This is a genomic window from Microvirga massiliensis (assembly GCF_001006805.1).
Lineage (GTDB): Bacteria > Pseudomonadota > Alphaproteobacteria > Rhizobiales > Beijerinckiaceae > Microvirga > Microvirga massiliensis.
In genome coordinates, this window is record NZ_LN811353.1 from 587305 (window position 1) to 637940 (window position 50636).

At 63.4% G+C, this 50636-nt stretch carries 47 protein-coding genes, 1 pseudogene and 1 riboswitch (1 of these 49 running past the window's edge); of the genes and pseudogenes, 17 read left to right on the forward strand and 31 right to left on the reverse strand.

Annotated features, from left to right (window positions below):
- The 4 genes and pseudogenes from BN1233_RS42935 to BN1233_RS15300 form a co-directional block, all read left to right on the forward strand.
- A protein-coding gene (locus tag BN1233_RS42935; protein ID WP_048709236.1) for a PAS domain-containing protein crosses the window boundary here: on the forward strand, nt 1-1143 show its 3' end. 1362 nt of this gene lie to the left of the window's left edge; the window shows 1143 of its 2505 coding nt (coding positions 1363-2505); its start codon lies off the left edge, out of view; its stop codon occupies nt 1141-1143.
- Nucleotides 1144-1146: 3 nt separating this feature from the next.
- Nucleotides 1147-1716 carry a SiaB family protein kinase gene (locus tag BN1233_RS15290; RefSeq protein ID WP_046864394.1) on the forward strand — a complete coding sequence of 190 codons (570 nt, stop codon included), beginning with the start codon at nt 1147-1149 and terminating at the stop codon, nt 1714-1716.
- A 20-nt stretch (nt 1717-1736) separates the two neighbouring features.
- Nucleotides 1737-2129 (forward strand): DUF1987 domain-containing protein, encoded by a 393-nt coding sequence (locus BN1233_RS15295; protein ID WP_046864395.1) that lies wholly within the window; start codon nt 1737-1739, stop codon nt 2127-2129.
- Nucleotides 2130-2260: 131 nt separating this feature from the next.
- Nucleotides 2261-3187: pseudogene (locus BN1233_RS15300) on the forward strand (adenylate/guanylate cyclase domain-containing protein); the annotation flags it as partial.
- Nucleotides 3188-3304: 117 nt separating this feature from the next.
- Here the strand turns inward: BN1233_RS15300 and BN1233_RS15305 are convergent.
- The 22 genes from BN1233_RS15305 to BN1233_RS15405 all read right to left on the reverse strand — a co-directional run bounded on the left by BN1233_RS15305 (nt 3305) and on the right by BN1233_RS15405 (nt 25384).
- Nucleotides 3305-3973: a cyclase family protein gene (locus BN1233_RS15305; protein ID WP_244470918.1), complete on the reverse strand. Its 669-nt coding sequence runs from the start codon at nt 3971-3973 to the stop codon at nt 3305-3307.
- A 9-nt stretch (nt 3974-3982) separates the two neighbouring features.
- Nucleotides 3983-4255: a hypothetical protein gene (locus BN1233_RS49705; protein WP_244470919.1), complete on the reverse strand. Its 273-nt coding sequence runs from the start codon at nt 4253-4255 to the stop codon at nt 3983-3985.
- 99 nt (nt 4256-4354) lie between these two features.
- On the reverse strand, nt 4355-5980 hold the full coding sequence (locus BN1233_RS15310; RefSeq protein WP_046864396.1) for a class I adenylate-forming enzyme family protein: 1626 nt from the start codon (nt 5978-5980) through the stop codon (nt 4355-4357).
- A 15-nt stretch (nt 5981-5995) separates the two neighbouring features.
- Entirely contained in the window at nt 5996-7261 is a 1266-nt protein-coding gene (locus BN1233_RS15315) for an acyl-CoA dehydrogenase family protein (RefSeq protein WP_046864397.1), read from the reverse strand.
- Between the two features lie 13 nt (nt 7262-7274).
- Nucleotides 7275-8306 (reverse strand): phosphotransferase family protein, encoded by a 1032-nt coding sequence (locus BN1233_RS15320; protein WP_046864398.1) that lies wholly within the window; start codon nt 8304-8306, stop codon nt 7275-7277.
- Nucleotides 8296-8967, reverse strand: a complete 672-nt coding sequence (locus BN1233_RS15325) for an ABC transporter ATP-binding protein (protein ID WP_046864399.1) — start codon at nt 8965-8967, stop codon at nt 8296-8298. The genes BN1233_RS15320 and BN1233_RS15325 overlap by 11 nt, the downstream gene beginning before the upstream one ends.
- On the reverse strand, nt 8964-9713 hold the full coding sequence (locus tag BN1233_RS15330; protein ID WP_046864400.1) for an ABC transporter ATP-binding protein: 750 nt from the start codon (nt 9711-9713) through the stop codon (nt 8964-8966). Before BN1233_RS15330 ends, BN1233_RS15325 begins: the two co-directional genes overlap by 4 nt.
- The gene (locus BN1233_RS15335) at nt 9710-10699 is read right to left on the reverse strand and encodes a branched-chain amino acid ABC transporter permease (protein ID WP_046864401.1); all 990 of its coding nucleotides are present in this window, start codon (nt 10697-10699) and stop codon (nt 9710-9712) included. Before BN1233_RS15335 ends, BN1233_RS15330 begins: the two co-directional genes overlap by 4 nt.
- A gap of 1 nt (nt 10700) precedes the next feature.
- Nucleotides 10701-11573, reverse strand: coding sequence for a branched-chain amino acid ABC transporter permease (locus BN1233_RS15340; RefSeq protein ID WP_046864605.1), 873 nt, complete (start codon nt 11571-11573; stop codon nt 10701-10703).
- Between the two features lie 73 nt (nt 11574-11646).
- On the reverse strand, nt 11647-12972 hold the full coding sequence (locus BN1233_RS15345) for an ABC transporter substrate-binding protein (RefSeq protein WP_046864402.1): 1326 nt from the start codon (nt 12970-12972) through the stop codon (nt 11647-11649).
- A 440-nt stretch (nt 12973-13412) separates the two neighbouring features.
- Nucleotides 13413-14561 (reverse strand): acyl-CoA dehydrogenase family protein, encoded by a 1149-nt coding sequence (locus BN1233_RS15350; protein ID WP_046864403.1) that lies wholly within the window; start codon nt 14559-14561, stop codon nt 13413-13415.
- 9 nt (nt 14562-14570) lie between these two features.
- Entirely contained in the window at nt 14571-16403 is a 1833-nt protein-coding gene (locus BN1233_RS15355) for an AMP-dependent synthetase/ligase (RefSeq protein ID WP_046864404.1), read from the reverse strand.
- Between the two features lie 10 nt (nt 16404-16413).
- Nucleotides 16414-17226: an ABC transporter ATP-binding protein gene (locus tag BN1233_RS15360; RefSeq protein ID WP_046864405.1), complete on the reverse strand. Its 813-nt coding sequence runs from the start codon at nt 17224-17226 to the stop codon at nt 16414-16416.
- A 4-nt stretch (nt 17227-17230) separates the two neighbouring features.
- Nucleotides 17231-18409, reverse strand: coding sequence for an ABC transporter substrate-binding protein (locus tag BN1233_RS15365; RefSeq protein ID WP_244470921.1), 1179 nt, complete (start codon nt 18407-18409; stop codon nt 17231-17233).
- A gap of 20 nt (nt 18410-18429) precedes the next feature.
- Nucleotides 18430-19470 (reverse strand): branched-chain amino acid ABC transporter permease, encoded by a 1041-nt coding sequence (locus BN1233_RS15370; RefSeq protein WP_046864407.1) that lies wholly within the window; start codon nt 19468-19470, stop codon nt 18430-18432.
- Nucleotides 19470-20348, reverse strand: coding sequence for a branched-chain amino acid ABC transporter permease (locus BN1233_RS15375; RefSeq protein ID WP_046864408.1), 879 nt, complete (start codon nt 20346-20348; stop codon nt 19470-19472). The genes BN1233_RS15370 and BN1233_RS15375 overlap by 1 nt, the downstream gene beginning before the upstream one ends.
- A 184-nt stretch (nt 20349-20532) precedes the next feature.
- Nucleotides 20533-21363: an ABC transporter ATP-binding protein gene (locus tag BN1233_RS15380; protein WP_046864409.1), complete on the reverse strand. Its 831-nt coding sequence runs from the start codon at nt 21361-21363 to the stop codon at nt 20533-20535.
- The gene (locus BN1233_RS15385) at nt 21364-22158 is read right to left on the reverse strand and encodes an enoyl-CoA hydratase/isomerase family protein (protein ID WP_046864410.1); all 795 of its coding nucleotides are present in this window, start codon (nt 22156-22158) and stop codon (nt 21364-21366) included. It lies immediately after the preceding gene.
- A gap of 32 nt (nt 22159-22190) precedes the next feature.
- A complete protein-coding gene (locus BN1233_RS15390) occupies nt 22191-22964 on the reverse strand; it encodes a FadR/GntR family transcriptional regulator (protein WP_046864411.1) in 774 nt (257 codons plus the stop codon).
- A 121-nt stretch (nt 22965-23085) separates the two neighbouring features.
- On the reverse strand, nt 23086-23763 hold the full coding sequence (locus BN1233_RS15395) for a transglutaminase-like domain-containing protein (RefSeq protein ID WP_052763814.1): 678 nt from the start codon (nt 23761-23763) through the stop codon (nt 23086-23088).
- A gap of 23 nt (nt 23764-23786) precedes the next feature.
- Nucleotides 23787-24725, reverse strand: a complete 939-nt coding sequence (locus BN1233_RS15400; protein WP_046864413.1) for an NAD(P)H-dependent flavin oxidoreductase — start codon at nt 24723-24725, stop codon at nt 23787-23789.
- A gap of 2 nt (nt 24726-24727) precedes the next feature.
- Nucleotides 24728-25384 (reverse strand): TetR/AcrR family transcriptional regulator, encoded by a 657-nt coding sequence (locus tag BN1233_RS15405; protein ID WP_046864414.1) that lies wholly within the window; start codon nt 25382-25384, stop codon nt 24728-24730.
- A gap of 134 nt (nt 25385-25518) precedes the next feature.
- Here BN1233_RS15405 and BN1233_RS15410 point away from each other — a divergent pair, with 134 nt between their 5' ends.
- Nucleotides 25519-26313 (forward strand): SDR family NAD(P)-dependent oxidoreductase, encoded by a 795-nt coding sequence (locus BN1233_RS15410; protein WP_425311719.1) that lies wholly within the window; start codon nt 25519-25521, stop codon nt 26311-26313.
- Nucleotides 26314-26350: 37 nt separating this feature from the next.
- Nucleotides 26351-27523 (forward strand): acetyl-CoA C-acetyltransferase, encoded by a 1173-nt coding sequence (locus BN1233_RS15415; protein WP_046864416.1) that lies wholly within the window; start codon nt 26351-26353, stop codon nt 27521-27523.
- A gap of 421 nt (nt 27524-27944) precedes the next feature.
- Here BN1233_RS15415 and BN1233_RS15420 read toward each other — a convergent pair whose 3' ends face one another.
- The 4 genes from BN1233_RS15420 to thiB all read right to left on the reverse strand — a co-directional run bounded on the left by BN1233_RS15420 (nt 27945) and on the right by thiB (nt 32102).
- Nucleotides 27945-28751 carry a crotonase/enoyl-CoA hydratase family protein gene (locus BN1233_RS15420; RefSeq protein ID WP_046864417.1) on the reverse strand — a complete coding sequence of 269 codons (807 nt, stop codon included), beginning with the start codon at nt 28749-28751 and terminating at the stop codon, nt 27945-27947.
- Between the two features lie 85 nt (nt 28752-28836).
- Nucleotides 28837-29532: a thiamine ABC transporter ATP-binding protein gene (locus BN1233_RS15425; RefSeq protein ID WP_046864606.1), complete on the reverse strand. Its 696-nt coding sequence runs from the start codon at nt 29530-29532 to the stop codon at nt 28837-28839.
- A complete protein-coding gene (locus BN1233_RS15430) occupies nt 29519-31078 on the reverse strand; it encodes an ABC transporter permease subunit (RefSeq protein WP_046864418.1) in 1560 nt (519 codons plus the stop codon). Before BN1233_RS15430 ends, BN1233_RS15425 begins: the two co-directional genes overlap by 14 nt.
- A 13-nt stretch (nt 31079-31091) precedes the next feature.
- Nucleotides 31092-32102 carry a thiamine ABC transporter substrate binding subunit gene (thiB, locus tag BN1233_RS15435; protein ID WP_046864419.1) on the reverse strand — a complete coding sequence of 337 codons (1011 nt, stop codon included), beginning with the start codon at nt 32100-32102 and terminating at the stop codon, nt 31092-31094.
- A 61-nt stretch (nt 32103-32163) separates the two neighbouring features.
- A riboswitch (TPP riboswitch) is annotated at nt 32164-32266 on the reverse strand.
- 330 nt (nt 32267-32596) lie between these two features.
- On the opposite strand from thiB, the gene phaP reads away from it, so the two are divergent.
- The 5 genes from phaP (at nt 32597) to BN1233_RS46900 (ending at nt 38432) form a co-directional block, all read left to right on the forward strand.
- Nucleotides 32597-33598, forward strand: coding sequence for a phasin family protein (phaP, locus tag BN1233_RS48375; RefSeq protein WP_082145466.1), 1002 nt, complete (start codon nt 32597-32599; stop codon nt 33596-33598).
- 286 nt (nt 33599-33884) lie between these two features.
- Nucleotides 33885-34418, forward strand: coding sequence for a hypothetical protein (locus BN1233_RS42940; RefSeq protein WP_147707263.1), 534 nt, complete (start codon nt 33885-33887; stop codon nt 34416-34418).
- A gap of 358 nt (nt 34419-34776) precedes the next feature.
- Entirely contained in the window at nt 34777-36093 is a 1317-nt protein-coding gene (locus tag BN1233_RS15450; RefSeq protein WP_046864420.1) for an SAM-dependent methyltransferase, read from the forward strand.
- On the forward strand, nt 36090-37745 hold the full coding sequence (locus BN1233_RS15455) for an acyl-CoA dehydrogenase family protein (RefSeq protein WP_244470922.1): 1656 nt from the start codon (nt 36090-36092) through the stop codon (nt 37743-37745). The genes BN1233_RS15450 and BN1233_RS15455 overlap by 4 nt, the downstream gene beginning before the upstream one ends.
- Nucleotides 37746-38135: 390 nt before the next feature.
- Entirely contained in the window at nt 38136-38432 is a 297-nt protein-coding gene (locus BN1233_RS46900) for a hypothetical protein (RefSeq protein WP_147707265.1), read from the forward strand.
- A 100-nt stretch (nt 38433-38532) separates the two neighbouring features.
- On the opposite strand, the gene BN1233_RS46905 is transcribed toward BN1233_RS46900, so the two are convergent.
- On the reverse strand, nt 38533-38691 hold the full coding sequence (locus tag BN1233_RS46905; RefSeq protein ID WP_154678266.1) for a hypothetical protein: 159 nt from the start codon (nt 38689-38691) through the stop codon (nt 38533-38535).
- Between the two features lie 196 nt (nt 38692-38887).
- On the opposite strand from BN1233_RS46905, the gene BN1233_RS15465 reads away from it, so the two are divergent.
- From BN1233_RS15465 to BN1233_RS15470, 3 genes are all read left to right on the forward strand, one after another.
- Nucleotides 38888-41332, forward strand: a complete 2445-nt coding sequence (locus BN1233_RS15465) for a class I SAM-dependent methyltransferase (protein ID WP_147707267.1) — start codon at nt 38888-38890, stop codon at nt 41330-41332.
- A 752-nt stretch (nt 41333-42084) separates the two neighbouring features.
- Complete coding sequence (locus BN1233_RS51090; RefSeq protein ID WP_074078304.1) at nt 42085-42303, forward strand: DUF2934 domain-containing protein; 219 nt, start codon at nt 42085-42087, stop codon at nt 42301-42303.
- A gap of 462 nt (nt 42304-42765) precedes the next feature.
- Nucleotides 42766-44595 carry a PHA/PHB synthase family protein gene (locus BN1233_RS15470; RefSeq protein WP_244470923.1) on the forward strand — a complete coding sequence of 610 codons (1830 nt, stop codon included), beginning with the start codon at nt 42766-42768 and terminating at the stop codon, nt 44593-44595.
- Nucleotides 44596-44888: 293 nt separating this feature from the next.
- On the opposite strand, the gene BN1233_RS15475 is transcribed toward BN1233_RS15470, so the two are convergent.
- From BN1233_RS15475 to BN1233_RS15490, 4 genes are read right to left on the reverse strand one after another with little or no spacing between them, the layout of a single operon-like run.
- Nucleotides 44889-45137, reverse strand: a complete 249-nt coding sequence (locus BN1233_RS15475; RefSeq protein WP_046864423.1) for a hypothetical protein — start codon at nt 45135-45137, stop codon at nt 44889-44891.
- Nucleotides 45112-45837: an HAD family hydrolase gene (locus tag BN1233_RS15480; protein ID WP_046864424.1), complete on the reverse strand. Its 726-nt coding sequence runs from the start codon at nt 45835-45837 to the stop codon at nt 45112-45114. The genes BN1233_RS15475 and BN1233_RS15480 overlap by 26 nt, the downstream gene beginning before the upstream one ends.
- Before the next feature lie 35 nt (nt 45838-45872).
- Complete coding sequence (locus tag BN1233_RS15485; protein ID WP_147707269.1) at nt 45873-46127, reverse strand: SemiSWEET transporter; 255 nt, start codon at nt 46125-46127, stop codon at nt 45873-45875.
- A gap of 44 nt (nt 46128-46171) precedes the next feature.
- Nucleotides 46172-46618: a response regulator gene (locus tag BN1233_RS15490; protein ID WP_063776708.1), complete on the reverse strand. Its 447-nt coding sequence runs from the start codon at nt 46616-46618 to the stop codon at nt 46172-46174.
- 319 nt (nt 46619-46937) lie between these two features.
- Here BN1233_RS15490 and BN1233_RS46910 point away from each other — a divergent pair, with 319 nt between their 5' ends.
- The 3 genes from BN1233_RS46910 to BN1233_RS15515 form a co-directional block, all read left to right on the forward strand.
- Nucleotides 46938-47498, forward strand: a complete 561-nt coding sequence (locus tag BN1233_RS46910; protein ID WP_147707271.1) for a hypothetical protein — start codon at nt 46938-46940, stop codon at nt 47496-47498.
- A 219-nt stretch (nt 47499-47717) separates the two neighbouring features.
- Nucleotides 47718-48227 (forward strand): DUF4142 domain-containing protein, encoded by a 510-nt coding sequence (locus tag BN1233_RS15505; RefSeq protein WP_048709239.1) that lies wholly within the window; start codon nt 47718-47720, stop codon nt 48225-48227.
- Nucleotides 48228-50134: 1907 nt separating this feature from the next.
- The coding region (locus BN1233_RS15515) for a sigma-70 family RNA polymerase sigma factor (RefSeq protein ID WP_046864430.1) at nt 50135-50636 on the forward strand (502 nt) is incomplete at its 3' end.

Here is a 50636-nt window from a genome sequence, read left to right on the forward strand (position 1 = left end):
AGCATTGACGAGGGCTTCGCCTTCTACAACGCCGAGGACCGGCTCGTACTCAGCAACACGCGCTATCGGGAGTTGCTGCACGCCGACGGCATCGAGGAGATTGCCCCGGGCACGCCCTTCGAGTCGATCGTCCGCAAGGCGGTCGCCTGCGGGCGCATCCGCGATATCGGATCGGGCAGCGCGGAGCAGTGGATCGCCGACCGCCTGCAGCGCCATCGCAATCCCGGGCCTCCCATGATCCAACAGCGAACGGACGGCCGTTGGATCCAGGTCAGCGAACGTCGGGTGAGCCGCGGCGGAATCGTCACGGTTTACAGCGACCTCACGGAATTGAAAGACAAAGAGGAGCGCGCCGCCAACGCGCATAAGCTCATTCTAGAAAGCCTGCATTACGCGAGCCGCATTCAGTCGGCGATGCTGCCGGCGCGCCATGCACTGGGCTCGATGGCACAGGATTACTTCCTGATCTGGGAGCCACGGGATATTGTCGGCGGCGACTTTTTCTGGCTGCACCACAGCCGCAGCGGACATTACATCATCGTAGGCGACTGCACGGGTCATGGCGTGCCCGGCGCCTTCATGACGCTCATTGCCTGTGGACTGCTCGACCGGCATTTGCGCTCCCTCGAAGAGCCATCGCCGAAGCTGCTGCTGGAGCTGCTCCATCGCGACCTGAAGACGATCCTGGGCCAGGATCAAGACCTGGAGGGCGAGACCGACGACGGTCTCGACGCCGGCGTCTGCTTCATCAGTCCTGCCGAACGCAAGCTGGTGTTCGCCGGCGCGCATCTCTCACTGTGGCAGGCGCACGACGGCACGATCGACGAGATCAGAGGCGATCGGGCCGGCATCGGCTATCGCCGCGTTCCACTGGGTATGAACTTCAGCAACACGATATTGGACCTTGCCGAGGGCGAGTCATACTACATGACCACCGACGGCCTCATCGAACAGATCGGCTGCGAAACTCACCGCGCCTATGGACGCAAGCGTTTCATCGAGGTCATCGCCCGACACCGGGGGAACCCGATGTCGGAGCAGCGCGATGCGCTGATCGCGGCCCTCACTCGGCATCAGGGGACGGAGCAGCGCCGTGACGACGTTACCGTCATCGGCTTTGTTCCCTCTGCAATACAGGGGTGATCCATGCTGGCCAAGGACCTGCTCGAATTCCAGAACCAATTGCGCAGTGCCGGCGTGATGTTCGCCTATTGCGGCTATGTCACCGAGCCGGTGCTGGCTGGCGTCGGCGAAGCACTCAAGCAGAAGCTCGCCATCGACGACCTGGACACCAGGACCGCGCGGAGCGTCTTCGCCGTCTTCGTCGAGCAGATGCAGAACATCATCCGCTATTCGGCAGACCGGGAAGGGCCGCGCCCGGATTCCAGGGGCGAAGGTGCAACGCCCCGGGAGCTCCGGTTCGGTATCATGACGATCGGTCGCCAAGCCGGTTCCTTCGTCGTCAGAGCGGGCAACCTTCTCGAGAAGGCCGACATCGAGCAGCTGCGGACCAAGCTCGAGCAGATCCGCAATGCCGACCGGGATCGGCTCAAGGTGATGTACAAGGAGAATCTGAAATCGGAGCCGGAAGACGGCTCGAGGGGCGCCGGCGTCGGTTTCATCGAAATCGCCCGGCGGGCATCGAAGCCGATCGAGTTCGATTTCGCAGACTTCGATGACCGCTTTGCTTTCTTCGCTCTCGAAGCTGAGATCTGAGCACGCAGGGGACGTGCATCATGACGAATCTGAAGATCGCTGCCACGGATCGAACGCCCGAGATCGATTTCGACTTCGACGGCAACCATTTGAGGCTCCAAGGCGAATCCTACCCGGAGGATGCGGCTGCGTTCTACGGTCCGGTCTTTGCGGCGCTCGATGATTATCTTGCAGGGCTCGGCGACGGCGCCTGCCGCTTCGACTTCGAGCTGATCTACTTCAACAGCTCGAGCGCCAAGGCAATCATGTTGCTCCTGGAGAAACTGGAGGAAGCGGCAGCCTCGGGCGCAACGGTGACCGTCAGCTGGTACTACGACGAGGAGGACGACACCATGAAGGAACTCGGCCAGGAATTCGGAGAGGACGTCGAGCATGCCGAATTCCAGCTCGAGAAGCTGGCGACCAGACCATGACCTTTGCCCTCTTCGAGCACGAGGAAGCTGTCATCGCGCGGGCCCGCGCCCTCGCCGAGTCCGGCGGGGTCGATGTTGCAGCCTTCATCGAGCTCCTGAGAGATTATGAGAGATTATTCAAGACGACCCGCCGGCTCGTGCGTCTGTCCGACCGCAATGAGGCTGCCTTGAGTGCGATGGCCGAGACGCAGCGACACGCCGTGGAAGCGGTCACCCAGAAGAACAGGGAGCTGGAAGTTCTTTCGAACAAGCTCTCGAAGTATCTTTCGCCGCAGGTCTACGCGTCGATCTTTTCGGGTGACCAGGAAGTGAAGCTGGAAAGCCAGCGAAAGAAGCTGACGGTCTTCTTCTCGGATATCGCCAACTTCACCGAGGCGACCGACAAGATGGAATCGGAGGATCTGACTCAGCTCCTCAACCAGTACCTGACCGAGATGTCCAAGGTAGCACTCGAATTCGGAGCAACGATCGACAAGTATGTCGGCGACTCGATCATGATCTTTTTTGGTGATCCCGAGACGCGTGGTGTCAGAGAGGATGCGCTCGTCTGCGTCAGAATGGCCGTCGCCATGCAGGCGCGGATGCGTGAGCTCGCGGCTGTCTGGCGCAAGTCAGGGATTGAAACCCCGCTCAGCTGCCGGATCGGGATACACACCGGCTACTGCACTGTCGGAAACTTCGGAAGCGAGGACCGCATGGACTACACCATTATCGGCAGTACCGTGAATCTTGCCTCCCGCCTGGAACGCGAAGCACCCATTGGGGGTATCCTGATCAGCTATGAGACCTATGCACACGTCAGAGATCAGGTTGACTGCAGAGAGCGTGGCGAGATCCGGGTCAAGGGAATCGCATACCCGACTGCAACCTATGAGGTGATCGACCTCTTCGAAAATATCGAGCCTCGGAAGCGGTTGCTGAATGCGGATCTCCCACATCTCAGGCTCGAATTTGACCCTGGCCGCATGTCGGCGGAGGAACAGAGCCAGGCGATGCAGGTCCTCCAGGAAGCCTTGGCACGCATTCAGAGCGACTCTCACCTTGGCACGCCGAGATAGGAGCACGAGCCGCGAGCTTTTCCCCGGGCGGCACTCCCAAGCGCCGATCCGCCAGCATTGATTCAAGGTATGCTTGCGGAAAGCAATGCCTCAAGATACAGCAATGTCCTGCTGGGCTCAGCGAATTGCAGTCGGATTGATGATGGCTTGAACGCCGCCGGTCATCTTCGATGCGCCAAGGACGAACATGAACTCATAGCCCCTATCCTGCGCGAGCTGCGCCGTGTTCATGTTCTCGAGAATGTAGATGCCGTTCCTCGGTATCAATATCTGGTGCACTTCGAAGATCCCGACGCCCGGCTCGGACGGGATGGCCTCAAGACCCCAGCTGTCGGCCCCGACTGCGACGACCTCCTTGCTCGCGAGATATTCGGCTCCTTCCTTCCCGAGACCCGGCTCACCGGCGAGGTAGCGCTTGTCGTCCTTGCCCACGAGCGACAGCCAGCCGGTATGGAAGAGCACGACGTCCCCTTTCCGGATCTCGACGCCCTGCTTGGCGGCGACCTCGTCGATCTCCTTGCGATTGAAGGCAGTGCCCTCCGGCACGACGTCCTTGCCGTAATGGGCCGCCATATCGAGCAGGACGCCGCGCGTCACGATGTTCGGAACCTTCTCGATTTCGAGCTTGGTCAGTCCGTTCGCCTGTACGAAGTCGCTGTTCTCGTTGCAGTTGTAATAGACGTTGTCGACGCCGATATGGGCCAGACCGTCGATCTGCGAGCCGGTGCCGACATAGCCCATATAGATGTCGTCGTTGTAGTTGGTCTTCGTAGGACCGAGTCCCACACCGCCGACCTAGCCGGGTTGATTGATCGCGAGAGCCCAGCTGCGTGGGCCATAGGCGGGTGTCTTCGAACTCGTTTCCGCGCCGAGCGAGTAGGGCTTGCCGGTCTTGACGAGCTTCGCGGCGTTGAGCGCCACCTCAGGCGTGAGGAGGTTTGCGGCTCCGATCTCGTCGTTCGGTCCGTATTTCGACTTACACCAGGTTTGGGAATCCTGCGCCTGCGCGCCAAATGCCAGAAAACTCGTCACGGCGGCAACTGCGAGCGCAGGCCCGAGCATTATCATCGCATGTCCTCCTTGGTTGAACGCGTGTCCCCCAACGAGCGGAGCGACCTCCGTCTTGATGCGCTTCTTGGAGCCGGCGGCTGGCGAGGATGATTCTCCTCAGGCAGCCGAACTCTTGACCGCCGCATTCGCGGAAAGCTCCTCACGCAACACGCGCTTGATCAACTTCCCGTTCGCATTCCGAGGCAACGGGTCGGAGCGGATCGTGATTCCTTCCGGCACCTTGTAATCGGACAGCCGCTCCGCACAGAAAGCGCGGATCTCCTCGGATGTGATTGTCCCGCTGCGCGTGACCACGAAAGCATGGACGCGTTCGCCGAGCACCGGGCAGGGCGTTGCGACGACGGCGCATTCGACGATGTCGGGATGAGCGGCGAGCACACTCTCGACTTCGGCCGTGTAGATCTTGTGGCCGCCGCGATTGATCATGTCCTTCTTGCGATCGAGAACACGGACGAACCCGTCCTCGTCGATCGAACCGATGTCGCCGGAATGCCAGAACCCGCCCGTGATGTTCTCGGCGGTCGCCGCCGGATTGTTCCAGTATCCCTGCACGACCGACGGTCCATGGATCCAGATTTCGCCCACCTCGCCACGGGGCACCTCCCGCCCGGAATCGTCGACGACGATGACAGTCGCACCGGGCACCGGCTTGCCAACGCTATCCGCGTGTGTGGCGGTATGGACGGGCGGCATCAGGGTGGTCGGCGAGGTCGTCTCCGTTGCGCCATAGGCATTCATCAGGAGAAGGTTGGGCAGCTTCTCGGCGAGTCGCGCGATGATCGCTTCCGGCATCGGCGATCCGCCATAGCCGCCGACGCGCCACGCCGACAGGTCGTAGGATTCGAAATCGGGCTGCAGCAGGCACAGGCTGTACATCGCCGGCACGATGATCGTGTGCGTCATGCGCTCCTGGGCGGCGAGACGGAGGAAATCCGGAGCCTTGAAAGTGGGCAGGATGATCAGGGTGCCGCCACACCGGGTGATGGCGGCGATGTTGGCGATCAGCCCGGTGACATGAGTGAGCGGCACGGCCGCGACGGAGCGGTCCCGGGAGGTCAGCCCCATGCATGTCTCGTAGACCATCGCGGAATGGACGATGTTGAGATGACTGAGCATCGCGCCTTTGGGCCGGCCCGTCGTGCCCGACGTATAGAGAATCGAAGCGGTGTCTTCCTCCCGGACCATCGGGGGTTCAGGGATGTGTCCGATCCCGGATAGAAGCGACCCGAACGAGAGGAAGCCCTCGCTCGCACCGACGACGATGCGATGCTGCAGGCCGGGCACGTCCGACGCGGACGGCGCCCGCTGCACGAGATCTGAATCGCAAATGAGCACACGGGCGCCGCAGTCGTTCAGGATATGGGCAATCTCCGGTGTCTGTTGGCGGATGCTCAGCGGAACTGAGATCGCGCCGAGCCATGCCGCCGCAAAGATGCTGAGGACGAACTCAGTGCGGTTGCCCACGAGGAGCGCGATCCGGTCACCGGGGCCGACGCCGAGCCTTGCGAGACCCGCGGCGATCCGTCCGGACAGATCGCAGAGCTCCTTCCAGGTGAAGCGCCGGCCGTCACAGACGAGCCCCTCGCCATGGCCACTGCGCAGCACGGCTCCGGCGAGAAGCGCATGCAGGCTGCCGGGCCGCTCCGCAAAGCATGGAATGACTCGATCGCCGTAATGCGCTTCGAGGCGCATCGGGGGTTGACGATCACTCAGCCACTCCATCGCCTTGCTCCCGACCTATTCGGCGGCGTGGGCCAGCGGCGGCACGAGATAGGCCGCCATCGCGCCGCGATTGCCCTTCGCCTTCTTGAGCTCCGCCCTCGCAATGGTCCTGAGATGGACCTCGTCGGGGCCGTCGATGAAGCGCAGGGCCCGCCCCCACGTATAGAGATAGGCCAGGGGGGTGTCGGGCGTGAGGCCCATCGCACCGAAGACCTGAATGGCGCGGTCGGTGACCTTGGTCTGAAGCCTGGCGGCGACGACCTTGATCGCCGAGACCTCGATGCGGGCAGCCTTGTTGCCGAGCTGATCCATCATCCAGGCGGCGCGAAGCGTCAGGAGCCTAGCCTGGTCGATCTCGATCCGCGCCTCCGCGATCCAGTCCTGGATATTGGAATAATCGGCGAGATGACGTCCGAAGGTCTTCCGCTCGAGCGCCCGTTCGCACATGAGCTCGAGTGCGACCTCGCACTGCCCGATGGTGCGCATGCAATGGTGGATGCGGCCCGGGCCGAGGCGTGCCTGCGCGAGCGCGAACCCTTTCCCCTCCTCGCCGAGGAGATTGGAGGCCGGAACCCGCACGTTGCTGAACATCACCTCGCAATGCCCTTCCGGCGAATGATGATGGAGGATCGCGACGTTGCGCACGACCTTCACGCCGGGCATGTCCATCGGCACGATGATCATGGAATGGCGCGCATGCGGATCGGCATCGCTTCGCTCGTCGGACAAGCCCATCACGATGCAGAACTTCACGTTCGGGTGGATGGCGCCCGTCGTGAACCACTTGCGTCCGTTGATTACGTATTCGTCACCCTGACGGCGGATCGTGGTTTGCAGGTTCGTGGGATCGGATGACGCAGTGTCGGGTTCCGTGATGCCGACGCAGGAGCGGATCTCGCCGTTGAGAAGCGGCACCAGCCAGCGCTCGCGCTGCTCCGGCGTGGCGAAGAGATGCAGGATCTCCATGTTGCCGGTATCGGGCGCGTTGCAGTTGAAGACCTCCGAAGCCCAGGGGATCCGGCCCATGATCTCGGCAAGCGGAGCATATTCGAGATTCGTCAGGCGCGTCCCGGGCTCGTCGTCGCGCAACGCCGGAAGAAACAGGTTCCAGAGCCCCTCGGCCTTGGCTCGCTCCTTGAGGCCGTCGATGAGCTCCATCGGATAATGTCCTGCCTCCACCTGCCGGTGCCATTCGACATTGGCCGGCAGGATGTAGCGGTCCATGAACACCTGAAGGCGCGACTGGAGCTCCTGCACGCGGGGAGAGAATTCGAAATCCATGGCGGTTCTCCAGTTATCCTTGTGTCTCGATGAGTTCCGCGGCGCGTCGCGCATAGGCGACGGAAAGGTCGCCGACCTGGGCAGCGTTTTCTGCCGCCGCGTTTCCGGCCTTCGCCCGTCCCGCAATGCCCTCGAGGATCACGGCGAAGCGGAAGAGCGAGAAGACGAGGTGAAACACCTCGACGCCCGTGCTGCGGCCGGCTGCCCTGTAGTAGTGCTGCAGATATTCCTCCTGGGTCGGGATCCCGAGCGCGTCGAGATCCAGGCCCATGATGCCGCCGTACCATTCGGGCCGCGAGTGCCATGCGAGGCAACTGAACGCCGCATCCGCCAGCGGATGGCCGAGCGTCGACAGCTCCCAGTCGAGTACGGCGATCACCCGTGGCTCTTCGGGGTGAAACATCAGGTTCCCGAGCCGGAAATCGCCATGACAGATCTTCGTCTCGTGGTCTTCGGGCAGGTGCTCCTGCAACCAGGCCGAGACCCGGTCGATCTCCGGAATGTCCCGCGTGCGGGACAACTGCCACTGCTTGGTCCAGCGGCCGATCTGGCGGGCGAAATAGTTGCCCTGCTTCCCGTAATCGGCGAGGCCGATCGCGGCCCAGTCCACCGTATGGAGTCGCGCCATCGTCTCCGCCATGGAGAAATACATCGCGCGCCGGTCATTCGCTGCGATGCCGGGCAGGGATCCCTCGTGGAAGACACGCCCGTCGAGCCTTTCCATGACGTAGAACGGTGTGCCGACGACGTCGCGATCCGCATGGAAGAGCAGCGCCTGCGGGACCGGCACCGAGGTTCCGGACAGGGCCCGGAGGATGCGATACTCGCGATCCACGGCATGTGCGGAGGGCAGAACTTCACCCGGAGGCTGCTTGCGGAGCACCAGCCGTCGATCATCATAGCTGACGAAGAAGGTCGGATTGGACTGCCCGCCGCCGATGCGCTCGAGCCGCATCGCGCCCGACAGGCCGGGCAGGGCGGAGCGCAGGAATGCGTCGAGCCGCGCCGGTTCGAACTCGGGCGGTGATGCGTTGCTAGGCTGCATGGCGGGCGGCTCCGTTGGCGCCCCGTTCGATGACGTATTCATGATCGAAAAGCGTTCTCGAGTGATTCAGATCGGATTGTGAAATGACGACGCTCAGGGCGGTGCCCTTCAGGGTTGCGATAACCTCCGAGAGACGCTGCGAGAGGGCAGGGGCTACGCCCTCGAAGGGCTCATCGAGAAGGAGGAGCTTCGTCCCGACCGCCAGAGCCCGCCCGAGCGCGACGAGCTTCTGCTGCCCGCCGCTGAGCAGCAGGGCCTTCCGGCCGCGCATCTCGCTCAGCTCGGGCATGATCCCGTAGACGAAATCGAGACGCTGGTGTCCGTCGAGCGCCTTCGAGACCCAGGTCGGGAGCAGGATGTTCTCCTCGACGGTCAGCTGCGGCACGAGCTGCCTATCCTCGGGCATGTAGCCGATTCCGAGCGGAGCGCGGGCATGGGCCGGCATGGAGGACAAGTCCTGGCCGGCGAACCGGACGCGCCCCTGAAGGGGTCTGAGACTACCCATGACCGTTCGCATGAGAGTCGTCTTGCCGGCTCCGTTCCGGCCGATCAACCCCACCATCGAGCCGGTTGCGACGCCGAGCACAAATCCGCGCAGGGCCTCCATCGACTGGATGGTGACATGCAGATCGTCGATCTCGAGGAGCGGCGCCTGGATCATGCGGCGCTCCCGGTCACGTAGCGCCGGACCTCGTCCTGGCCGAGCACCTCGGCCGGCGCGCCGTCGGCGATGACGCTGCCGCTGTAGAAGGCGATCACCCGATCCGCATAGGCCGAGACGATCTCCATGTCATGCTCGACGAAGACGATCGTCGCAGCCTCCCCCGACAGGGCTTCCATGACCCGATCCATGGCGGGGAACTTCTCCTCGGCACTCACGCCGGAAGTGGGCTCGTCGAGGAGGAGCAGGCGCGGCTTGCGGGTGAGCGCCATGGCGATGTCCAGAAGCTTGCGGACACCGCCCGGGAGCTCGCTGACAGGACGCGGACCGTATTGCGACAATCCGAAACGACGAAGGAGTTCCTCCGCTCGGTCCTGCCGCCCGCCTTCCTCCGGAGCGCTCCAGGCCGCGAGACCCGTCGGTTCGGACGCTGCGCACGCCACGAGCATGTTCTCCAGGGCCGTAAGCTCGACGCAGAGCTGTGGGATCTGAAAGGAGCGGCAGATGCCGCGCCGCGCAATGGCGCGAGGAGAGAGGCCGACGACGCTCTCGCCATCGAGTGTGATGGCCCCTTTGTCGGGCTTGAGATAGCCCGTTACCATGTTGATGAAGGTCGTCTTGCCGGCGCCGTTCGAACCGATGAGGCTGACCTTCTGGCCCGCCGGCACGTCGATGTCGATCCCGGAGGCGGCGACTACCGCTCCGAAGCGCTTGTCGAGCCCACGCGCGGACAGCACCGGATTCATTCGGCGGCTCCCTTCGCCTCGATCGTGGAACGTGCCGACCTGCGTGATGAACGCCGGAAGCGTCGACCCGACCACAGGGAACCGATGCCGCCCGGAAGGAACAGGATGATGACGAGCAGAAAGATGCCGAGTGCCATCTGCCAGGTATTCGGGAAATAGAGGTTCGAGAAGGACCGCACGAGTTCGAGTAGCAGTGATGCGATGAAGATCGCTCCGACGCTCTGCGGGCCCGCGAGAATGGCGACGAAGACGAACTCGCCGGATTGCGTCCAATAGGCGAAGGTCGGCTCAATATGGCCGAGTGCGAGCACCGTCAGCGCTCCGCCGAGGCCACCCAGGACGGCCGCCAGAGCGAAGTTCACTGCCATCACGCTGCGCACCGAGGCGCCGAGATACTCGACTCGCAGCGGATTGCCGTGGATCGCAAGAGTCACGAGCCCTCGGACCGATCTGATATGGATGGCGGTCAGCCACGCAGCGAGGCCGGTGGTAATGACCGCGAGGGCGTAGAGCGCATAATCGCCGCTCGTCCCTTCGAGCTGCCAGCCGAGCAGCGTCGGGCGCTGGATATTGAATCCGTCGGAGCCGCCCAGTGCCGTAGACTTGATGAGGATGCCGTAGAGCACCATCGACAGCGCGAGACTCAGCATGCCGAAGAAGATGCCGCTGTAGCGGGCGAGCAGGGGACCTGTGAGCGCCCCGACGATTCCACCGGCAAGGCTGCCGAGCACCATGAGGAGGATCGCGTCGGTGATGCCGAGATGGGTCACCGTGAGCGCGACTGCGTATCCGCCGACCGCGAAGAACAGGCCCTGACCGAAGGAGACGAGACCGCCGCGCATGATCAGCAGGATGCCGAGCGAAACAACGCCGTGCGAGGCCGCCATGGTGACGAGGAACAGGAGCCAATTCGGCAGGAATGCGCCGATGACAAGAAGCGTGGCGATCACGCCGAAGGCGGCAATAGAGAGAGTTCTCCGCGACATGTCAGATCTTCCTCGCCGCGGCGCGCTGGAACAGCCCCTCGGGGCGGAAGATCAGCACGGCCGCCATCACGAGATAGATGCTGAAGAGCTCGGCCTCTGGCATGAGGTGAACGGCGGCGGCGCGCGCCAGGCCGACGATGATGGCGCCGATGGCTGCACCCTCGATCGAGCCGAGCCCGCCGATGATCACGACGGCAAAACTCACGATGATCACGCTGACGCTGATTCCCGGCTGGACGGAGATCATCGGAGCCGTGAAGGCGCCGCCGAGCGCGGCGAGAAAGACCCCGAAGGTGAAGGCCATCCAGTGCACGCGATTCACGTTGACGCCCATGCTGGCGCTCATCTCGTGATTATGGATGACGGCCAGGACGATCTTTCCGGCGACGGTCCGGTTGAGACCGAACCAGACTGCGATGCCGCAGACGATCGCCAGACCGATCAGGGCGAGATCGTAGCCGACATAGAACAGCGGCCCGATCGTGACATTGCCGAAGAGCTGATAGGGCTCCGACACGTAATAGGGATTGACGCCCCAGACCAGCTTCACCGCGTCTTCCAGGATGAGGAACAGGGCATAGGTGACGAGGAGGAGCACGACCTCGTCACGCCCGTAGAACAGGCGTAGGAGACCACGCTCGAGCGCCGGCCCGAGCACCAGGGCCACGGCAATCGCCGCAAGCAGCATCGCGAGCAGCGAAAAGGCCGGTGCAAGGCCGAGCGTCGCAAACAATCCGACCGCGCTCGCGGCGGCATAGGCGCCCACGGCATAGAGCGAGCCGTGGGCGATGTTGAGGATCTTGAGCACGCCGAAGACGAGCGTCATTCCGAGCGCGACCACGAACAGCCATGACGCGTAAATCAGGCCATCCATGACGATGGTGGCGGCAAGTTCCACTTCAGGCGTTCCTCGGCGGGCTCGAAATCGGTTCCGGACTTAGGACGCGTTATGACCCTCCGTCACACTTCGCGCCCGGGAAGCCGGCCTTGATCCACTCGATGCTCTTCATGTTGGCCGGCGGGTTCACGCATTCCGCCTCGAAGTTCTGAATATCCTCGATCACGACCATCTTCTTGTCTGCATCATAGCGCGTGCGCCCGATGGCCATGGGCTGGATGGCCTGATGCCCGTTTCCGAGCTTCATCTGGATCTTGCCGCCGGGCGATTCCCACTCGGCATTTTCGAGAGCCGCTGCGAGTTCCTCGGGGCTCGGCTTCTTGCTGCCGTTCGAGGCCATGGCCTTTTCGACCGCCGTCTTGAGGCCGAGAAGGGCCTGGACCATCCGGTAGGAGGCCTGTACGGGATAGACGCCGCCGCGCTCGGCCTTGTAGCCGTTGAAGAACCATTCGTTGAGAGGCGTTTTCGGCGACATGAGGCCATAGGCTCCGCGAGCCCCGATGATCACGCCGTTCGGCATCTTGTCGCCGAGGGGCTGCAGGACGTGATCCGCCGCGCTGAGGACGCCCTGGCTGCGCTGGAAGAGGCCGCGCGGAGCAGCCTGCAGGATGAAGGCCTGCAGGTCGCCGCCCCAGAGGCTCGAATACACGACATCCGACCCGGCGCGGGCGAGCGCCGAGACCTCGGTCCCGTATTGGCCGGCGCCGAATTTCGGCAGCAGATCGGCCTCGATCTTCGCCTCCGGGAAGAGCTGGGCCATCGTCGCCACGAAGTCCACCCGCGAGTCCTGACCCCAGGCATAATCCTGATTGATCATGCTGAAGGTGCCGGCCTTGACGTTGTGCGCCTTCATGTAGCGGCCTAGCGCGACATTATCTTGGGTCGCGTGAGCAGCGGTCCGGAAGACGTATTTGTAGCTTGCATCCTCGAAGATGCGCGGCGTTCCGCAGTCGAAGAGGATCAGGAATTTTTTCAACTCCTCGGCCACTGGGGCGACGGCGAGGCAGTCGCCCGATCCGATATAGCCGACGACCGCATCCACGTTCTCGCGCTGGTAAAGATTGCGGAGTTCCTGGACCTGCTTGGTTGCGCCGCCATTCTCGTCGACCCAGATCGGCTCGATCTTGAGGCCGCCGAAGCCAACCTTGTCATAGGGCGCAGGAGCGGACCCCTTGTTGAGTTGTCCGATCAGGAACTCACCACCGTGCCGCGCCGGAACTCCGAAGCTCTCCGCCGCCGGTCCCGACAGGAAGGTCACAATCCCGAGCTTGAATGTTTCCTGAGCCTGCGCGGCGCCGGGGATGAAGGCCGCAAGGGCCAGAGCGGCGGCGAGCATCGGGCGTCGCAGGCGCCTGGATGGCCTCTCTCTCGTCATGAAGTCTGCTCCTTCCTAGCTGGTCTGCGCCAGCATCGGTTTCCTCCAGAGGGTGGCCTTTACGCCATCTCTGCTCGTTGGCAATGTCCTCGACTTTGTCGGACAATCCAATCGTGGTGTATGGGGTCACGTTGGTCAAGCGGCTGTGGCATGCGCTCGTTTCCGTCCCGTCCTTGCGAGTGGGGCGATTCAGGAGCGCATCCGTCGACGGGTAGATTGCTTCGCCTGCGGCTCGCAATGACGAAGTGGATCCGAGACGAGCTGGATGGCTGCCGCTCGCAAGGACGGCAGTCCGTCCGGAATCTACTTCCGTATCCGGCTGTGCACTTCCCGCTCTCACGCCCTCATCGTCATTGCGAACGGAGTGAAGCAATCTACCCGTCGACGGATGATTCACCTCGCCTCCGGCTCGCAATGACGAGAGGCGCGGACACCGCTGATCAAAGCGACCGCGCGATCAGCACCTTCATGATCTCGTTCGTCCCGCCATAGATGCGCTGGACGCGGGCATCGACGAAGCGGCGGGCGATCTCGTATTCGCGCATGTAGCCGTAGCCGCCATGGAGCTGCAGACAGGCATCGGCGGTTTCGACCTGCTTGTCGGTGGTCCAGTATTTCGCCATCGAGGCCGTCACCTGATCGAGCTCGCCGGCGATCACGCGCTCGATGCACCAGTCGAGGAATACGCGTCCGATGAGGGCCTCCGTCTTCCGTTCGGCGAGCGTAAAGGCCGTGTTCTGGAACTCGATCACCGGCTTGCCGAAAGCATTCCGGTCCTTCACGTACTCCGTCGTGATCCGGACCATGCGCTCCGTGGCTGCGACCGCGCCGATGGCGATCGCGAGACGCTCCTTCGGGAGCTGCTCCATCATCTGGTAGAAGCCGCGGCCCTCTTCGTCGCCGAGACGATTCTCGGGTGGGACCAGCGCATCATCGAAGAACAGCTCCGAGGTATCCGAGGCGTGCATCCCGATCTTGTCGAGGTTGCGTCCGCGCCGGAAGCCGTCGCTTCCCTGCGCCTCGAGCATGAGAAGGGAGATTCCCTTGGCACGCTGGTTCGAATCGGTCTTCGCCGCGACGATGATGAGGTCGGCGTTCTGCCCGTTCGTGATGAACGTCTTGGAGCCGTTGAGCACATAGGAATTGCCTTCGCGGCGCGCCGTCGTGCGCAGCGCCTGCAAATCGGAGCCGCCGCCCGGTTCCGTCATCGCGATGGCGCCGATGAGTTCGCCGCGCACCATACCCGGGAGCCAGCGGCGCTTCTGCTCCTCCGAGCCATAGGCCATCACGTATTGCGCGACGATCCCGTTATGGACGGCAATGGGCGAGGCCATCTCGGGGAGCTCGTATTCGAGATCCTCGATCACGGCTGCCACATGGCCGAAGGTTCCGCCGAGGCCGCCATACTCCTCGGGAACATCGGGACACAGAGCGCCGATCTCCCCAAGTGCTAGCCAGGCCTCGCGATCGACCCGCTTGTCGGCGCGCCACTGTTCCGCCCGCGGCGCAAGCGTCGTCGCCAGGAAACGCCGAAAGCTTTCCCGGAACAGATCGAGTTCCTCGGTCATCCAGGACGAGCGATAGACCATGAGTCTCTCCTATTCGGCGGCCGCGGCGACACGGCCGTAAAGCGCCTCGATCTCGGGTTGATATTTGCGATAGATGTTCGACCGCCGCACCTTCATGGTAGCGGTGACTTCGTCGTCGTCGTGGTCGAGCTCTTTCGTGAGCAGGTGAAACCGCTTGATTTGCGCCACTTGGGCGAGCTGGGAGTTCGCGTGCTCGACTTCCGCCGCGACGAGTTCCCGCACGCGCGGGTTCTCAGAGAGGCTCCGGAAATTCGTGAACGTGACGCGGTTCTCCTCGGCCCATTTGCCGACCGTCTCGGCATCGATCTGGATCAGTGCCGAGACGTATTTCCGGGCCTCGGCGATGACGATGCATTCCTTGATGAAGGGGCTGCCCTTGACGGTGTTCTCGATCTCGGACGGGCTGAGATTCTTGCCGCCCGCGGTGATCATGATGTCCTTCAGGCGATCGACAATCTTGATCTGTCCCGATTCGAGAGCCGCCACGTCGCCCGTGTGGAGCCAGCCGTCGCGGATCGAGGCGCGCGTGGCCTCCTCGTTCTTGTAGTAGCCCTCGAACACCATATCGCCTTTGACGAGGAGTTCGCCCGTCCCCGGCTCGACGCGTACCTCCGCGTTGCAGACAGCTTCACCGACCGCACCCGGAACGAGGTGGCCGAGGCGCTGGCCGGTGACCATCCCCGTGGTCTCAGTGAGACCATAGACCTCGACCAGCGGCACGCCGATAGTCCGGAAGAACCGAACGATGATCGGCGGAATCGGCGCGGCCCCGGTGAGGGCGACTTTCGCTGCACGCAGGCCCGTGAAGTTCTGGAGAGCGCGGAAGACGAGGGCGTAGCATGTCGCGAAGATGATCCTTTCGCGCAGGCTGCGTTGGGCCACCGGCTTCTCGGCGAATGGCTCGCACGCAGCGAGCGCCCGCTCGTAGAGGCGACGTCTCATACCGCCCGCCTCGATCATCTTGATCTGGATCGCCGAGTGCAGCTTCTCCCAGATCCGCGGCACGCCGAGGAAGTGGGTCGGCGCGACCTCGCGCAGATCCTCCTGCACGGTCCGGATGGATTCTCCGAAGCTCACGCAGGAGCCGGAATAGAGCGGCGCCATGGTGGTGAGCATCTGCTCGGCGACATGGCAGAGCGGCAGATAGGAGAGGCTCCTGGTCTCGCGCGTGATCCCGAGCCGATCGATCGTCCCGAGCGCCTGAGCCCGCATGTTGCCGTAGCTCAGCATCGCGCCCTTGGGTTTGCCGGTCGAGCCGGAGGTATAGATCATCAGGCCCGTGTCGGAGAGGCGTTGTGCGTCGACAGCGGCATCCACGAAACCAGGATTGTCCTTCTCGAAGGCGGCGCCCAAGCGCTCCACCTCGTGAAAGGTGGAGAGCAGCTCGATCGTATAGTGCCGCAGGCCTTTCGGATCGATGACGATGATGCGCCTCAGCTTCGGGAGCTGATCGAGGCTCTCCAGGACCTTGTCGGATTGCTCCTGATCCTCGCAGATGACGATCTCGGCATCCGAATGGCCGAGCACATAGGCGACCTCGTTGGCCGGGCTCGTCGGATAGACGCCGACGGTAACGGCACGCACGAGCCCGGCTCCGAGCTGGCCGATCACCCACTCGATCCTGTTCTCCGACAGGATTGCGATGTGTCCGCCCGGCTGCAGGCCGAGCGCATGCAGGCCCTGACCGAAATGGCGGGCGCGGGCGTAGTATTCGGACCAGGTCAGCGGCTGCCAGATGCCGAAGTCCTTCTGATGCAGCGCCACCCGGTCCGGCATCCGGCGCGCGTTCTCGCGCAGGATCTGTGGCAACGTCAGCGAGGGGAAGTCGGCTTCGGTCGACATGCTTTGGCACTCACGACAGCCAGCGCTTGCGGCGCTTGTAGTGCTTTACGTCCCGGTAGCTCTTGTGGGCCGAACCCGAACCGCCGAGGCCGAGATAGAATTCGCGGACATCCTGATCTCGGACGAGACGCTCGGTCGGCCCGTCGATGACGACCTTTCCGGTCTCGAGGATGTAGCCGTAGCTCGCGACCGCGAAAGCCACAGCCGCATTCTGCTCGACGAGCAGCATCGAGACGTTCTGCTCCGCACTGATGCGGGCGATGATCGAAAAGATCTCCTCGACGAGCTTCGGGGAAAGTCCGAGCGACGGTTCATCGAGAAGAATGAGGCGCGGCTTCGCAATCAAGGCGCGGCCGATGGCGAGCATCTGCTGCTCGCCGCCCGAGAGATAGCCGGCGAGACCCTTGCGGCGCTCGTAAAGGGCCGGGAAATAGGAATAAACGAGATCGAACGGCGTCAGCGGAAGGCCGCGACCCGAGAGCGCGAAAGTCGCCGCGGTCAGGTTCTCCTCGACGGTCAGGTCCTCGAAGATCCGGCGTCCCTCCATGACGTGGAACAGGCCGCGCCGGACAAGTTCATGGGGTTTGAGCGTCGCGATGTCCTCGCCGTCGAACCTGATCTGACCGGCCGTCACCGCGCCGTCCTCGAGATCGAGGAGGCGCGACACGGCCTTCAGCGTCGTTGATTTCCCAGCTCCGTTCGAGCCGAGAAGGGCGATGATCTCACCGCGCGGGATACGAAGCGAGAGGCCGCGGAGCACCTGAATCGTCCGGTTGTAGACGACCTCGATATTGTTGACCTCGAGGACGGAATCCGCGGCCATCGGGCTATTCTCCGACCCGGATCCAGTCGGACGCGGGCACCATCTGCTTGGCCTTCGCATCGAACCGGTAGATGCGCCCGACCGGCACGGAGTTGCCCGGGATGGAGACGGGCACGCCGAAGATGCCGCCAGTGTCGAAGTCCTTGATCGTGTTCAGCGATGCCTTGAGATTGATGCCGGTGAGCTCCTTGCCACCCTCGAGGGTGCGCTTCACGGCCTCCGTCATCAGCATCGCCGTGACGAAGCCCTGCATATAGGCATTCGACTGGTATTCCGGCCGCATTTGCCGGATCTTCTCCAGCATCGGCGCGCTGGCATCCTTCTCGTAGTAGTAGCGGTAAGGCATTACGCCCATGAAGTCTTCCGCGGCGTCGCCCATGCGCTGGACCATGGAATTGTCCATGGACCAGAAGGTGCCCATGAACTTGCTGCGCATGTTCATCTGCTTCGCCTGCGTGATGAACTCGGGGATCGGCGCGAGCACGTAACCGTGGAAGATGGTGAAGTCCGGATTGGCGCGCCGCAGCTTCAGCACCTCGGTCGAGACATCGACGCTGGTCGGCGGCGTTACGATCTTCTCGACGATATTGAGCCCGAGTTCCTTCGCGAGCTTCTCGCCGGGCTGGATCGGATCACGGCCGAATTCCGTATCGGAGTACACCAGGGCGACCTTGGCGCCGGGCTTCTCCTTCGCGATGTAGCGCATCAGGATGCCGAACATCTCGCTGTAGTCCGGGCCCGACATGAACTGTAGGGGATACTTCTTCGGATCGTTCAGTTCCGACGCGAAGGATGCGCCGGCCATGATCATCGTACCCCGGCGCTCCAGTTCCGGATTGATCGTCTTCGAGAAGCCGGTCGAGTCACCGTAGTAGAGCGAGACCTTCTCCTGGCTCGTGATCTTGTTGAAGGCAGCGACGGAAGCGTCGACCTTGTAGCCCGTGTCCTCGGCGACGTATTTGATCTTTCGCCCCTTGATCCCGCCCGCATCGTTGACGAGCCTTAGATAATCCTGAATGCCGGCATGAATTCCGACGCCCGCGAAGGCGAAGACGCCGGTGATCGGGATCGATCCGCCGAGCACGATGTCGTCCTGCGCCTGAGCCCATACCCCTCCCACAAAAGCGATGCCCGCGGCCGCGGCAACGCCGAAGAGCTTTCGTCTCGTCCAGGTTTTTTTCACGATATCCTCCCTTGCTTTCATCACGTTCTGAAGGGCCAGAGGTGGAAGAAGCGGCGCACGCGCCGCCAGATCTCGGCCAGGCCCTGTGGCTCGAAGATCAGAAAACCGACGATCAGCGCGCCGAACACGATCGTGCGGATCGGCGCCAAGGCCGCGAGCGCATCCGGGAACCAGGGTGAAACCCAGGAGACGACGAGCTTCAGCACCTCGGGTACCATGGTCATGAAGGCTGCCCCGAGAATGCCGCCGAGGATCGTCCCCATCCCGCCGACGATGATGGCCGCAAGGTAGAAGATCGAGTTGATGAGTGGAAAGCTTTCCGGCGTCACGACGCGGAAGAAATAGGCCCAGAGCCCTCCGGCGACGCCGGCATAGAAGGAGGAGAGGGCGAAGCTCAGAAGCTTGTATTGGAGCAGAGGAATGCCGAGCACTTCGGCGGAGATGTCCCGGTCCCGGATGGCGATGAAGGCGCGACCGATGCGCGTGCGGAACAGATTGGCGGCGCCGAGCACCATCAGCACCGTCACCGGCATGATGATCCAGTAGAGTTCCGATGACTGATCGAGGTCGATGCCGAACAGGCGCGCCGGCGGCATCGACAGGCCGCGTGCCTCGCCCGTCAGGTGCCAGTTGGCGAAGATGAAGTGAAGGATGAACGAGGCCCCGATGGTGGCGATCGCGAGGTAAAGGCCCTTCACCCTCAGACTCGGGATGCCGACCACCATTCCGACCAGCGCTGTCACGGCGCCGGCAACGAGGAGGTTGAGCGCAAAGGGCGTGCCAATGTGGATCTCGAGGATCGCCACCGTATAGGCTCCGACACCCATGAAGGCGGCCTGCCCGAGACTGACGAGCCCCGTATAGCCCGTGAGGATGTTGAGCCCCGTCGCGCTCGCGACATTGATGGCGACTAGGCAGGCCATGTAGACCCAGTAGGGCCCGGCCACGAAGGGAAACGTTGCCAGCGCGATGGCGAGCAGCGCGAGAAGGCTGCGCTGGAGTCCTGTGTCGAACAGCGCTTCGTCGGCCGCATAAGAGGTTCGGAGAGTACCGATCCGCATCAGAGCCGCTCGATCTCGTGCGTGCCGAACAAGCCGTAGGGGCGGATCATCAGGATCACGATCAGCAGGCCGAAGGTCGCGAGGAGCTTGTATTCGCCGCCGAGAAAGGTGCCGGCGAGCGCCTCGATGAGGCCGATCAGGATCCCGCCCACGAGAGCACCGAGGAGCGAGTCGAGACCACCCACGATGACGACGACGAGAACCGATAGGCCGAATACGCCCATGGTGGGGGAGACCCCGCCGATCGAGCCGACCAGCACGCCGGCGCCCGCCGCAGTCGCACAGGCAGCAATCCAGGCAAGCGAGAACACGCGCGGCACGTCGATCCCGACCGAATAGGCTGCACCCTGGTCGCTCGCCGTCGCGCGCAAGGCGACACCGCCGCGCGAGAACCGGAAGGCGATGAGAAACGCAGCAATGACGACGGCTGCCGCGACGAAACCGTAGGCCACTTTCGGCGCGACATAGGCTTCGCCCAGGAAGATCGGGCTGTTCGGCACGAATTCTGGCAGCCGCAGCGGATCGGCGCCCCAGGCGAGTTCAACCACGCCGACGAGGATCGAGCCGAGGCCGACCGTGACCATGAACACGGAAATCGCACTCTCGCCGAGCATCGGCCTGATGAGGGCTCGCTCGACCACCGCGCCAAGCAGGCCTCCGCAGACGAGCGCGAGCGGCAACGCCGCCCAAGCCGGCAGGCCCAGCCCGGCTGCAAAGCCCAGAAAGGCATAGGCCCCGAGCATCAGGATCTCGCCGATCGCGAGATTTACGACGCGCGTCGCCTTGTAGATGAGCACGAAGGCGACGCCGGTGAGGGCATAAAGCGCGCCGGCTCCGATGCCGGCGAGCGAAATCTCCGCGAGAAAGAGCCAGTCCATCAGGCGGGCTCTTTGCAGTGATTGATGGAGCAGCGTGGTGGATCACCCCTCACCCGCCCCTTCGGGGCGACCTCTCCCACAAGGGGAGAGGTGATGCGCGCGCTCCGCCCGCTACGCCTCTCCCTTGACGGGAGAGGTCGGCTGCGCAGCAGCCGGGCGAGGGTGGCTGCGCCGACGCCGGGAGTCACGCCGCCTCCTTCACGCGCAAGCGGCGTGAGAGTTCACCGACATCGCCGGAGCCGAGATAGGCGCTGACGACTGTCGGGTTCTGCTGAACCTCTCCCGGCAGTCCCTCTGCGATCACCTGGCCGAAATTGAGCACGACGACATGGTCCGAGATGTCCATCACCATCCCCATGTCGTGTTCGACCATCAGGATCGTGACGCCCCATTCCTCCTTCACGTCCAGGATGAACCGCGCCATGTCCTCGGTTTCCTCGCGGTTCATGCCCGCAACGGGCTCATCGAGCATGAGAAGTCGCGGCCGCATGGCAAGCGCCCGTGCGAGTTCAACTCGCTTCTGCAATCCGTAGGACAGGGAGCCGACCGGCGCGTTGCGGATGTGCTGGATCTCCAGGAAGTCGATGATCCGCTCCTCGACGTCGCGACGCAATTCGATCTCCTCGCGTTGCGCACGGCCCCAGTACAGGAGCGCATCGAAAACGTTGGTGCGCAGGTGAGCGTGGCGACCGAGCTTGATGTTGTCGAGCACGGTCATGCCGCGAAAGAGCGCGATGTTCTGGAACGTGCGCGCGAGCCCGAGCTTGGCGCGGGCCGGCGGACGCAAGGCCGTGATGTCCTTGCCGTCGAAAAGAATGCAACCTGTATTGGGACGGTAGAAACCCGAGATCGCGTTGAACAGGGACGTCTTGCCGGCGCCGTTCGGGCCGATCACGGCCGTAATGGCTCCTTCTGCGGCCTCGAAGGAGACGCCGGAAAGAGCCCGCACGCCGCCGAAGGTCAGCGACACGCTCTCGACCCGGAGTGCGCCCGACATGCGCGTGCTCGCTTCCATTCAGCGGCCCTCGAACCGTGCTGCGCGCTTTTCGACGAAGGCTGCGACACCCTCGGCGAAATCCCCGGATGAGGCCGAATCGTTGAAGTCTTGCCGTTCGGCCTCGAGCTGATCGGAAAGACTCGCGTCGAAAGATCCGTGCAGGAGTGCCTTGATCCTGCCATAGGCAGCTGTCGGTCCGGCGGCGAGGCGTGCAGCCAGAGCCATCCCTTCGCGCTCGAAGGCATCGACGGGAACGACGCGGTTCACCAGACCAAGCCGATGTGCCTCCGCGGCGTCGAAAGGATCGGCGAGCAAGGCGATCTCCTTCGCCTTCCGCAGTCCGACGATCCGCGGCAGAAACCAGGAGGATGATCCATCCGGGCTCGCGCCGATCCGCGAATAAGCGAGGGTGAACCTGGCGTTCTCCGCCGCGATGGCGAAATCGCAGGCGAGCGCAAGGGAGAGGCCGGCCCCTGCCACGGCTCCGTGGAGGAGAGCGATCGAGGGCTGCGGCAGCGCCGCCATGATCTCGATCGCTTCATGGAAGGGGCGAATGATCCTGTCGACGTGCTCGGCCACGTGGCCTGCTGCGCGCTGGAAGCTCGCGACGTCGCCACCTGCACAGAAGGCCCGGCCCTCGCCGCGGATCACGATAGCCCTGAACTCGGGCCTGTCGACAATCGACTGGATCGCCGCGAGAAAGGCTTCGGCCATCGGGACATCGAGAGCGTTCAGGACATCCGGCCGGTTGAGGCGGATGATCGCAATCGCTCCCTGCTCTTCCAGAATGATGGGCTTCTGCGGCTCCGACATGTCTCCCCCTCTGCGTTCCGGCGTACCCGTTTCTAGCGATAGGCTCCGCCCAATCCCATGTGCTGGACATATGTTCTCTCGACGGGATCATCGAGCTGCTGGCCGGCCTTCTCGAATCCCCGCCGCCAATCCGTGATGTGGCGCTGCATCCAGAGCCGCGCGGTCTCAATATCGTGGCGACGGCATGCGTCGACGATCTTGCGATGGGCCTCGAGATTGCGGCGGCCCGCGACCGCGACCTCATCGAGGATGATCTTCAGAGTCGGCGTGAAGAGCAAGCCGGCGGGCTCTCGCGCCAGCTGAAGCACGCGGTTCCTCGAAATGCGCGCGATCATCGCATGAAAATCGTTATCGAGTTCCGCAATGGCTTGCGAATCCGGAGCGGTCTCCATCTTCGCGATGTTGTCCTCGAGTTCAGCAATGTCCTCAGGTGATGCGCGTTCTGCCGCCGCCTCGACGGTGGCAGTCTCGAGGCTCATGGATGCCTCCCAGAGCTCGCGAAACGTGACTTGGTGCAGGACCAGCGCCCGGCTCATCCGGGTCGCGAGCCGGTTGTAGCGCGGCAGGCTGACGAAGAGTCGGCGGCTCTGGTCCCGTCGGATGAGGCCGCTCTGCTCGAGGAGACGGATGCCCTCGCGGACAGTGGATCTGTTCACGCCGAACTGGCGCACGAGATCGGCCTCGGTGCCGAGCCTTTCTCCCGGAGTGAGATGACCAGCGAGGATCTCGCGCTCAATCGCCTCCGCGACCTGCTGGTAGGCAGGAGCGACCTGGATTCGCTCGAACCGATCATCGGCCCCGTGCATGATTATCCATTTGTCCGACAACCCAATGTTGCAGGCGCATTCCGGGAAGTCAATTTGGAACAGGTCGGATCTTTGCCCGTGAGGCCCCGAGAAGATACGTGGGCCGCATCGGCGCGAGAGTTCAGCGAGCCGGTGGGTTGGCCTCTGCCTCCATATCTCTGTCGCGCCAACCGCCCGGCCGGCAGAGCACCGGATAGAGAAGCGCCATCTCCGCCATGAGGTATTTCGCCGGGACGTCGAAGAACGATCCGTGCTCGACCAAGTATTCCATGAAATCGCGGCCAGCGTCGTCGTAGGGTTGCAGCAGGGCATCTCCGGCACCGTCGAATTCGAGCGCTGAGACACCGAGCTTGCTGCACAGCGACAGATTGAAAGTCGGCGACACCTTCAGCCACCGGGTTTCGAGGAACACCTCCGCGTATCCGTGAAACGCGAAGATATCGGTTCCGATCAGCTCGAGGAGCCGTCCCGTGGAGAGATGATTGCGAACGTCTGCGAGTCCGATCCGGGCCGGGAGCCCCGAAACACGGCACAGCGCCGCAAAGAGCGCGGCCTTGCCGACGCAATAGCCTGCTCCCGCTTTCAGGACGCTGCTGGCCCGGAATGTCTCGAGATTCGTGTAGTCGACATACGGGTCATAGCGGATCTCGTCGCGCACGGCGCGATAAAGGGCGCGAACCTTGTCGATCGGATCCGATATCTCTGCGGTGAGTGCGCGCGCATGGTCGTAGATCGACGGGTGATCACTGTCGACATATTCCGCCGGGCTCAGGAAAAGACGGCGCTCGGTCTCACGCATCGCTATGGCTCGCTCCGGAGTCGTCATGCCGCCAGGGCCGTTCGCGCAGCCTCGTATTCCTGCTCGAGACGAGTGCACAATTCCGCGACGGAGGGAACGTCCTCGATGCTGCCGACACCCTGTCCGGCCGACCAGATGTCACGCCACACCTTCGCTTCTGCACCCATATCGAGCTTGCCATGCGAAACGAGGTTCCGCGGGTCGAGTCCGGCAGCGACGATGCTCTGGCGCATGAAGTTGGCGTTCACCCCGCTGATGGAGGGCGTGTAGACGATGTCGGCCGCTTTCGCCTGCATTAGCATCGCCTTGTAGGCGTCCGGCGCGAGGCTTTCCTGCGTGGCGATGAAGCGCGTGCCGAGATAAGCGAGATCCGCTCCCATGAGCTGCACCGCGGCAATCTGAGCGCCGTTTGAAATCGCGCCGGAAAGCACGATCGTCTTGTGGAAGAACCGGCGGATCTCCGGGATCAGGGCGAACGGGCTCAAGGTTCCGGCATGTCCGCCGGCACCGGCGCAGACCGCGATGATTCCGTCGACGCCGGCCTCGGCGGCCTTCTCGGCATGCCGCACGTTGATGACGTCGTGGAAGACGAGCCCGCCATAAGAATGGACCGCGTCGACGAGATCGGAAACTGCGCCGAGCGAAGTGATGACGAGCGGAACCTTGCGGTCGACCGTGATCTTCAGATCCTGGTCGAGCCGCGGGTTGGTGGCATGGGCGATGAGATTGACCCCGAATGGCGCCGGTCTGGAGCCGTCCTGGGACGCAACCGAAAGCCTGTCCTCGATCTCGTCGAGCCAGGCGGCATAACCCTCGCTCGTCCTCTGGTTGAGAGCCGGAAAGGCGCCGATGATGCCGGCGCGCGCCGTTTCGATGACGAGATCCGGTCCCGAGACCAGGAACATCGGCGCTGCGATCGCAGGAAGTCTGAGGCGTGCCTGGAAGGCGTCCGGCAACGGCATGATTACGTCCTTGTGCATTCTGCAGGTTTCTTTGACACGCGCGGTGCGAGCCCTTCGAAGAGGATGTCCACGCAGGACCGGGCGATCTCATGCGGCTTCAGGGGACCATCCGGATCGTACCAGCGGGCGATCCAGTTCAGGGCTCCCGAGACCGTGAAGGCCGTCAGGCGCACGTCGCGCGCACTGATCGAGCCGTCGGCGACGCCCTCCTCGATGAGGCTGCGGATCCGCTCGTCGATCTTGCGCTTGTGAGCGCGAAATGCCTTCCGGCTTTGAGGCGGCAGTTCCGCCTCTCCGATCCGCGTGATGCACATGCCGAAATCCATCGTCATGATCTCGGCATAGCGGTGGAGCGCCGCTTCGAGTCTGTCGCGCGCGGTACGTCCGTCACCGGTCGCATCCGCGATTGCCTTGTCGATCAGTTCGAGGCCGATCCGTACGCATTCGGCGAGGATTTCGTCCTTGCTCCGGAAATAATGGTAGAGCGTCGGCTTGGTGACGTTCAGGCGTTCGGCAATCTCGTCGAGGGAGGTGGTCCGGACTCCGTTCTCGCAGAAAGCCTGCGCGGCGACGCGCAACACCGCCTCGCGCTTCTCGCGCCTGTCGTGCTCCCTGTCCTTTGTGTCCTTCCAGGGCGAGACAGCCTGCTTCGCATCCATCAGGCCACCCGCGATCGGCTCTTGACTGGAGCGCGCACCGCCGTCTACTCCCAGGTCACCATATTACTCGCCGGTAACTAGCGCGGCGGGAAGGGGGCGGGCAACCCCTTGCATACCGGTCCAGACCAGCCCGTATGAGGTCTGAACGAAGCCTTGCGGAGGTTCAGGTGGAGATTCGTGGAGTTTCAGCCGTCGTGACAGGCGGCGCATCCGGGCTCGGGGCTGCGACGGCCCGCATGCTGGCCGCGAATGGCGCCAAGGTCGCGGTTCTCGACGTCAACGAGGCGGACGCCCAGACGGTCGCCAAGGAGATCGGAGGCATCGCTCTCACGTGCGACGTGTCCGACGCGGCGAGCGCAGAAGCGGCCGTCGCCAAGGCACGCGAGGCCCACGGGGCCGCCCGCATCCTGGTGAATTGTGCGGGCATCGCGCCGGCGGCGCGCATCGTCGGACGAAACGGCCCGATGGCGCTCGACGCCTACGCGAAAGTGATTCAGGTCAACCTGATCGGCTCGTTCAATCTCATGCGCCTCATCGCAGCAGATGCCATGAAGCTCGATTCTCTCGAGAGCGGCGAGCGCGGCGTCATCATCTCGACGGCATCCGTCGCGGCCTATGAGGGGCAGATCGGCCAGGCTGCCTATGCGTCGGCGAAAGCGGGAATCGTCGGCCTGACGCTTCCAGCCGCCCGCGAATTCGCATCGAGCGGCATCCGCGTTTGCGCCATCGCCCCGGGCATCTTCGAGACGCCGATGCTGCGCGGCCTGCCGCAGGAGGTCCAGGACAGCCTGGGTGCAGCGGTTCCCTACCCGTCGCGCCTCGGCAAGCCGGAGGAATATGCGCAACTCGCGCTTGCGATCATCCAGAACACGATGCTGAACGGCGAGGTGATCCGCCTGGACGGCGCGCTGCGCATGCAGCCGAAGTAACACTCCCAAAACGCGCAGGGCACCGCAGGAGGATCTGATGGCAGAGGCCTATATCGTCAGTGCCGTCAGGACGGCCGGTGGACGGCGCGGCGGCCGGCTGAAGGACTGGCATCCGGCCGATCTCGGAGGTGTCGTCATCGATGCCATCCTCGATCGCACCGGCATCGATCCGGCTGCGATCGAGGATGTGATCTTCGGTTGCGTCAGCCAGGCCGGCGAGCAATCGACCAATATCGCGCGCAACGCCGTACTCTCGTCGCGGTTGCCCGAGGAAGTTCCCGCGACATCCATCGATCGCCAGTGCGGATCGTCACAGCAGGCGCTTCATTTCGCGGCCCAGGCCGTCATGTCCGGATCGATGGATGTGGTGATCGCCGGCGGCGTCGAGAGCATGACGCGCGTCCCGATGGGCCTGCCGGCCATCCTCCCCGAGAAGAACGGCCTCGGACATTACCGCGGTGAGCGTCTGAAGGAGCGCTACGGCGACATCGAGTTCAGTCAGTTCACCGGCGCCGAGATGGTCGCCGAGAAATACGGCCTGAGCAAAGAGGTGCTCGACGAATTCGCCTATGTCAGCCAGGTCAAGGCCGCGCGTGCGGCACAGGCCGGCGCTTTCGACGACGAGACAGTGCCTCTCGAGATCACGGGCCCCGATGGCGCGAAGGAGATCCACCGGGTCGACGAGGGCATCCGTTTCGACGCGAGCCTCGACGCTATGAAGCAGGTGAAGCTACTTCGCGAGGGCGGCCGATTGACGGCGGCGACCGCGAGCCAGATCTGCGACGGCGCCTCGGCAGTCATGGTGGTGAATGAGAGGGGCCTGAAATCCCTCGGACTCTCACCCATGGCGCGCATCCACCACATGAGCGTGATGGGTGGGGATCCCGTCATCATGCTCGACGCCCCGATGCCGGCGACGAAGCGCGCCCTCGACAAGGCCGGCATGAAGATCGACGACATCGATCTCTTCGAGGTCAATGAGGCATTCGCCTCCATTCCGCTCGGCTGGTTGCAGGTCACCGGCGCCGATCCCGAGCGCCTCAACGTGAATGGCGGCGCCATCGCGCTCGGCCACCCGCTCGGCGCCACCGGCACCAAGCTGATGACGACGCTCGTCCACGTCCTGAGGGCCCGCGGCAAACGCTACGGCCTGCAGACCATGTGCGAAGGCGGCGGCATGGCGAACGTCACGATTGTTGAGCGGCTTTGACGTCGAGAAATGCGCTCGTCATGCGACGCTGATCCACTGGCTTGACCCAATATCATTCGATCTGAGGAACCACGAGAATCAACGAGGCCTCTCCGTCATCACGAGCGGAGCGGAGCCGTCCAGGTGCGCATCCGTTGACGGGTAGATTGCTTCACTTCGTTCGCAATGACGAGGGGGGTCTGAGGGCGGGAGGAGCAATGCCGAAAACGGAGTGGCGCCGGACTCACTGCCGTCCTTGCGAGCGGGAGGCGTGATGCGCTGCCCTTTCCACCGCCTCTCCGTCCTTGCGAGCCGCAGGCGAAGCAATCTACCCGTCGACAGGTGTGCCGCTGGATTGCGCACTGCGTCCGCAATGACGGGGAGCGCTGGCTCATAGGAGCCAGCATTGCGCCCATGTCATCATTTTCACACGAGCACCAATCTAACGCCCTACGAAATGCGCCGGGCGGCGTTCGGCGAAGCTCCGCACACCCTCCTGCGCATCTTCCGACGCCGATAATCTCTGGTTGATGGCGCCGAATTCGGCTGCGGCCGTTTCGGGCCCTTCCGTGAGCGCGAGGCGGGCGCTGCGGAGCGTTTCCGCCACCGCGAGCGGTGCCTGCTGGGCGATGCGTTCGGCGATCTCGATCGCGCGTTCCAATTGCCGTCCGGGCGGCACGACTTCCTGAACGAGCCCGAGCCGGAAGGCCGTTTCGGAATCGAATTCGTCGCCGGTGAGGAGATAGCGCATGGCATTGCCCCATCCGGCGCGCTCGACGATGCGGATCGTGGCGCCGTGGTTCGCCATGATCCCGCGCTTGACCTCGATCTGACCGAAACGGCAGTCGCTAGCGGCGATCACGATATCGGCCGCGAGCATGAGCTCGATCCCGACCGTGAAGCAGATGCCCTGCACGGCAGCGACGACAGGCTTGGTGCGCAACGGCTCGCGCAGATGAAAGGGATCAACGGATCCCTCGGGGGCGAGATGCCGGCCCTCCTTGAACCAGGACGACAGCTGGTCGAGTTGAAGCCCGCCCGTGAAATGATCGCCGAATGCATGGAGCACGCCGACGCGCACCTCGGAATCCTGCTCGAGCGTGTCGAAAGCCTCGCCGAGCTCGATAACCATGCGCTCGCTGAAGCCGTTGCGCTTCGGAACGCGGTCGATGCCGATGAGCTGCACTGCGCCGCGCTTCTCGACGACGATGCGGCCCTCCAGGGGAGCAGGTTCGAGCCGAGCATTCATGGGGAATTCCTCCGGGCCAACGTCGAGAGGTGATGTTTAGCGTTCCGTGTGCCGATTGCGAGCGATGTTCGCTGCACTTCGCTCCTCACCCCAGAAATGCGGCAATCCGCGGGTCGCGCCCCGCGGTCAGGACCTCGCTCGGGCTGCCCTCGGCGATCACCTGTCCGCCCGCCACAAAGGCCGCCTGGTCCGCGATCTCGACGATGTCCTCGGGCGTGTGGATCGTCAGGACGACCGTGATGCTCCGCCTCCGGCGCAGATCGTCCACGAGGCGGATCATGTTCCGGCGCAGGCCAGGGTCCAGGCCACCGAACGGCTCGTCGAGCAGGAGGAGCGGCTTACGGGTCACGAGGGCACGCGCCAGAGCGACCCGCTGGCCCTGGCCGCCCGACATTTCGCCCGGACGGCGATCGGCGAGGCCCGTCAGGTCCACGGCGTCGAGCGCATCCGCGACCTGCCGGCGATCTCTGTCGTCGAGACGCAACGAGGGGCGCAAGCCGAGCGCGACGTTCTCGGCAGCCGTGAGATGCGGAAACAGGTTGTGGTCCTGAAAGACCATGGCGATGGGACGCAGGGCAGGCCTCAACGGCAATAAGTCCTGCCTCGCGAAATACAGGGATCCGCTGACCGGCCGCTCGAACCCGGCGATCAGATGCAGCAGCGTGGTCTTCCCACCTCCCGAGGGGCCGACGATGGCGCAGAGCCGTCCCGCATCGACCCTCAGAGAGTATCGTGCCGAGAAGTCCGGATATTCCAGCCGGCAATCGTCAACGACGAGCATCGGACCACCCGGATGCGGCATAGGCGAGGGCGAAGGCGATCGCCACGAGGAGGAGCCCGATCGCGGACGCCTCGTCGAGGCGGTAGGCGCCGAGACGCTCGTAGAGCAAATAGGGCAGGGTTCGCAGCTCACCTCCGCCGAACAGCGCGACCACTCCGAAATCCCCGAACGACAAGGCCATCGCCATCGCGAAAGCGGCTGCAAACGGCCGGCGCAGCAGCGGCCAAGTCACGATCCTGACTTTTGTCACGCCCTCCAGGCCGAGAAGAGCCGAAAGCCTCCCATAGCGCTCGCCCGCAATCATCACAGCAGGTGAAATGAAACGATAGGCGAAGGGCAGAGCGACGAGTGCATTCATCAGTGGAAGCAGGATGTAGCCGGCCAGGACCGGATCGGCGATGCGGCGGATCCAGAGATAGAGCCCGGCGGTGAGCGCGAAGGGCGGCACCGCGAGAACCACGGTCGGCAGGAAATCGTAGATCATGGCGAGGCCCGGACGCCGCCGCTGGAGGCGCTCGTTGCGAGCCTCTGCGGCGAGCGCGAGGGCCACGAGGCAGGCGGCCGATGCCGAAAGGCTTGCGATCATCAGGCTCGTCAGAACGGCTTGTGCAAGATCGCGGTCGAGAATGGCCGGAATCTGCGAGAGGCCGGATGCGACGCTGGCGAGCGGCGGCAAGATTAGCCCAGCGGACACGGCAAGCACCAGGCCATCGAGGAGCTGCAGACGACGATCCGCCGAATCCGGACGCGCGACGGCAAGGCGTGATGTGCGCCCGACGGGACTCCGCTGAACGGCGCGATGAAGCAACATCGCGACACCGGCGCAGATCGCGATCTGCACGAGGCCGAGCCACGCGGCGCGTCCGAAATCGAGATCGACCCGCAAGGCCTCGAAGATTGCGACTTCGAGCGTCGCACGGCTCGCTCCACCACCGAGGGTAAGCACGATCGCAAAGCTCGTGAAGCAGAGAAGAAAGATGAGGCTCGCGAGAGGCGCGAATTCCGACTTCAGCACCGGCCAGTCGAGGTGGCGGGCGATCTGGCCGCTCGACAGCCCGAGCATCTCCGCGAGTCGCCAATGCTCTGCCGGGGCCGTCGCGAGGGCATCGAGATAGACGCGTGCCACGAAAGGCGCGTTGAGGAAGATATGGGCGAAGAGAATGCCGGGCCAGCCGAAGATCCGGAAGCCCGCATCGATCCCGAAGAGGCGCGCCGCCTGCACGAGCCAGCCTTCACGGCCGTAGACGGCGATGACCGAAAACACGACGACGATGGCCGGCATCACCGCAGCTGCGCCAAGCGCTGCCACGACCCATCGATGGCCCGGGAAGCTGCGGCGCGTCAGTGTGAGGGCGAGCAGAGCCCCAAGCACGAGAGATGCGACGGTCGAGACGGCAGCCTGCGCGAGCGCGAAGCCCAGCACACGGGTGAGATATGGGCCGATCGAAACGAGTTCGGACGGCTGGCCCGCAGCATAGAACAGGGCCCCGAAGCCGCTCGCGATCAGAGCCAGGATCGCGAGGGCGACGATCGTGCCCGGCCTCAAGGATGCGGCCTTGTCAGCGGGCCGTGGCGTTCAGCCATTCATCAATGAATGCGCGGCGTCGGCTCTGAACCTCTTCCGGCGTGAACAGGAGCGCCTTCGTGGGCTTGACGAGATCCGCAAAGGACGTAGGCAGCCCGGAGGCCGGCGTCACCGCCGGATACATCCAGTTGCCCTCTGGGATCGCAGACTGGAACGGTTCGGAGAGCATGAAAGACAGAAAGCGGCGGGCGAGCTCCGGATTCTTCGCCATGCGCGTCATGCCGGCCAGTTCCACGTGAAGATAATGACCCTCGGCGAAGGGAGCGGCCTTGTAGTTGTGCTTCTTCTCGACACCGATGTGATAAGCGGGCGATGTCGAATAGGAGAGCACCATGTCGGCCTCTCCTTTCAGGAACAGGCTATAGGCCTCGGACCAGCCTTTAGTGACCGTCATGATGCGCGGCTTCAGCATCTGCCATGCCTCTCCGGCATCATCGCCGTAGACCTGTCGCATCCACAGCAGCAGCCCGAGCCCGGGCGCAGAGGTGCGTGGATCCTCGATGACGATCGTCGGCCCGTTCGGGCTCGCGACGAGATCTTTCAGGCTCGTGGGTGGCGTCTCGAGGCGGTTCGTGTCGTAGACGAAAGCGAGATAGCCCCAGTCGAACGGGAGCAGGAATTCGTCCGACCAGGTGATTGGAAGCGCGAGATTGCTGGTCGATACGTCATGCTTCGCGAAGAGACCCAAGTTCTTCGCTTCAGCGGCGAGATTCAGGTCGAGGCCGAGCACGACATCCGCCTTGGTCGACTCACCCTCGAGTCGCAGGCGACCCACGAGGCTGCCGGCATCTTCCGCGCTGACCCAGGCGAGCTCGCACCCGCAGACGGCTTCGAACCGCTCCTTGATCGTCTGGCCGGGTCCGTATTTTCCGACGAAGGACCCATAGCTGTAGACGGTGAGAACGGGTTTGGTCTGTGCGATGCTCGGGCCCGCAAGCAATCCGAGCGCCAAAGCGACGATCATACGCAAGAACGTGAACGACATCCTGCTTTCCTCCCGCGCAGCGACCAGCCAGGACGGCGAGAGAGGAAGTGCGTGCCGCAACTTCGGTGATCACGCTCGATCCCTACGCCGGCATGACCCGGATCAGGTTCAACGGGTTGGCGGAACTTGCCTCTCAGCCCGTGCGGGCACCCCGTGAGGCCTAGCGGTTCTACTGCTGCGGTTCCATAGAAACAAGGGTTTGCGTGGGCCGGTGCCCGAGAACGCGACGCCTCCCGGACACGGACTTCGACTGGGGCTGGCAGGAACAGCGTTCCGAAGAAGGGCAGGGTCGCAATTCGTCGCACCTTTGCATCGGTGCGCGGGGCGGCTGGAACCAATGCGCGCCAGGGCTGTTGACGGAATGCTGCGCTGCAGCATTCGAGTGAATCCAGTTTCTTACGACGCGCTTCGCCGCGTCCCATAACGCCTCCAGCCGCTGTGCCTGCCGAACGCAGCGACCAAGGCAGCATTACATACCTTTGCAGGAGAGACCCATGGCAACGATCAGGCAACTCATCCAGACGAGTCCGGCCAAGGCAAACGACCTTCTCACCAAGCTCGCCGATACTTCCGACAATGCCGTCAAGACCCGCGAGCGGCTGTTCGGTGAGCTGAAGGCAGAGCTCGAACTCCTCGCGTCGCTCGAAGAGGAGCATCTTTTCCCGGTCCTGAAGAAGCACAAGGATCTGAAAGGGCTCGTGGCCGACGCGCTCGCCGACAATCGCGAGACGAGGAAGCTTTTGGCAGAGCTCGAGCAGATTCCGAAGGAGAGCGAGGAATTCGGAACCAAGATTGTGGAACTCAAGAAGGTGTTCCAGCAGCATGTCCGTGACGACAAGAAGGAGTTCCTCCCGGCCATCCTGAAGGCCTTGAGTGACGAGGAGGCTCAGGCGATCGTCGAAAGGATCGAGACCGAGAAGGCGGAGATCGAGGAGAGCCGACGCGCAGAAGCCGAGGAGCGGCGCCAAGAGGCGCGGCGCGCCCGCGAACAGGCCAACGAGGTTCAGCGCTCCGCCGAGGCCATGATGGACGATGCCAGCAGCATCACTCGAGGCGTTCTGCAGACTGCCCAGAGCGCAATCGAGCAACAGGTCGGCGCGGTTTCGACCTGGGCGGAGCGTTCGACGGAGCAGGCCCTGCAGATGTTCGGCCATTCCGGCCTGCAGAGGCAGGATCTGACCCGCCAGTCATCGCAGAGCATTGCCGCCATCGGTGAGGCAGGCTTGATCTTTGCACAGGGCATTCAAGAGTTGTCGCGCGAATGGCTGGATCTGGTACAGGAACGGGTGGCCAAGAATCTGGACGGATTTAATGCGCTGGCGCGGTGCCGGTCGCTCCCGGACCTCATGGCTGCACAGGGCGAGCTCCTGCGGGCCAATCTGCAGCAGAATGTGGACAGCACGCGGAAGCTGTCCGAAATGTCGGCGCGGGTCACGAACGAGGCGACGCGAATGATCGCACGCCGCATGGATGCCGCTCAGCGACAGGCGATCTGACGTCCCGGAGATTGAATTCGATGTTCCCCTGGCACTCCGGAATCGGCCTGCGGGCAAGGTCCGGGTGCACGGGGCTGCGTCATCACGAATCCGCCCCGCCCGGCGAGAGCCGGGCGGGGATTTTCTCTTCGAACGGCTACACCGGAACTCCTGCTGCAGGGAGTGTGTTGGTCCCCGTAGAGAACGGACACGCTTGGGCTCCCTCAGGCCGCGTCAGGGTGTTGCTTCGAATTCATGCTGCCCCTCGCGATCGGAAGGAGTTCCGCAGACCCTCCAGGAGGCTCACGTGATGGAAAGTGGTACCGAGCAGAACCGCACTCAGGGTGCGGAGAGCGATCTCAAGAAGATGCAGCAGAGGCTTGTGGACGGTACGCTCGAGGATAGTTTTCCCGCGAGCGATCCTCCGGCCTGGACGACGACGGGCGCCAAGAGCGTGGCCGGTCGTTGCGATGATGAGCATCAGCAGGCCCCATCCTCTGCCGACGATCTCTATACCCAGGCCAGGCAAACGGCTGGCCAGATTGCAGGGCAGGCGGCTGGCCTTGCCCAGGAGGTTTACCGGCGCGGCGAGCAATATCTCGAAGCGGGACGACGCCGTCTGCCCGAGGCGGAGCGTTATTACCGTGAGGGCCGCGAGGCCGTGAGCCGGAGCGTCGGGGAATATCCCGTAGCGGCCCTGCTGGTCGCCGGCGCGGTCGGATATGGCATCGCTTGGCTCGTCTACGGACGTTCGACCCATTCGGACTGGGACGGACGGCGTGTCCGGGCAAGAGACGGTCGCGATCTGATGCGCAGAGAACGCGCGGCCAGGATGGGCTGATCGATCCCGGCAATATCCCGGGCGATCGTCGCGGCTGACGCGTAGAACTATTTGAGTTTCTCCTTGCTCCTTCAAGGTGAGGAGAAATTCGTGATCGAGCGTTATGTGCCGGCCTGCTGTTCCAGGCCGTGGTTCCGTTTGCGCCGATGTCCAGGAATCGGGGCTGCAGGCCTGCACTATTCGTGCCTCTGCCGAATCCGAATTGTGCATTATCCACAGGGAGGAATCGCTTTCTCGCACTTCGTGAGACGAGTGGTTCTCCTGGAAAATTCAGCTTACATGACGTATTATTATCTTTGTTTGAGTCTGCGCAGGTCGAGCGTTGAGGATACGTGTCGGGCGAAACCGAGCGGACCGAATGCTTCAGGCGGCATTCTCCCGTGTCGTTCGCCAGGGTTCCCTCGAAGTGCTGACGCCCAGCGGTGCGCGCCTGACATTCGGCGACGGGACGGCGCCTCATGTCACGCTTCGCCTCGCCGACGAGCGCGCGATCTGGGTGCTGCTGCTCGATCCGGAGTTGCGGCTTGGCGAGCTGTATATGGATGGGCGCCTCGATGTAGAGCGCGGCTCGATCTACGAACTCCTCGACCTGCTCCTTCGCGACGCGGGTGGCGCGCGATCCTTCTTCAGGTTTCATCCCTTCAAGGCCATACGAGAGCTCCGCTGGCGGCTGGCGCCTGCCAACACGGCCGCGAGAGCGCAGCGCAACGTGGCTCATCACTACGATCTCGACGGCCGCCTCTACGATCTCTTCCTCGATGCCGACCGGCAATATTCCTGCGCCTATTTCGAGTATCCCGATCAGTCGCTCGACGAGGCGCAGAAGGCCAAGAAGCGCCATATCGCATCGAAGCTTCGCGTGAGGCCGGGTCACCGCGTGCTGGACATCGGAAGCGGGTGGGGTGGCCTCGCTCAATACCTGGTCGAAACGGCACGGGCCGGCGAAGCACTGGGCGTGACCCTGTCTCACGAACAGCTCGCCTATTCGCGTGAGCGTGTCGAGAAGGCCGGCCTGTCCGAGCGGGTTCGCTTCGCATTGCAGGACTACCGCAAGGTCGAGGGCACGTTCGACCGGATCGTCTCCGTCGGGATGTTCGAGCACGTCGGATGGGCCTCCTACGGCGCATTCTTCCAGACCTGCGCGCGGTTGCTCGCCGACGATGGCGTGATGCTGCTCCACACGATCGGGCGCACCGGCGAGCCTTGCGGGCCGAATCCGTGGATCACCCGTTACATCTTTCCGGGCGGCCACATTCCGACTCTGTCCGAAATCGCTCCCGTGCTCGAGCGCTCCGGCTTGGCCCTGACCGACCTCGAAGTGCTCCGGCTGCACTATGCGTTGACGCTGCGCGCCTGGCGCGAGCGGTTCCTCAGCCGCCGGGATGAGGCCGCACGGCTCTATGACGAGCGCTTCTGCCGGATGTGGGAGTTCTATCTTGCCGCTTTCGAGGCCGCCTTCCGGTTGGAAGACCTCGTCGTCTTCCAGCTTCAGCTGACGAAGCGCAACGATATCTTGCCGCTGCAGCGGAATTACATGATCCAGGAGGAGGTTGCCCTCAAGGAGTGGGACGCGCGTTCGCATCGGACGGTCGGTGAGGCTCCGGCGCAACCGTCCCGGATCGGGGCGCAGCGTGAGGCGAGCGCCGCCGCGCCCCCTCGCCAATATGACCCATGATGCCGCGCGAGGCCGGATCGGGCAACGACTTCAACCAGCCGCCACCCCTGCGCGGCAGTAATCGCTACCTCGATAATCGCCCGCTCGTCGAAGCGGTCCGGCGGGAAGGGGCGGCCTGGGCCGAAGATCGCCTCGTCGCATTGGGGCAGGCTGCAGGCGCAGAGGCGCAGGACTGGGGCCGCCTCGCCAACGAGCATCCGCCGGTCCTGCGCACCCATGATCGCTACGGCAATCGCATCGACGAGGTCGAATTCCATCCTGCCTGGCACAGCCTCATGGAACTGGCGCGGCGGAGCGGCACGCATGCGCTGCCTTGGGCCGAGCCACGGCCGGGGGCCCATGTCGCGCGCGCCGCGCTGATGCTCGTCGCCAGCGGGACCGAAGCCGGGCATTGCTGTCCCATCTCCATGACCTCCGCGGCCGTACCGGCCTTGCGGCAGCAGCCCGAGATCGCCGAGGAGTGGGTGCCTCGGCTCGTTTCGCCTCATTATGACCCGCGTTTCGTTCCGGCCGAGGAGAAGGCCGGAGCCTTGTGCGGCATGGCGATGACCGAGCGCCAGGGCGGCAGCGATGTGCGGGCCAACACGACCATCGCGCAACCGCTCGGTCGAAGCGGGCCGGGCGCCGAATACGTGATCACGGGCCACAAATGGTTCTGCTCCGCTCCGATGTGCGACGCTTTCCTGGTGCTCGCACAGGCCGAGGGCGGGCTCTCCTGCTTCCTCCTCCCGCGCTGGACGCCGGACGGCAACCGGAATGCCTTTTGGATCAACCGCCTGAAGGACAAGCTCGGGAACCGCTCCAACGCCTCGGCGGAGGTCGAGTTCGATGGCGCATGGGCCCGCATGATCGGTGACGAGGGCCGGGGCGTGCCGGTCATCATCGAGATGGTCAATCACACGCGCCTCGATTGCGTGCTCAATTCGGCCGGGCTTCTGCGCGCCGCCGTGGCCGAGGCGACGCATCATGCGGCGCACCGTTCCGCATTCGGCCGTCGGCTGATTGAGCAGCCCCTCATGCAGAACGTGTTGGCGGATCTCTGTATTGAATCCGAGGCCGCCACTCTCATCGGTATGCGTCTGGCGCGCGCCTATGACGATGCGGCCGGCGATGAGCAGCAGGCCCGTTTCAAGCGTCTCGCGACCGCGGTTTCGAAATACTGGATCTGCAAGAGTGCGATCTGGAGCATCGGCGAGGCGCTCGAGTGTCTTGGCGGCAATGGCTACGTCGAGGAATCTGGCCTCCCGCGCCTCTACCGGGACGCACCACTCAACTCGATTTGGGAAGGCTCCGGCAATGTCAACGCGCTCGATGTCCTGCGGGCCACGAGACAGGGGCCGGGCGCGCTCGATGCCTTCTTCGCCGAGCTTGCGCTCACTGCCGGCGCAGAACCGCGGCTCGATGCCTGCATCGATGCTCTGAAACAGGAACTCGCCGATTCCGGCGATGCCGAACTGCGCGCGCGGCGGATCGTCGAGCGCATGGGGACCGCTCTGCAGGCCGCGGTCCTAATCCGGCACGGTGATCCCGTCATTGCCGACGCATTCTGTGCGACGCGCCTCCAGGGCGATCATGGGCGTGCGCTGGGCACGCTGCCGGCCGGGGTCGATCTCCGCGCCATCATCGAACGCCACCGCCCGCAATCCGGGTGAGTCCTTGGGAAATGCTCCTCCAAAAGGAGGATCTGGACGGGTGAAGTCCCGAAGAAGTCGCTTGAGGGTGACAGTTGCGGCACATGTTGAATTTTTTACGATTTCGGTCAAATTGCGCCCAGAACTCGCCTCAATTGTGGGGAACTCGCGGCGCCACCACAGGAACAGCGAGCGAATCGCGGAGGGGGCATGTCACCGATCGAGATCAGGCAGGGGGTGCGCGCGCAGCCCATCTTCCTCGAAAGAGGTATTGAATTTCGGGACCGCAGATCGGTTCTGGTCGAGGATTTGCGCGGAGCTTTAGCCCGGATCGCTGTTTGGGCAGATGCAGGATCGAGATGGATCCGTTCTACTGGCCCGGCGGCGACAATCAAATTCCGCAAGAGGGCGATGGAGTACATCGAGCAGGCCCGCAATCTGGCTGATAGAATTGCGCCTCTTGCCGCTCCGATGCTGGTATCCTTACGAGAGCGCGCCCGGCACATGCAATCCAGGCTCGTCTCCTGGACCGCGGATGGCCTGACTCTGCTGCAGCAACTCGAGGCCCGGCTCGGGCTTCGGAATCGGGCCCGGACGATCCGCCATTGGACCGAAGCGCGGTTCGGCCACGTGGAGTTCGAAGGCTATATTGGAGCCGCAATCCTGGTCGTGGCGCTGGCCATCCTGATTCACGGGCTCACGGTCTGATTCACGCGTAGTCGTTCTGTCGGCGCGCTCCTCGTATGCGGCAGCATTGCTGTTATGGCGAGGCTTTCAAGTATAACTTTCGACATGGGTTTACGTTGCGTCACAATTGGTATCTACTAAGCAGGACCTGAGAGACGTCACGCCGAGCAGCCGAGACGATCCCGTGCCGAGCCAGCATCAGACCGCTTCCACCCAGGATGCAGAGCGCATCCGCGAACATATCCGCAAGATCCTTCAGAAACTGAGCGAGCGGCGGCATCTCAAGGCGTCCTGATTCGCCGTGTCGTCCCACCGGAACTCCCGACACCGGAGGGCCGGGCGAGAACATCGCTTCCGGGCTGACGATGGCGTGGTCTTGTGGGAGGATCGTGCATTCGGCCGCCCCACACTGAGCTCGGCCTGAAAGGCTGGCTCAGCCCCTGGAGAAGTCGGCGTGTCGAGACATGGAGGCGGCCGTGCGATCATTTGCGCAACGTCTACCGTTCTATGCAGGGCTCGGCCTGGTCACGGCCTCGACCCTGATGCTGCAGATCGTCGAAACCAGGATCATCTCGGTGACATCCTGGTATCATCTCGCCTTCTTCATCATCAGCATCGCGATGTTCGGGCTCACCGTCGGCGCGGTATGGGTCTATCTTCGTCCCGAAACATATCGCCGGGAGCAGCTTTCCTATCATTTGAGCGTCGCATCGATCGGTTTCGCCCTCGGGACCGTCCTTGCGCTCCTGGTCCAGCTCACCGTCGTCACGAGCCTGCCGACCTCGGTGATGTCGCTCGTCGTCTGGGCGGAATTCGCGGTGGCGCTCTCGCTGCCCTTCTTCTTCTCGGGGATCGTCGTCAGCCTTGCCCTGACGCGCAGTCCCTATCCGATCGGGATCGTCTACGGAGCCGATCTCGTCGGCGCGGCGCTCGGATGCCTCGGAGCCCTGGCCCTCCTGAACCTCGTCAGCGGCCCATCCGCGGTGCTCTGGATCGCAGTGCTCACCGCCGTCGCCGGTCTGCTCTTCGCCTCGGCAGGGGGCGCTAGCGTCCCGTCCGGTAGCACGATCGGGGCCACATTCTTTCGATCGCGTGCCGTCGTGCTCGGCGGCCTTGCTCTCCTCGCGCTGGCCAACTCCCTCACGGACAAGGGCATCCGGCCCACGATCGTCAAGGACGCCATCGAACGACCGGAGACCATCGCCTACGAGAAGTGGAACTCGTTCTCGCGCATTACCGTCGGGCATAGCCAGGCATCATCGCCGGCTCTCTGGGGCCCGTCGTCCCGCTTCGTGCCTTCGGAAATCGAGCAGCGCTGGATGAACATCGACGGCGGTGCGGGAACGGCCGTCTACCGATTCCCGGGCGATCTGCAGGATCTCGCCTTCCTGCGCTACGACGTGACGAATCTCGCTTATGCAATCCCCGGCCTGACGACGGGAGCCGTCATCGGCGTCGGAGGCGGCCGCGATCTGTTGTCGGCCCGTCTGCATGGCCTCTCGGACGTGGTCGGGGTCGAGATCAACCCGATCTTCATCGATCTGCTGACGCGGCGCCTGGCCGACTACACCGCGATCGGAACGCATCCGGGCATCACCTTTGAGGTCGACGAGGCGCGAAGCTGGTTCGCCCGAACCCGCCGCGCCTTCGATCTCATCCAGATGAGCCTGATCGATACCTGGGCGGCGACAGGCGCGGGCGCCTTCACGCTGTCCGAGAACGGTCTCTACACCGTGGAGGCCTGGCGGATCTTCCTCGATCGCCTGACGCCGCAGGGCGTGTTCACGGTGAGCCGGTGGTATGCCCCCGGCGAGGTCAACGAGACCGGCCGCATGGTGAGCCTTGCGGTCGCAACGCTGCAGGATCTCGGCGTGTCCGAGCCGAAGCGGCATCTGTTCCTCGGCGCATCGCGCAACGTCGCGACACTCGTGCTGTCGCGGTCACCCCTTTCGGATGAAGCGCTGGCGGCGCTCCGGCAAGCGGCGGCGACCTACGATTACGCCGTGCTGCTCGCGCCGCAGATGCCGGCGGCTTCGCCGCTCCTCGACAGCATCGTCTCTGCATCCGATCACGAAGCTCTTCGGCGTGCCGTCCGGAGCTCGTATCTCGATCTGAGCGCGCCGACCGATGCGCGCCCGTTCTTCTTCAACCAGCTGCGGCTCGCGAGCCTGCTCGACGAGGATCTCTTCGCGCATGCCTCCACCGGCGGTGTCTATGCCGGAAATCTCAGCGCGACGCTCACGCTCGCGATGTTGATCCTCATCTCGGCGCTTCTCGTCGTCGCCACGATCATCGTGCCGCTTCGATCGACTGTGACCACGGCAGCGTCGACGCTGACGATCGCCGGAACAGCCTATTTCGCCCTGATCGGAATCGGCTTCATGATGACCGAGATCGCCCTGCTCCAGCGGATCAGCGTCTTCCTGGGCCATCCGGTCTATGCGCTCAGCGTCGTTCTCTTCAGCCTGATCCTCTCGACCGGCATTGGCAGCTTGGTCTCCGAGCGCTTCCCGCTGGACAGCCGCGCCAGAATGATCGGATGGTCGGCCGTGACGAGCCTCTATCTCCTGCTCCTGCCCGTGTGGCTTCCCGCTGCCCTGCTCGGTCTCGAGAGCGCAGGGCTTCTGCTCAGGGCAGGGCTCGCCGTCCTGGTCCTTGCTCCGGCTGGCTTCCTCATGGGCTTCGGATTTCCAACGGGAATGCGGCTGGTCTCGATGATCGACGAGCGCCCGACACCGTGGTTCTGGGGTGTCAACGGCGCCGCGGGTGTCCTGGCTGCCAGCGTTGCGGTGCTGACCAGCATCGAGTTCGGGATCGACACGACGCTAAGGATCGGAGCGCTCTGTTATCTGCTGCTGCCTGGGCCGGCTCTGCTGCTTGCAGGTATATCGGAATTGCGCAGCAGCATCGTGCCTTCGTAGCTGAAACTGCAGCGCCGTCTTGGTGCAGTCGGCAAGGACGCTGGAACAAAGTCCGCCCTTGGAGATTGGCACACACGCTAAACTCCTGGAGGTCGCAATGGGCCGATATCATCGTCATGGGGTGGAGAGCACGGCAGCCATTGCTCACCGGCCGAGTGAAATCGAAAATGGGCAGTGAGTATAAATCCGGTGCCGACAGGTCCGGATTGATCCTCACGTGACTGGTACAGCCTACAGGCTCAATGCTGGGCTGCGGGGCAACAGGCAGCCGGCGAGGTGCTGACGCTATCGCGGCCGAGATGAGCTCTGTCCGAGTTGCCACGCCAGCATCGGTGATGTCTTTCAGGGAGCAGTCCGTTATGCCGCTGATCCCGACAGGGGCGGGTGCGTGATAGCGTAGGCCGATTGATCGTCCGAAAGGGCGCCAGAATACGCAGTGCAGCCTCAATCGGGAGGATGCCGGTCGTTCGCTAAGTTCGGGAGCCACTGTTTACTGTATCGGTCCGCCAACATCGGTCGGGGAGCCGGCAGTCTGAGTCGCTGCGGGAATTGTCAAGTAATTGTTCTTGAATGTAAAAGCGCACCAAAGAAATTAAGATCAAATTCCGCCGTAATCGTCCAGAGGGAAAATGGATTTGCGGTGTCTTTGCTCATTGGCGCCGAAGCGGGGATTTCGTCGCATCTGTTTAATGCTGCCCAGGCAACTATCTGATCCCCGCCGAGTTAGTCGGGCAGAGAACAGGGAGTGAGCCATGGACGAAGATTTGGAAGCGATCCGTCTCAGAGCTTACGAAATTTGGGAGAGCGAAGGACGCACGGGAAATCCTACAGAGCATTGGCTACGCGCGCAGCAAGAGTTGCGTCAAGGTGCTCGAACTCGGAGTGAGGCGACTGTCCAGGAAGCTACTCCGGCCGATGCCGTCAGAGCGGCTGAGACAGCCGATGCAGGTACCGCTGACAGCTCGGACTGAAAGCATGGGTAGGTCGAAGAGCAGCGTAGTTGCGCTCTCTTTCGGCCAAAGTTCCTAATGCAAACGAGGATCGCCCAGATCGCTCATCACACAACAAGCCCGTGGGGCGGGCACAGGTTTCGCTGGTTCACCATCGCGAATAGCTCACCGTAAGCGTTGTACTCGGCGCATGAGCGTCTCGGTATCCCGTATGGGATGCGCGCGAACAGGATGGCGGGAGTGACAGCCGCTGGTTCCGAGTAACAGATCCATACCGGCGACGAGCCAGGGCAGCTTTTGCTCTCGAGAGCTCACGTGAAGCTATTCGGTGGCTTCGTGCGTTGCCTTCTGGTTACGCGTTCGCGACGTGGAAGGCAGGGCAACTCGGCCGAACGCCTCTGTCAGCCTGTTGCTGGTGAAAGAGCAGGATGGCGTCTTAGGGAGAGAACCCGATCAGTGAAAGTGTCACCTTGGAGGAAGTGCATGGCTGGCAAGGATACGGACAAGGTTGAGCCGCAGGCCGGCATCGATGTGCCGGGGCCTGATGTCATGCTGGGCCTGTGGGCGTCCTGGATGGGCCAGATGCCCGGCTCTGCCCAAACCTCCTTCGATCAGGGGCGGTCATGGTGGGAGATGACGACCGATACTCCTGCCGCACGCATGTTCGACGGCGCGATCAAGCAGTTCCAGGTGAGCCTATCGCAGGATCCGACGCTCCGGGCAATCGACCAGATGTGGAACGTCAATCCTCTGCGCGAGGTCGTGCCCGTCGACTGGGCTGAGGTTGCCCGGGCTCTGCGCATGGTGTGGCTCCGCTCTCTGGGAAAGCCCAGAGCCGCTCAAGCTGTAGTCGACCTGAACCAGGACCTGTGGCGCTCGGCGCTTACCACCTGGCAGGAGGCCGGCCAGCGCTGGCTGGGTCTGGCCGGAGCATCGTCCGCGGCAGCGCCGCCCGCCGCAGCCGACAAGCGGTTTGCCGCCCCCGAGTGGCACACCAACCCCGTCTATCGCACCCTTCGCGAGGTCTATCTGCTCGCCTCGGATTGGCTCCTGGAGCAGAGCGACGTCGGCGATATGGATGAGGCCGAACGACGGCGCATCTGCTTCCACCTGCGTCAGTTCGTCGATGCGATGAGCCCAACCCTCATCCTGCTGTCGAACCCGGCCGCCCTTCAAAGAGCCGTCGAGACCGGCGGCGCCAGTGTTGTCGCCGGAGCCAGCAACCTGATGGCTGATCTGAGCGCCGGGCGCCTCACCATGGTCGACGCGGAGGCCTTCGCCCCGGGGCGCAACCTGGCGCTCACGCCCGGAAAGGTGGTCCACCGCAATCGCCTGATCGAGCTGATTCAGTATGAGCCCACGACCGAGCAAGTTCACCAGATCCCGCTGCTGATCGTGCCGCCCTGGATCAACAAATACTACATCCTCGACATGCAGCCCAAGAACAGCATGGTGCGCCACCTGGTCGGCCAGGGGTTCACAGTGTTTGTGATCTCCTGGAAGAACCCTGATGCTTCGATGGATGAGATTGGCATCGAGGACTACATGGATCTGGGTCCGCTTGAGGCGAGCGATGTCGTGCGCGAGATCACGGGCAGCCCGACCGTGAACGTGATGGGCTATTGCATCGGCGGGACTCTGCTGACGCTGACGCTGGCCGCACTGGCAGCCAAGGGCGACGCGCGATTCAACGCCGCAAGCTTCATGGTCTCGCTGCAGGACTTCTCGCGCGTCGGCGATACAGCCGTCTTCATGGATGAGCCGGCCCTCGATCTCATTGAGCAGCAGATGATGGACCGCGGCTATCTCGATAGCCGTGAAATGGCCAACATGTTCAACCTGCTGCGGTCGAACGACCTGATCTGGGCCAACGTGGTCAACAACTACCTCATGGGCAACAAGCCACCCGCCTTCGATCTCCTGTACTGGAACAGCGATGGAACCCGCATGACCCGTGCGGCCCACAGCTGGTATCTGCGCAACACCTACGTCGAGAATAACCTCATCGAGCCCGGCAAGGTCACGCTCAAGAGCGAGCCGATTGATCTCGGGCGGATCCAGCAAGACGTCTATGCGGTCGGAGCCGAAAAGGACCACATCGTACCGTGGGACGCGGCCTGGCGCATCACCCAGCTGTTCGGGGGAGACGTGCGGTTCGTGCTTGCCTCCAGCGGTCACATTGCAGGAATCATCAATCCTCCGGGAGGGAAAGGCAGCTACTGGACCCAGGACGCTGGCGGCACAGTCGTGAGCAGCCCCGCGCAATGGCTCAAGTCAGCGACCCGGCACGAGGGAAGCTGGTGGTCCGACTAGACGGCTTGGCTCGCGGCCCGTTCGGGCCCGAGACAGGCGCCACCAGCCATGGGCAGCGCACAACACCCGCCGTTGCAGGATGCGCCGGGTACCTATGTCCTGGAGAAATAAACAGGTGGCGGAAGCTTCAGAGGTCGGCGGGCGCATGGGCCAGCCGTAATCCGGGTGCGATCAGGAAGCCACGTTTGACCTGTATTTAGAACCAGCAAGGTGTCAGGAGTTCACCGTCTGGCGCAAAATCCCAGAAGCCAGTGGTGGGCTTTCTCAGGAAACCAGCCATCGGAGCCGCTCATCTACTCTTCAGCAAGCCGTGAGTGGATGGCCTTCAGGATCTCCTCGTCCGTGCAGCTTTCCTCCCAGCCACTTGGGAGTTCCAGTCGCACGGACTTGGCCCTGCCGCTCGGCGTGCAGACCACGTGGAAATGATCGCCTGATCCCTCGACGCGTGCAGCCTCGGCCTTCTCGGGATCGTTGCCGAGGCCGGCAAAGGCTTGGGCGCAGGACCACGTGACCCCGTCAGCGTCTGTGAGCTCGCGGGGCATGGGGGCTTCTGTCCTGGGGAGCCGGCTCGACCACACTGCGAGCAAGCGGGGATTGATCGTATCGTTCCAGCAGATCGGAAGGGTCCTGGTAGACGGCAACGCAGCCTGCAGATCGCAACGCCTCTTCGGGAAAGCCGCCGCAGAGAACACCTATGGACCTCAAGCCGGCCTTGCGGGCAGCCTCCGCGTCATAGGGGGTATCACCCACAACGATAGCCTCATCTGGAGGGAGAGGGGCGAGCTTCGCCAAGGCAGCCTGGAAGATGTCCGGAAACGGCTTCGACCTCCGGGCATCATCCGATGACGTGGCATCATCGATCAGATCGGCGATCCCTGCGATCTCCTTGTAGCGATCCACCTCTTCGGCCGTCCCCGAGGAGGCAAGCACAGCCCGTTGCCCCGACGCCCTGATCTGCTCGAACAGCTCCCGTACGCCCGGAAAAGCGCGGGCCTTGTCGATGTAATCGCGCTTGAACAGGTCGCTCCGGAACGCCTGGATCTCTTCGCCTCGCTCGGCAATCATGCCGGGAGGGAGGAGACCATGCAGGATCTGATCGCCGCCCTTGCCGATCTGTACTCGCATGTCCTCGAATGGAATATCGACCCCGTAATGCTTGAGCGCCTCGACCCAGCAGGCGGCATGCAAATCGACTGTGTCGATCAGTGTTCCATCGATGTCGAAGATTACGGCGGAAACCATTGAACGATCCCGTGCGGTGAGGAGGGCCCGCCCTCCTACCCATGCTTGATCTTGAAGTAGAGGATGGTGCTCGCGAGCATCAGGGTAACGCTGTTTGCAGCAATCAGCGGGATCTCGCCCTTCCAGAGGCCATAGACCAGCCAAAGGCTGAGGCCAGTGACCAAAACAAGGAACATCCTGAGCGAGATGTCTTGCGTCGAGCGAGTCCGCCATACCCGCAAGACTTGGGGCACATACGCCGAGGTCGTGCACAGGGCAGCAGCGTAGCCGGCATAATCGAGAAGAGCCATGTCAATTCGGGAAAGTGCCAGTCCGGGAAAGGGCGGCTAACGTGCTACCCCACTCCAGGGTTCCCAGTCCGGTTTCTTGGAGCTCCGCCGATTGGGACGCAGCTGTCCACTTGGCGGGAGGCTGCAGCCTCAGCGTGACGGCGCACGCGTTTGAGCTCGAGAAGCAAGCGGCTGGGCTGGAGCGGTTTATGGAGGACGATGAGATCGGGATGCCGGTTGCGCAGACCTACTGGGAGTTCGCCACCTGTATAGACGAGTACCGGCACGCCGCGTGCCAGGAGCGCCTCCAGCACCGGCGTGATGTCCCCATCGCGCAGGCTGATGTCCAGGATCGCCGCATCGACTCGTTGCGTGCGTGCGAGCTGACGGGCCTCTGCAATCGTGGAGCAGGGCCCTAGGACCTCGGCTTCCCCCTCGCTCACGGTCTCGGCAAGATCGATTGCTACGACCGGTTCATCCTCGACAACGAGAATCCGGACTCCGCTCAGCATGCGCGTAGCTCCCCTGGGGCGCGAAACAACGAACCGCCGCAAGGTAAGTTTCAGCTTGGGCGCAGAGGGGGAGCCAAAAAACGCCTCGCCCCCGCCGTCGTCCGCAGCAAACTGCTGGGCGGGCGGTCGGCGGGACATGGAAGGCGCCACCTGTGCCAGTGGTCGTGTCAGTCGCCCGTTAGCGATCCAATTCCGAGCATCTCAAGCGGTCTCCGCTGCGTGAAGGCCGATCGCCTTGAATCGCAAGCCAAGCTGAAACCCCAAGCTCCATCTGAAGGTTGTCCGCTATCGATTGCATCGGCACGCTCCGGAGGAGTTCATGATCTCCCATCGATTACAGGCACTGGCGCTCGTTACGGCGTTGTCGCTCGCAGCAACACCGGTGGCTTTCGCCCAGGCTGGAGGCGGGGGTGGCGGTGGCTCCGGCAGCGGTGGTTCTGCGGGCAGCGCAGGCGGCGCAGGCGGTGCGGCGGGCTCCGGCATGGGTGGCGCCGGATCCCCGAGCGGCGGCGCGACGGGCACGGGAAACACCGGATCAGCCGGCATGCCGTCGAACCAAGCGCCAAGCTCTACGGGTGCGACCCAACGGTCCACGGGCGGTACAACCTCCGACAGTGCGGCCCAGCAATCCACCGGCGGTCCGAACTCGAACAGCGCGGCCGGGAGAGCGTTGACGCCGCCGATTCCCGCACCGGGCATGACAGGCTCCGTCGGTAATCCAGGTGCAGCCAATTCCGGTGCTCCCCGGCAGGGCGCGGGGGCCGGCGGCTCCCTGGGCAACCAGACCGGTCTCGGCAACATCGGGCCGGAAACCGAGAAGGAGCAGCGGGCGCAGGAGCAGAGCGATAGAGCCACCAAGAGCATTTGCGATCGCTGCTGATCAACAGCGCCCCCTCGGCATGATGGCTTGCCTGCGTTGAGTTCCTTACAGCACAGCAGGAGATGCACCATGGATCGTCGAGTCGTCCTGACGGGCTTGGCCGCCGCCGCTGCCGCCCCCGCGCTTGCGCAGACCAGTGGATCCCCCTCTGCCAGACAACCACATGGCACCAGTGGAGCAGCCGGAGGAACCAGCAGTTCAGGATCCGGAGCGACCCGCATGGGCAGCCAGGGGATGGCTCAGGCTGACATGGAGCACATGCAGCAAACGTTGCAGCTCGGCCTAGTGGCCCTCGAGACGAGTCGGATTGCCCAGCAGAAGGCGCAGAATGCAGACCTGAAGAGGTTCGCGACCTTCGAGGTGCGGGAGCAGGCGACGCTCGCCGAGGTCCTCCACACGATGACGGAGCCCGCCACCACAGCGGCGACCGGCTCTTCGTCCCAATCAGGGCAGACCGGCGCCGCCTCGGCCAGTGCCCCGCCCGTTCAGATCGACGCCCAAAGCCAGGAGATGATCCAGAGGCTCCAGAATTCCCAAGCAGGCGAGGCCTTCGACAGTCAATACCTTCAGGGGCAGATGGAGGGGCACAGCGCACTTCTGCAAGTCCAGACGCAATATCTGCAAGGAAACCCGCAAAACCGCGAGCACCTGAATGTCGCGAAACTCGCCCGCACCATAGTCGTCGAGCACATCGCCCTGCTGGAGGACATCCAGTCCAGGATGAGGTAAGTCTTCTGTGTCGTGACGAGCGACGGGCCACTCGCCGCGTCCCTAATTGGCTATAGCTTGGCCGGATACGTTACGGGTGCCGCGACCGCGTGAGGCTGCGTCGATCTCCTATTGATCGTGACGAGCACGCCAGCGCACCCCCGGCTGAAGTGTTGGCGCAGCCTTCCGCAATCGCGAGAGCCGACCCGTTAACGTCCTGCATCGCCGCGGGAAAACAGCAACCGATCAGGACCAAGCGGTATCCGTCCGGAACTGCGCGGCTATTCGAGAATGCTCCGGACGTTGAGAGACGGTGAGGGACCTGCTCCTTCTTAATGCCCGTTTTCGATTTCACTCGGCCGGCAGGTGCCCCCAACCGGACAGTGAGCGACGTCGGCGGTTCTCACCCAGGCACTTTTAGGTGCTTCTGCCACCGCGCAGAAGCTCGCATCGCGAACATAGCGGTCGTAGGTTCCAGGTCCTGTGCGCAGCACGACCGCGCCTCGGGAGGCCACGAGACTCCTCGCTTGAGCGCGAGTCATGTCTCAGGTCGTCGGTCCCGGCTGCGCCATGGCACCTGTCGCGACAGTGGTGACGAAGAGGAGTACAGGGAACGGTTTCATGCGGGCGTTGCTTCCAGACCGAACTTGGACGCAGGTAACGGACAGAGTTCTCGCAAGTTCCGGAGATGCACTCCTGCGAACGGCGAGTTCCTTTCCAGCACACATGACACCCGTAGAGCTTTCGATCGAACTCCGAGGCAGCTGAGCGACGTACCTGGAATACTACCACTAGCGAGGGGTCTGGATATCCGCGGCATCTAGTCCTCAGCGCATTCGTGACAAGATTGTCTAAGCCCCGAAAGCGGCGCGGCCCGACGACACTCCACAATAAGGCTCTCGTTGGGACATAGCCGTAGGGCGTCGACGATCGTTTCATCCGAACGATCGAGATTGGTGTGGAGAGGCTTGTGGTCCCGCTCCGGCTCATCGGCACATTCTCCGGAGCGTGGCCGAAATTGAGTGTGACGAGGAATGTGCCGTCCCCAAGGCGCCGTCGGTAGACGAGTGCTTCACCGAGATGACCCAGCGGCTCGTAGCTGCCCGCCTGAAGGACAGGTCCAGAACGGCGCAGAGCGATGAGAGAGCGATAGAGATTGAGCAGCAAGTGAGGATCGCCGCGCTTCGATTCAACATTGAACGTATCGATCTCATCGCCGATCAGCCGTGTCGAGATCCACGTGTTCCTGGTGCAGGTTGGGCATGAGGGCGCTCCTCGGCCATGCAGGCGGGAGCCCACGGGTCTCTCAGCCACCGGCGCCTACGGGTTCGGATCGGCCGGTGATGGCAGCATCATGCGCCCGTTCGGGCACAGGTCCAAGTCCGGCTCGAGGCCAGCGTGGCAGAGCTTCAAGTCAGATCCGGTGATTTCAGGCGCCACCAGGTTTCGGCTTGCGCCTGCCGGGACATTCGGATCGGGCCACGAAGAGACGCGAGGAGGTCCCGCGCCCGCTGCGCCTGCTGACGGACTTCCTCTCGGAGCTGCACATTCTCGCGGAGAGCCCCGTCGGCTCGGGCGATAAGGGGGTCTGGAGAGCGTTTCTGATCCATGCCCCTCTTTCGCAGAGAACCCGCTATCGCGCTCCAGCTTGAGTTAGACACGGGCCGCCCACAGCACGCGCGTCGTACAATGTTTGGGTATCCGCGAGAGCACTTGTCAATATAAACATAAGTTAATGGAGCAGCAAAAGCCCGCCTGAGCCGTGGTGGCTAATAACATTCGTTAATTCATTACTCCTTGTTGGTCATATACTTGCGTCACCTTGGAACCGCGATGCTCGTGGTCCCATTTACAGGATGTCGCTTTCGGTTCGGGCAAAAGCGTCCAGCGGCTAGCGACCTGTTCCTGTCCGAACATGGAAGTCGACCATGGCTCAAGCTTCTGGACCGGCTCTTTCGTCTGAGTTGCGCGACAGCCTTCTTGAGACCCTTCCGTCACTGCGCGCTTTTGCGATCTCGCTGACGGGCAATGTCGATCATGCCGATGACCTCGTGCAGGAGACGATTGTCCGAGGGCTGAGCAAGATCGATAAATTCGAGCCGGGCACCAACTTGCGGGCGTGGCTCTTCACGATCCTCCGCAATCAGTTCTACTCGTTCAGGCGCAGGAGAAGACGGGAAATCGAGGACCCGGACGGCGTGATGGCCGGCATGCTCTCGACCCTCCCCGGACAGGATGAAAACCTCAACCTGCGAGACCTCGCAGGGGCTCTTGCGCGGCTCCCTCCCGAGCAGCGCGAGGTCATTCTCCTCGCGGGGGCACAGGGATTGAGATACGAGGAGATTGCCCGGATCTGCGGGACCAGGTTGGGCACCGTCAAGAGCCGGATCAACCGCACCCGCGCCCGACTTGCTGAACTCCTTCACCTCC

Excerpts from the sequence above, each read along its gene's own strand:
- BN1233_RS15505 (WP_048709239.1), top strand. The coding sequence starts at position 47,718 with ATGGGCAGCCAGGGGATGGCTCAGGCTGACATGGAGCACATGCAGCAA.
- BN1233_RS15420 (WP_046864417.1), bottom strand. The coding sequence starts at position 28,751 with ATGAATGCTCGGCTCGAACCTGCTCCCCTGGAGGGCCGCATCGTCGTC.
- BN1233_RS15350 (WP_046864403.1), bottom strand. The coding sequence starts at position 14,561 with ATGGTCTATCGCTCGTCCTGGATGACCGAGGAACTCGATCTGTTCCGG.
- BN1233_RS15370 (WP_046864407.1), bottom strand. The coding sequence starts at position 19,470 with ATGCGGATCGGTACTCTCCGAACCTCTTATGCGGCCGACGAAGCGCTG.
- BN1233_RS49705 (WP_244470919.1), bottom strand. The coding sequence starts at position 4,255 with ATGATAATGCTCGGGCCTGCGCTCGCAGTTGCCGCCGTGACGAGTTTT.
- BN1233_RS15475 (WP_046864423.1), bottom strand. The coding sequence starts at position 45,137 with ATGCCCCGCGAGCTCACAGACGCTGACGGGGTCACGTGGTCCTGCGCC.
- BN1233_RS15395 (WP_052763814.1), bottom strand. The coding sequence starts at position 23,763 with ATGCGTGAGACCGAGCGCCGTCTTTTCCTGAGCCCGGCGGAATATGTC.
- BN1233_RS15470 (WP_244470923.1), top strand. The coding sequence starts at position 42,766 with ATGGCTGGCAAGGATACGGACAAGGTTGAGCCGCAGGCCGGCATCGAT.
- thiB (WP_046864419.1), bottom strand. The coding sequence starts at position 32,102 with ATGTCGTTCACGTTCTTGCGTATGATCGTCGCTTTGGCGCTCGGATTG.
- BN1233_RS15400 (WP_046864413.1), bottom strand. The coding sequence starts at position 24,725 with ATGCCGTTGCCGGACGCCTTCCAGGCACGCCTCAGACTTCCTGCGATC.
- BN1233_RS15325 (WP_046864399.1), bottom strand. The coding sequence starts at position 8,967 with ATGATCCAGGCGCCGCTCCTCGAGATCGACGATCTGCATGTCACCATC.
- BN1233_RS15345 (WP_046864402.1), bottom strand. The coding sequence starts at position 12,972 with ATGACGAGAGAGAGGCCATCCAGGCGCCTGCGACGCCCGATGCTCGCC.
- BN1233_RS15390 (WP_046864411.1), bottom strand. The coding sequence starts at position 22,964 with ATGCACGGGGCCGATGATCGGTTCGAGCGAATCCAGGTCGCTCCTGCC.
- BN1233_RS15385 (WP_046864410.1), bottom strand. The coding sequence starts at position 22,158 with ATGTCGGAGCCGCAGAAGCCCATCATTCTGGAAGAGCAGGGAGCGATT.
- BN1233_RS15310 (WP_046864396.1), bottom strand. The coding sequence starts at position 5,980 with ATGGAGTGGCTGAGTGATCGTCAACCCCCGATGCGCCTCGAAGCGCAT.
- BN1233_RS46910 (WP_147707271.1), top strand. The coding sequence starts at position 46,938 with ATGATCTCCCATCGATTACAGGCACTGGCGCTCGTTACGGCGTTGTCG.
- BN1233_RS15295 (WP_046864395.1), top strand. The coding sequence starts at position 1,737 with ATGACGAATCTGAAGATCGCTGCCACGGATCGAACGCCCGAGATCGAT.
- BN1233_RS15360 (WP_046864405.1), bottom strand. The coding sequence starts at position 17,226 with ATGGCCGCGGATTCCGTCCTCGAGGTCAACAATATCGAGGTCGTCTAC.
- BN1233_RS15290 (WP_046864394.1), top strand. The coding sequence starts at position 1,147 with ATGCTGGCCAAGGACCTGCTCGAATTCCAGAACCAATTGCGCAGTGCC.
- BN1233_RS15380 (WP_046864409.1), bottom strand. The coding sequence starts at position 21,363 with ATGGAAGCGAGCACGCGCATGTCGGGCGCACTCCGGGTCGAGAGCGTG.
- BN1233_RS15415 (WP_046864416.1), top strand. The coding sequence starts at position 26,351 with ATGGCAGAGGCCTATATCGTCAGTGCCGTCAGGACGGCCGGTGGACGG.
- BN1233_RS15425 (WP_046864606.1), bottom strand. The coding sequence starts at position 29,532 with ATGCTCGTCGTTGACGATTGCCGGCTGGAATATCCGGACTTCTCGGCA.
- BN1233_RS15455 (WP_244470922.1), top strand. The coding sequence starts at position 36,090 with ATGATGCCGCGCGAGGCCGGATCGGGCAACGACTTCAACCAGCCGCCA.
- BN1233_RS15355 (WP_046864404.1), bottom strand. The coding sequence starts at position 16,403 with ATGTCGACCGAAGCCGACTTCCCCTCGCTGACGTTGCCACAGATCCTG.
- phaP (WP_082145466.1), top strand. The coding sequence starts at position 32,597 with ATGGCAACGATCAGGCAACTCATCCAGACGAGTCCGGCCAAGGCAAAC.
- BN1233_RS15450 (WP_046864420.1), top strand. The coding sequence starts at position 34,777 with ATGCTTCAGGCGGCATTCTCCCGTGTCGTTCGCCAGGGTTCCCTCGAA.
- BN1233_RS15405 (WP_046864414.1), bottom strand. The coding sequence starts at position 25,384 with ATGGATGCGAAGCAGGCTGTCTCGCCCTGGAAGGACACAAAGGACAGG.
- BN1233_RS15320 (WP_046864398.1), bottom strand. The coding sequence starts at position 8,306 with ATGCAGCCTAGCAACGCATCACCGCCCGAGTTCGAACCGGCGCGGCTC.
- BN1233_RS15315 (WP_046864397.1), bottom strand. The coding sequence starts at position 7,261 with ATGGATTTCGAATTCTCTCCCCGCGTGCAGGAGCTCCAGTCGCGCCTT.
- BN1233_RS46900 (WP_147707265.1), top strand. The coding sequence starts at position 38,136 with ATGGAGTACATCGAGCAGGCCCGCAATCTGGCTGATAGAATTGCGCCT.
- BN1233_RS15480 (WP_046864424.1), bottom strand. The coding sequence starts at position 45,837 with ATGGTTTCCGCCGTAATCTTCGACATCGATGGAACACTGATCGACACA.
- BN1233_RS15485 (WP_147707269.1), bottom strand. The coding sequence starts at position 46,127 with ATGGCTCTTCTCGATTATGCCGGCTACGCTGCTGCCCTGTGCACGACC.
- BN1233_RS15410 (WP_425311719.1), top strand. The coding sequence starts at position 25,519 with ATGAGGTCTGAACGAAGCCTTGCGGAGGTTCAGGTGGAGATTCGTGGA.
- BN1233_RS15375 (WP_046864408.1), bottom strand. The coding sequence starts at position 20,348 with ATGGACTGGCTCTTTCTCGCGGAGATTTCGCTCGCCGGCATCGGAGCC.
- BN1233_RS51090 (WP_074078304.1), top strand. The coding sequence starts at position 42,085 with ATGGACGAAGATTTGGAAGCGATCCGTCTCAGAGCTTACGAAATTTGG.
- BN1233_RS15340 (WP_046864605.1), bottom strand. The coding sequence starts at position 11,573 with ATGGATGGCCTGATTTACGCGTCATGGCTGTTCGTGGTCGCGCTCGGA.
- BN1233_RS15335 (WP_046864401.1), bottom strand. The coding sequence starts at position 10,699 with ATGTCGCGGAGAACTCTCTCTATTGCCGCCTTCGGCGTGATCGCCACG.
- BN1233_RS15330 (WP_046864400.1), bottom strand. The coding sequence starts at position 9,713 with ATGAATCCGGTGCTGTCCGCGCGTGGGCTCGACAAGCGCTTCGGAGCG.
- BN1233_RS46905 (WP_154678266.1), bottom strand. The coding sequence starts at position 38,691 with ATGCCGCCGCTCGCTCAGTTTCTGAAGGATCTTGCGGATATGTTCGCG.
- BN1233_RS15490 (WP_063776708.1), bottom strand. The coding sequence starts at position 46,618 with ATGCTGAGCGGAGTCCGGATTCTCGTTGTCGAGGATGAACCGGTCGTA.